General features: G+C 37.9%; 55 protein-coding genes, 1 other RNA gene and 1 riboswitch (1 of these 57 running past the window's edge). Of the genes, 24 read left to right on the top strand and 32 right to left on the bottom strand.

What is annotated here, in order from left to right:
* Both lptC and yjgA read right to left on the bottom strand, forming a co-directional pair.
* Positions 1-123, bottom strand: partial view of an LPS export ABC transporter periplasmic protein LptC gene (lptC, locus tag AAX15_RS08280; protein WP_046940024.1) — the beginning only. Its footprint begins 486 nt before the window's first position; 123 of the gene's 609 nt are visible here — the first part of the coding sequence; it begins with the start codon at positions 121-123; its stop codon lies beyond the left edge, outside the window.
* 5 nt (positions 124-128) lie between these two features.
* Positions 129-665: a ribosome biogenesis factor YjgA gene (gene yjgA / locus AAX15_RS08275; protein WP_046940023.1), complete on the bottom strand. Its 537-nt coding sequence runs from the start codon at positions 663-665 to the stop codon at positions 129-131.
* Positions 666-753: 88 nt separating this feature from the next.
* On the opposite strand from yjgA, the gene pmbA reads away from it, so the two are divergent.
* Both pmbA and hpt read left to right on the top strand, forming a co-directional pair.
* Positions 754-2109 carry a metalloprotease PmbA gene (gene pmbA / locus AAX15_RS08270; protein WP_046940022.1) on the top strand — a complete coding sequence of 452 codons (1356 nt, stop codon included), beginning with the start codon at positions 754-756 and terminating at the stop codon, positions 2107-2109.
* A 212-nt stretch (positions 2110-2321) separates the two neighbouring features.
* Positions 2322-2861: a hypoxanthine phosphoribosyltransferase gene (gene hpt, locus AAX15_RS08265; RefSeq protein WP_046940021.1), complete on the top strand. Its 540-nt coding sequence runs from the start codon at positions 2322-2324 to the stop codon at positions 2859-2861.
* 56 nt (positions 2862-2917) lie between these two features.
* On the opposite strand, the gene nrdG is transcribed toward hpt, so the two are convergent.
* Positions 2918-3385: an anaerobic ribonucleoside-triphosphate reductase-activating protein gene (gene nrdG / locus AAX15_RS08260; protein ID WP_005663869.1), complete on the bottom strand. Its 468-nt coding sequence runs from the start codon at positions 3383-3385 to the stop codon at positions 2918-2920.
* A gap of 132 nt (positions 3386-3517) precedes the next feature.
* Here nrdG and ffs point away from each other — a divergent pair.
* An RNA gene (ffs, locus tag AAX15_RS09375) (signal recognition particle sRNA small type) lies at positions 3518-3616 on the top strand.
* 20 nt (positions 3617-3636) lie between these two features.
* Here the strand turns inward: ffs and cydC are convergent.
* The 7 genes from cydC to ydiJ all read right to left on the bottom strand — a co-directional run bounded on the left by cydC (position 3637) and on the right by ydiJ (position 13673).
* Positions 3637-5367 (bottom strand): heme ABC transporter ATP-binding protein/permease CydC, encoded by a 1731-nt coding sequence (gene cydC, locus AAX15_RS08255; protein WP_046940020.1) that lies wholly within the window; start codon positions 5365-5367, stop codon positions 3637-3639.
* Positions 5367-7127, bottom strand: coding sequence for a heme ABC transporter permease/ATP-binding protein CydD (gene cydD / locus AAX15_RS08250; RefSeq protein ID WP_046940019.1), 1761 nt, complete (start codon positions 7125-7127; stop codon positions 5367-5369). Before cydD ends, cydC begins: the two co-directional genes overlap by 1 nt.
* A gap of 61 nt (positions 7128-7188) precedes the next feature.
* Entirely contained in the window at positions 7189-8145 is a 957-nt protein-coding gene (gene trxB / locus AAX15_RS08245; RefSeq protein WP_046940018.1) for a thioredoxin-disulfide reductase, read from the bottom strand.
* 109 nt (positions 8146-8254) lie between these two features.
* On the bottom strand, positions 8255-9112 hold the full coding sequence (locus tag AAX15_RS08240; protein ID WP_046940017.1) for a co-chaperone YbbN: 858 nt from the start codon (positions 9110-9112) through the stop codon (positions 8255-8257).
* Positions 9113-9190: 78 nt separating this feature from the next.
* A complete protein-coding gene (gene hemH, locus AAX15_RS08235) occupies positions 9191-10162 on the bottom strand; it encodes a ferrochelatase (protein WP_046940016.1) in 972 nt (323 codons plus the stop codon).
* Positions 10159-10575: a hotdog fold thioesterase gene (locus tag AAX15_RS08230; RefSeq protein ID WP_046940015.1), complete on the bottom strand. Its 417-nt coding sequence runs from the start codon at positions 10573-10575 to the stop codon at positions 10159-10161. Before AAX15_RS08230 ends, hemH begins: the two co-directional genes overlap by 4 nt.
* Before the next feature lie 14 nt (positions 10576-10589).
* A complete protein-coding gene (gene ydiJ, locus AAX15_RS08225) occupies positions 10590-13673 on the bottom strand; it encodes a D-2-hydroxyglutarate dehydrogenase YdiJ (protein WP_046940014.1) in 3084 nt (1027 codons plus the stop codon).
* Between the two features lie 378 nt (positions 13674-14051).
* On the opposite strand from ydiJ, the gene ompA reads away from it, so the two are divergent.
* Together ompA and grxD are read left to right on the top strand one after the other, a co-directional pair.
* Positions 14052-15131 carry a porin OmpA gene (ompA, locus tag AAX15_RS08220; RefSeq protein WP_046940013.1) on the top strand — a complete coding sequence of 360 codons (1080 nt, stop codon included), beginning with the start codon at positions 14052-14054 and terminating at the stop codon, positions 15129-15131.
* 150 nt (positions 15132-15281) lie between these two features.
* On the top strand, positions 15282-15605 hold the full coding sequence (gene grxD, locus AAX15_RS08215; RefSeq protein WP_005637726.1) for a Grx4 family monothiol glutaredoxin: 324 nt from the start codon (positions 15282-15284) through the stop codon (positions 15603-15605).
* A gap of 71 nt (positions 15606-15676) precedes the next feature.
* On the opposite strand, the gene hisC is transcribed toward grxD, so the two are convergent.
* Together hisC and serC are read right to left on the bottom strand one after the other, a co-directional pair.
* Complete coding sequence (hisC, locus tag AAX15_RS08210; protein WP_046940012.1) at positions 15677-16777, bottom strand: histidinol-phosphate transaminase; 1101 nt, start codon at positions 16775-16777, stop codon at positions 15677-15679.
* 89 nt (positions 16778-16866) lie between these two features.
* Complete coding sequence (gene serC, locus AAX15_RS08205; protein ID WP_046940011.1) at positions 16867-17955, bottom strand: 3-phosphoserine/phosphohydroxythreonine transaminase; 1089 nt, start codon at positions 17953-17955, stop codon at positions 16867-16869.
* 186 nt (positions 17956-18141) lie between these two features.
* Here serC and AAX15_RS08200 point away from each other — a divergent pair, with 186 nt between their 5' ends.
* Entirely contained in the window at positions 18142-18486 is a 345-nt protein-coding gene (locus tag AAX15_RS08200; RefSeq protein ID WP_046940010.1) for a DUF496 family protein, read from the top strand.
* 39 nt (positions 18487-18525) lie between these two features.
* Here AAX15_RS08200 and AAX15_RS08195 read toward each other — a convergent pair whose 3' ends face one another.
* Positions 18526-19092: an aminotransferase class IV family protein gene (locus AAX15_RS08195; RefSeq protein ID WP_046940009.1), complete on the bottom strand. Its 567-nt coding sequence runs from the start codon at positions 19090-19092 to the stop codon at positions 18526-18528.
* On the bottom strand, positions 19092-20078 hold the full coding sequence (locus tag AAX15_RS08190; RefSeq protein WP_046940008.1) for an aminodeoxychorismate synthase component I: 987 nt from the start codon (positions 20076-20078) through the stop codon (positions 19092-19094). The genes AAX15_RS08195 and AAX15_RS08190 overlap by 1 nt, the downstream gene beginning before the upstream one ends.
* Before the next feature lie 41 nt (positions 20079-20119).
* Here AAX15_RS08190 and AAX15_RS08185 point away from each other — a divergent pair, with 41 nt between their 5' ends.
* From AAX15_RS08185 to AAX15_RS08170, 4 genes are all read left to right on the top strand, one after another.
* Positions 20120-20701 carry an anthranilate synthase component II gene (locus tag AAX15_RS08185; protein ID WP_046940007.1) on the top strand — a complete coding sequence of 194 codons (582 nt, stop codon included), beginning with the start codon at positions 20120-20122 and terminating at the stop codon, positions 20699-20701.
* Positions 20702-20784: 83 nt separating this feature from the next.
* Positions 20785-21939, top strand: coding sequence for a methionine adenosyltransferase (gene metK, locus AAX15_RS08180; RefSeq protein WP_005627231.1), 1155 nt, complete (start codon positions 20785-20787; stop codon positions 21937-21939).
* A gap of 64 nt (positions 21940-22003) precedes the next feature.
* Complete coding sequence (locus tag AAX15_RS08175) at positions 22004-22519, top strand: SprT family zinc-dependent metalloprotease (protein ID WP_046940006.1); 516 nt, start codon at positions 22004-22006, stop codon at positions 22517-22519.
* A gap of 50 nt (positions 22520-22569) precedes the next feature.
* A complete protein-coding gene (locus AAX15_RS08170; protein ID WP_005630442.1) occupies positions 22570-23082 on the top strand; it encodes an OmpW family outer membrane protein in 513 nt (170 codons plus the stop codon).
* A gap of 232 nt (positions 23083-23314) precedes the next feature.
* Here AAX15_RS08170 and artM read toward each other — a convergent pair whose 3' ends face one another.
* The 5 genes from artM to lpcA all read right to left on the bottom strand — a co-directional run bounded on the left by artM (position 23315) and on the right by lpcA (position 26845).
* The gene (gene artM, locus AAX15_RS08165) at positions 23315-23998 is read right to left on the bottom strand and encodes an arginine ABC transporter permease ArtM (protein ID WP_046940005.1); all 684 of its coding nucleotides are present in this window, start codon (positions 23996-23998) and stop codon (positions 23315-23317) included.
* A complete protein-coding gene (gene artQ, locus AAX15_RS08160) occupies positions 23998-24663 on the bottom strand; it encodes an arginine ABC transporter permease ArtQ (protein ID WP_046940004.1) in 666 nt (221 codons plus the stop codon). Before artQ ends, artM begins: the two co-directional genes overlap by 1 nt.
* 3 nt (positions 24664-24666) lie before the next feature.
* The gene (locus AAX15_RS08155; protein WP_046940003.1) at positions 24667-25386 is read right to left on the bottom strand and encodes a lysine/arginine/ornithine ABC transporter substrate-binding protein; all 720 of its coding nucleotides are present in this window, start codon (positions 25384-25386) and stop codon (positions 24667-24669) included.
* Positions 25387-25403: 17 nt separating this feature from the next.
* Positions 25404-26135, bottom strand: a complete 732-nt coding sequence (artP, locus tag AAX15_RS08150; RefSeq protein WP_046940002.1) for an arginine ABC transporter ATP-binding protein ArtP — start codon at positions 26133-26135, stop codon at positions 25404-25406.
* A gap of 125 nt (positions 26136-26260) precedes the next feature.
* Positions 26261-26845 (bottom strand): D-sedoheptulose 7-phosphate isomerase, encoded by a 585-nt coding sequence (gene lpcA / locus AAX15_RS08145; protein WP_046940001.1) that lies wholly within the window; start codon positions 26843-26845, stop codon positions 26261-26263.
* A 207-nt stretch (positions 26846-27052) separates the two neighbouring features.
* Here lpcA and AAX15_RS08140 point away from each other — a divergent pair, with 207 nt between their 5' ends.
* Positions 27053-27859: a DNA ligase gene (locus AAX15_RS08140; RefSeq protein ID WP_046940088.1), complete on the top strand. Its 807-nt coding sequence runs from the start codon at positions 27053-27055 to the stop codon at positions 27857-27859.
* A gap of 28 nt (positions 27860-27887) precedes the next feature.
* On the opposite strand, the gene AAX15_RS08135 is transcribed toward AAX15_RS08140, so the two are convergent.
* The 5 genes from AAX15_RS08135 to uvrD form a co-directional block, all read right to left on the bottom strand.
* Complete coding sequence (locus AAX15_RS08135; protein WP_046940000.1) at positions 27888-28871, bottom strand: peptide ABC transporter ATP-binding protein; 984 nt, start codon at positions 28869-28871, stop codon at positions 27888-27890.
* A gap of 2 nt (positions 28872-28873) precedes the next feature.
* The gene (gene dppD / locus AAX15_RS08130) at positions 28874-29866 is read right to left on the bottom strand and encodes a dipeptide ABC transporter ATP-binding protein (RefSeq protein ID WP_046939999.1); all 993 of its coding nucleotides are present in this window, start codon (positions 29864-29866) and stop codon (positions 28874-28876) included.
* Positions 29867-29875: 9 nt separating this feature from the next.
* A complete protein-coding gene (locus AAX15_RS08125) occupies positions 29876-30763 on the bottom strand; it encodes an ABC transporter permease subunit (protein ID WP_005634958.1) in 888 nt (295 codons plus the stop codon).
* A gap of 14 nt (positions 30764-30777) precedes the next feature.
* Complete coding sequence (locus tag AAX15_RS08120; RefSeq protein WP_046939998.1) at positions 30778-31779, bottom strand: ABC transporter permease subunit; 1002 nt, start codon at positions 31777-31779, stop codon at positions 30778-30780.
* A gap of 89 nt (positions 31780-31868) precedes the next feature.
* Positions 31869-34049, bottom strand: a complete 2181-nt coding sequence (gene uvrD / locus AAX15_RS08115; RefSeq protein WP_046939997.1) for a DNA helicase II — start codon at positions 34047-34049, stop codon at positions 31869-31871.
* A gap of 120 nt (positions 34050-34169) precedes the next feature.
* Positions 34170-34259, top strand: a riboswitch (TPP riboswitch).
* Between the two features lie 48 nt (positions 34260-34307).
* Between uvrD and AAX15_RS08110 the strand changes: the two genes are divergently transcribed.
* Positions 34308-35369: an ABC transporter substrate-binding protein gene (locus AAX15_RS08110; RefSeq protein ID WP_046939996.1), complete on the top strand. Its 1062-nt coding sequence runs from the start codon at positions 34308-34310 to the stop codon at positions 35367-35369.
* A 121-nt stretch (positions 35370-35490) separates the two neighbouring features.
* On the top strand, positions 35491-37371 hold the full coding sequence (gene htpG, locus AAX15_RS08105; protein WP_046939995.1) for a molecular chaperone HtpG: 1881 nt from the start codon (positions 35491-35493) through the stop codon (positions 37369-37371).
* 31 nt (positions 37372-37402) lie between these two features.
* On the opposite strand, the gene AAX15_RS08100 is transcribed toward htpG, so the two are convergent.
* Entirely contained in the window at positions 37403-37759 is a 357-nt protein-coding gene (locus tag AAX15_RS08100) for a hypothetical protein (protein WP_046939994.1), read from the bottom strand.
* A gap of 8 nt (positions 37760-37767) precedes the next feature.
* Positions 37768-37935, bottom strand: coding sequence for a hypothetical protein (locus tag AAX15_RS09560; protein WP_196296046.1), 168 nt, complete (start codon positions 37933-37935; stop codon positions 37768-37770).
* Positions 37936-38069: 134 nt separating this feature from the next.
* On the opposite strand from AAX15_RS09560, the gene AAX15_RS08095 reads away from it, so the two are divergent.
* From AAX15_RS08095 to AAX15_RS08085, 3 genes are read left to right on the top strand one after another with little or no spacing between them, the layout of a single operon-like run.
* On the top strand, positions 38070-38414 hold the full coding sequence (locus tag AAX15_RS08095; RefSeq protein ID WP_046939993.1) for an ArsC family reductase: 345 nt from the start codon (positions 38070-38072) through the stop codon (positions 38412-38414).
* 27 nt (positions 38415-38441) lie between these two features.
* Positions 38442-39575 carry a succinyl-diaminopimelate desuccinylase gene (dapE, locus tag AAX15_RS08090; protein ID WP_046939992.1) on the top strand — a complete coding sequence of 378 codons (1134 nt, stop codon included), beginning with the start codon at positions 38442-38444 and terminating at the stop codon, positions 39573-39575.
* Between the two features lies 1 nt (position 39576).
* A complete protein-coding gene (locus AAX15_RS08085; protein ID WP_046939991.1) occupies positions 39577-40257 on the top strand; it encodes a M15 family metallopeptidase in 681 nt (226 codons plus the stop codon).
* A 35-nt stretch (positions 40258-40292) separates the two neighbouring features.
* Here AAX15_RS08085 and fbpC read toward each other — a convergent pair whose 3' ends face one another.
* From fbpC to AAX15_RS08065, 4 genes are all read right to left on the bottom strand, one after another.
* Positions 40293-41363, bottom strand: a complete 1071-nt coding sequence (gene fbpC, locus AAX15_RS08080) for a Fe(3+) ABC transporter ATP-binding protein FbpC (RefSeq protein WP_046939990.1) — start codon at positions 41361-41363, stop codon at positions 40293-40295.
* Positions 41350-42870: an ABC transporter permease gene (locus AAX15_RS08075; RefSeq protein ID WP_046939989.1), complete on the bottom strand. Its 1521-nt coding sequence runs from the start codon at positions 42868-42870 to the stop codon at positions 41350-41352. The genes fbpC and AAX15_RS08075 overlap by 14 nt, the downstream gene beginning before the upstream one ends.
* Before the next feature lie 70 nt (positions 42871-42940).
* Positions 42941-43939: an iron ABC transporter substrate-binding protein gene (locus AAX15_RS08070; RefSeq protein WP_046939988.1), complete on the bottom strand. Its 999-nt coding sequence runs from the start codon at positions 43937-43939 to the stop codon at positions 42941-42943.
* A 166-nt stretch (positions 43940-44105) separates the two neighbouring features.
* On the bottom strand, positions 44106-45653 hold the full coding sequence (locus AAX15_RS08065; RefSeq protein ID WP_046939987.1) for a class I SAM-dependent methyltransferase: 1548 nt from the start codon (positions 45651-45653) through the stop codon (positions 44106-44108).
* Positions 45654-45787: 134 nt separating this feature from the next.
* Here AAX15_RS08065 and AAX15_RS08060 point away from each other — a divergent pair, with 134 nt between their 5' ends.
* From AAX15_RS08060 to AAX15_RS08050, 3 genes are read left to right on the top strand one after another with little or no spacing between them, the layout of a single operon-like run.
* The gene (locus tag AAX15_RS08060; RefSeq protein WP_046939986.1) at positions 45788-46870 is read left to right on the top strand and encodes a PhoH family protein; all 1083 of its coding nucleotides are present in this window, start codon (positions 45788-45790) and stop codon (positions 46868-46870) included.
* Between the two features lies 1 nt (position 46871).
* On the top strand, positions 46872-47336 hold the full coding sequence (ybeY, locus tag AAX15_RS08055) for an rRNA maturation RNase YbeY (protein WP_046939985.1): 465 nt from the start codon (positions 46872-46874) through the stop codon (positions 47334-47336).
* Positions 47337-47354: 18 nt separating this feature from the next.
* The gene (locus AAX15_RS08050) at positions 47355-48140 is read left to right on the top strand and encodes a Cof-type HAD-IIB family hydrolase (protein WP_046939984.1); all 786 of its coding nucleotides are present in this window, start codon (positions 47355-47357) and stop codon (positions 48138-48140) included.
* A 37-nt stretch (positions 48141-48177) separates the two neighbouring features.
* Here the strand turns inward: AAX15_RS08050 and AAX15_RS08045 are convergent, their stop codons facing one another.
* Positions 48178-49986, bottom strand: a complete 1809-nt coding sequence (locus AAX15_RS08045; protein ID WP_046939983.1) for an AMP-dependent synthetase/ligase — start codon at positions 49984-49986, stop codon at positions 48178-48180.
* Between the two features lie 193 nt (positions 49987-50179).
* On the bottom strand, positions 50180-51199 hold the full coding sequence (gene gap / locus AAX15_RS08040; protein WP_046939982.1) for a type I glyceraldehyde-3-phosphate dehydrogenase: 1020 nt from the start codon (positions 51197-51199) through the stop codon (positions 50180-50182).
* 250 nt (positions 51200-51449) lie between these two features.
* Here gap and gmk point away from each other — a divergent pair, with 250 nt between their 5' ends.
* The 5 genes from gmk (at position 51450) to murI (ending at position 57509) form a co-directional block, all read left to right on the top strand.
* Entirely contained in the window at positions 51450-52076 is a 627-nt protein-coding gene (gmk, locus tag AAX15_RS08035; RefSeq protein WP_005643682.1) for a guanylate kinase, read from the top strand.
* Between the two features lie 62 nt (positions 52077-52138).
* Positions 52139-52405 carry a DNA-directed RNA polymerase subunit omega gene (gene rpoZ, locus AAX15_RS08030; RefSeq protein WP_005625717.1) on the top strand — a complete coding sequence of 89 codons (267 nt, stop codon included), beginning with the start codon at positions 52139-52141 and terminating at the stop codon, positions 52403-52405.
* Positions 52406-52477: 72 nt separating this feature from the next.
* Positions 52478-54592 carry a bifunctional GTP diphosphokinase/guanosine-3',5'-bis pyrophosphate 3'-pyrophosphohydrolase gene (spoT, locus tag AAX15_RS08025; protein WP_046939981.1) on the top strand — a complete coding sequence of 705 codons (2115 nt, stop codon included), beginning with the start codon at positions 52478-52480 and terminating at the stop codon, positions 54590-54592.
* Positions 54589-56670: an ATP-dependent DNA helicase RecG gene (recG, locus tag AAX15_RS08020; RefSeq protein ID WP_046939980.1), complete on the top strand. Its 2082-nt coding sequence runs from the start codon at positions 54589-54591 to the stop codon at positions 56668-56670. Before spoT ends, recG begins: the two co-directional genes overlap by 4 nt.
* A gap of 29 nt (positions 56671-56699) precedes the next feature.
* The gene (murI, locus tag AAX15_RS08015) at positions 56700-57509 is read left to right on the top strand and encodes a glutamate racemase (protein ID WP_046939979.1); all 810 of its coding nucleotides are present in this window, start codon (positions 56700-56702) and stop codon (positions 57507-57509) included.
* Positions 57510-57671 lie beyond the last annotated feature (162 nt).

The raw sequence follows: 57671 nt of genomic DNA, 5'->3' as shown, positions 1-57671 counted from the left end.
ATCTGGACTATCTGGTTTTTTTACTAAGCTTGACAAATCAGGTTTATCGCTATTTAAAGAATAAAACCATCCCAGCGAACCGAGAGCGATAAGACCCAAAATTACATTCCAACGAATATTCATATTTTTTAATCTTCTAACATCAATGCTTTGAGCATTTGATAAATTTCTCGATAGGCTTTCGATGGTTTATTTTGCTCATGTTCTTTTTGTGCCGAACGAATAAGATTACGTAGTTGTTGACGATCTACATCGGGATAATCATTTAATAAATCGGTTAGACCCACGTCACCTTTTTCTACTAATTCATCCCGCACTTTTTCGATTTTGTGCAGCATAGCCTGCTGTTGGTTATGTTTATTTTCGATTTTATCTAATGCTTCACGAATGGGCTCAACATCAATTCCTCGAAATAATTTACCGATATACTGTAATTGACGGCGACGAGCTTCTTTTTCTAAACGCTGTGCAAGTTTAATGGCATCAAGTAAGGATTCATCAAGTGGGATTTTTGCAAGATTAGTTTTGGTTAAATTTACAATCTTTTCACCAAGTTGTTTTAAATCTTCAGCATCGCGTTTGATTTCGCTTTTACTTACCCAAATAATTTCTTCTTGCTCTTCATCTTCCCAATCGAAAGCTTCTTTTTTCTTACGTTTCGCCATAATTTCTCTCAACTAAAATTTGGCGCGTATTTTAGCACAAAGTTTCAAAATAATATAAAATGTGACAAATTTTTAACGGGAAAAAATAATGAAAATAGCCGAAAATCAAACCGCACTTTTGAAAGCTCAAGAACAAGAATTACGTCAAGCAGTCAGCTTTGCTGTTGAATTAGCAACAAAATCAGGCGCGAGTGCAGAAGTCGCCGTCACTAAAGTGAGCGGATTGTCAGTATCCACACGCGTACAAGAAATTGAAAATGTTGAATTTACTAATGATGGTGCATTGGGGATTTCCGTTTATATGGGACAACAAAAAGGCAATGCATCAACATCAGATTTAAGTGAAGGCGCTATTCGAAACGCAGTGGAAGCCGCACTTGCTATTGCAAAATACACTTCACCTGATGATTGCACAGGCCTTGCGGATAAGGATTTAATGGCTTTTGATGCGCCTGATTTAGAACTTTATCATGCTGCTGATGTGGATGTTGATAAAGCAACAGAACTTGCACTTCAGGCTGAAAAGGCGGCTTTAGAGGCGGATGAACGCATTATAAACAGTAATGGTGCAAGTTTTAATTCACATACAGGCGTGAAAGTGTATGGAAATAGCTATGGCATGTTGCAAAGTTATTTATCAAGCCGTTATTCCTTATCTTGTTCGGTTATTGGTGGTGTAGAAGATGCTTTGGAAAATGATTATGAATACACGCTCTCTCGTGAATTCGATAAACTCCAATCGCCAATTTGGGTTGGCGAAAATTGTGCAAAGAAAGTTATTTCTCGTTTAAACCCTCAAAAATTGAGTACACGAGAAGTGCCTGTCATTTTCTTAAATGATGTTGCAACGGGTCTTATTTCTCACTTTGCCGCTGCAATAAGTGGTGGAAGTTTATATAGAAAATCGAGTTTCTTGCTCGATCATTTGGGTAAACAGGTCTTACCTGATTGGTTCAATATCAGTGAGAGACCACATTTATTGCGCCGTTTGGCTTCAACGCCTTTTGATAGTGAAGGTGTTCGTACGCAAAATCGTGAGATTGTCGAAGACGGGATATTACAAACTTATTTAGTGACAAGTTACAGTGGTAAAAAACTCGGTATGCCAAGCACTGGCCATGCTGGAGGCATTCACAATTGGCTTGTTAAGCCAAATTTAACAGGCGGATTGACCGCGCTTTTACGTCAAATGGGAACCGGATTGTTAGTAACAGATGTCATGGGACAAGGTGTCAATATCGTTACAGGCGATTATTCGCGTGGCGCATCAGGTTTTTGGGTGGAAAATGGTGAAATTCAATATCCAGTCGCCGAAATTACTATTGCGGGGCAATTGCAAGATATGTTGAAGAATATGGTTGCTGTAGCGGATGATATAGAGCATCGCTCTAACATCCAAACTGGTTCTATTTTGTTAGATAAGATGAAAATTTCAGGAAATTAAAAAATATTTTTAAAATTGAGAATTATTCTTATTGACAATAACTAAATGTCTGCTACTATACGCACATCTGTTAAGCGATTGCAGGTTGCTCCAACAGGTAGAGTAGAAAGTAAATTCGTTAGGGTTCAAAAAGGCTGAAGGTTTAAACTTCAGCCTTTTTTTTTGTAAAATAGCAAACGATTTTATCCCCTGTCATTTCATAAGGAAACACAATGAAAAAACACCATGTTGACGTTTTAATTTCAGAGAACGATGTTCATGCGCGTATTGCTGAATTAGGTGCTCAAATCACAAAATTTTATCAAGAAAAACAGATCGATAGCCTTGTTGTCGTAGGGCTTTTACGTGGTTCCTTTATGTTTATGGCGGATATCGTTCGTCAGATAAATTTACCTGTGGAAATTGAATTTATGACCACTTCAAGTTATGGCACTGGCATGACTACGAATCACGATGTTCGTATTACTAAAGATTTAGACGGTGATATAAAAGGTAAATACGTTTTAATTGTGGAAGATATTATTGATACGGGTTATACGTTGGAAAAAGTGCGTGATATTTTGAATTTGCGTGATCCTGCTAGCCTTGCAATTTGTACTTTACTTGATAAACCTTCTCGTCGGGAAGTGGAAGTGCCTGTTGAATGGGTAGGTTTTGAAATTCCTGATGAATTTGTGGTGGGGTATGGTATCGATTACGCACAACGCCATCGTAATTTAGGCTATATCGGTAAAGTTGTTTTAGAAGAATAATTTGATTTTATTGAAAAGTGCGGTTGAAATTTTAAATGAATTTTTAGCCGCACTTTTTATAACTTAAATCGATGAATAATTTGATTTGCTGAACCTCGCCAAACTAAACTTGGGTCTGCCTGTTCTTGAATAAATTTCCCATCAATTAACACATCAATATAAGGCAACATAGCACGTTGTTGTTCATCTAATTCATCTAGCTTATAACCCGTCCAAACCCAGATGTCTTTATCAGGGCATTCTCGTTTTACGCGTTGCACAAATGGCAATAATGTTTCTACGTTACGGGGATGAAGTGGATCACCACCTGAAAGCGTCAACCCTTGGCGTTTAATGCGAGTGTCTTTTAAATCATTGATGATTTGTTGTTCCATCGCTTCATCAAATAATACACCCGCTGAAAATGACCAACTTTTTTGGTTATAGCAACCTTTGCAAGCATGCGTGCATCCACTGACGAAAAGTGTGCATCTTGTACCTTCGCCATTAATAACATCGGTCGGGTAGTATTGGAGATAGTTCATTTCATAAAAATCCTAAATAAAAATGTGGCTTAAATTCTCGCCAAATTCACCGTACTTTTTAATTAATCTTTGCAATATGGCAGTAATTTCTGCATAATAGCGCGCAATCGCATTGCGATATCAATGGAAACCTTCTCGGTCTCTCGCAACGGTGTCTGGTTTACTCGGTCAGGTCCGGAAGGAAGCAGCCAAAGTCGGAATTACTGTGTGCCGAGAAGAAGCTGGGAAGGTTTCCGCCCAACTTCCTTTTCTTATACTCGCTCAATCAATCTTTTAAAGAAACCCTTTTCTTTGGTGATTAAACTATTGTAATCGCCTTCTTCGATTAATCTTCCGTTATCAATTACACAAATTTTATCGAATCGTTCAATTGAACTTAGACGGTGAGTGACCATAATTAGGGTTTTATTTTCGGCATGTTGCAAAATTAAATGTAAAATTTGACGTTCAGTTTCTCGATCTAAACCTTCTGTTGGTTCATCTAACAATAAAATTGGCGCATTATTGAGTAAAATACGTGCTAAACCTAAACGGCGTTGTTCCCCACCAGAAAGTGGGCGACCGCCATCACCAAGCCAAAGATTTAAACCTTTTCCTTCTTGCTCAAGTAATTTGTTTAAACCAACTTGATGTAGCACTTCAATCATTTTTTCATCAGAAATTTCATCTGCACTTGCAAATTGTAAATTTTGACGAAGCGTATCGCTAAATACGTGAACACGTTGAGTTAAAAAACAAATTTGGCGGCGTAATGTCTCTTCTGAATAGGAGGAAATGGGTTTTTCTGCTAATAAAAGCTCACCTTGATTCGCATCATAATTGCGCACTAAAAGTTGAAGGAGTGAAGATTTCCCACTTCCAGTTTTGCCTAAAATAGCAATTTTTTGGCCTTGTTCTAAATCTAATGTAAGATTTTTTAATACAAGCATTTCTTGCCCTGGATAGGAAAAACTTAAATCCTTCGCAGAAATCAACCGCACTTTTGTTTCAAATTCCTCGTTACCATTAAACTCAACAAGCGGTTTTTGCTCAATGATTTCGGTTACACGCTCTGCTGCAGCAATCACTTGACCTATATGTAAAAATGCGGCACCCAATGGCATGATGATCTCAAAGGCTGCAAGTGCAGCAAAAGTGAAAAGTGCAATATAAGCCGTGCGATATTCATCTGTGCCAAAATCGGCGTTACTTGCAAACCATAGCATTCCAGAAATCAACAAACTATTTAGAAACAGAACAAGTGCGGTAGAAAATCCGCTTAATTTTGCTTCTTTGGCTTGATCTTCCTGCCATGTTTTTTCTGTAGCTGACATTTTCTCTTTTAATTTATCTTCTGCATTAAATAATAAAAGCTCAGCTTGTGCTTGGATAAATTCTAAAAACTGTGTTCGATAGGTCGCGCGTGCTTGGATTAAGCGTTCGCCAAATTCTTGCCCTAGTCGATAGAAAACAGTTGGGATAATCATTAATAAAATTAACAAAAATAAACCTAAACCAAGTGCGAGTGGAATATTGACAAAGCTAAGTCCAATCGTCATGGCAATGATTACAAGTGCAGCCGTGAAAAATGGTGCAAGTAAACGCAAATAGAGACTATCAAGTGTATCCACATCAGAAACTAAACGATTTAACAAATCGCTGTTGCGATAACGATTTAACACTGCTGGACTTAAAGGAATAATTTTTTCAAAAACTTGTATGCGTAATTTGGACAAAATGCGGAATGTTGCATCATGCGTCACTATTTTTTCAAAATAGCGCATGACGGTTCGTCCGATAGCTAAACCTCGCACACTGGCTGAAGGATAGAAAAAGTTAAATAGAGTTCCTAGTCCTGCAATGGCTGTAGCAGCTAAAAACCAGCCTGAAACGGTAAGCAAGCCCATGCTGGAGCCCAAACCAAAAATCATCAGCACCAAGCCTAAAATGAGAGGGAATTTGGCGAATTTAAATAAACGTATAAACGGAAGTAATGTGCGCATTATTGGATATCCTGTTGTCGTTGAGCGAGTAGTTCAGCAAAGAAACCTTCATGTAGTAATTCGGCAAATTTACCTTGCTGTATTATTTCTCCTCGTTGCATCACAAAAATTTGATCACATTGTTTCAAATCTTCAATTCGGTGTGTAATCATCAGCGTAGTTTGATGCTGGCTTGCTTCATTCAGTGCGTGCAAAACGAGATTTTCTGATTGCGCATCTAAGCTTGCGGTTGGCTCATCGAGCAGAAGTAAATTGCCTTTGCGTAATAATGCACGTGTAATAGCAAGACGTTGGGCTTGCCCAACAGAGATGCCTAATCCTCCATCTTTAATTTCATAATCTAAACCGAGTTTATCTGTAAATTCGGTGGCTTGGGCTTGGCTTAAAGCGCGGTGAATTTTCTCATCGCTTGTTTGAATATCACCAAGCAGAAGATTTTCTTTAATTGTGCCCTGTAGTAACAATGGATTTTGTCCTACCCAGGCAATATGTTTGCGCCAGTCAGCTAGATTGCTTTCGCGAAGTTCTTGACCATTAATTTTGAGAGAGCCCTCATAAGGCAAAAAGCCTAAAATTACATTCATTAATGAGGTTTTCCCTGCGCCACTTTGTCCTACAAGCGCAACATTATGATTCGCTGGAATCTGGAAGTTTAACGGCTTGGTTAATGCTGAACCCTGTGTCGAAAGCACCACCAAATTTTCGGCAGAAATTTCAACCGCACTTTCTAAAGAAATTGTTTTTTCATTTTGATGAACGGTTAAATAATCGGATTCTAAGAAATCAACAATGGCATCTGCGGCACCAATACCCGCTGCGCGGTCGTGGTAATAAGCGCCAAGATCGCGTAAGGGTTGATAAAATTCAGGTGCAAGAATTAAACAAAAGAAACCTGTGAAAAGTGTAACGGGCGCATTATAAGTGCCAAATTCAATTTGGCCTAAGTAGCTAAAACCAAAATAGACCGCCATCAGTGCAATGGAAATAGAGGTAAAAAATTCCAATACGGCAGAAGAGAGAAAAGCGAGTTTTAGCACATCCATTGTGGTTTCTCGGAAATCTTCAGTGGCATTTTCAATATGTTCAGTTTGTTCAGAAGTGCGGTTAAAAAGACGCAAGGTTTCTAAGCCGCGTAAGCGATCTAAAAATTGGGCACTGAGGCGAGAAAGGGTATCCATATTTTTTTGGCTGTTGTCAGCCGCAGCAATACCGACAATGATCATAAAAAGAGGAACAAGCGGTGCGGTAATCATTAAGATTAAGCCTGCAGCCCAGTTCAACGGAAATACAGCAATTAAAATAACCACTGGAACAATAGCTGAAAGACTTTGTTGAGGGAGAAAACGGGCATAGAAATTATGTAAGTTTTCTACTTGTTCCAGCATAATGCTTGCCCAACTTCCTGCCGGTTTTTGATTAATTGTCGCTGGGCCGACAAGATGGATTTTATCCAGAATTTTTTGACGAATATGGTTGCGTAATAATTGTCCGCTTTGGAAACCAATTTTTTCTCGTGCCCATAAAATAATAGCACGCATCCCGAAGCCAATAATTAGCCCGAGGAAATAAGGAATGAGTTCATCACGAGGCACATTTTGCATAATCAGTTTATCAAGCAACGTTGCAAGAAAATAAGTTTGCGCGACTAAAATGAGTGCAGAAAGCGTAGCTAGGACAATGTTTGCGCGCATTAATTTTTTGATAGGTTCTTGTTGTGCGCGAAGCCATTTTTGTAAATATTTTTGGCGAAGTTTGTTCATAGTTTTATCGTGATAAGAAAAAGTTCCCCTCTTCTTGAAAGAGGGGAATGAGTTAGAGAATTTATGCTTCTTGAGCATCTAAGTAGCGTTCAGCATCCAAGGCTGCCATACAACCAGTTCCCGCAGAGGTAATGGCTTGGCGATAATTGTGATCCATTACATCGCCTGCTGCGAATACGCCCTCCACAGAGGTGGCTGTTGCATTTCCTTCAAGACCAGATTTTACAACGATATAGCCATTATTCAATTCTAGTTGCCCTTGGAAAATTTCCGTATTTGGCGAGTGACCAATCGCTACAAATAAACCATCTAATTTGAGTTCTTCTTTCTCCCCAGTTTTTGTGTTGGCTAAACGTAATCCGGTTACGCCCATATTGTCACCCAACACTTCATCTAAAGTGCGGTCAGTATGAAGAACGATTTTCCCTTCTTCTACTTTTTTGTATAAACGGTCGATAAGGATTTTTTCCGCACGGAAGCTATCGCGACGGTGGATTAAATGCACTGTACTTGCGATATTGGCTAAGTAAAGCGCTTCTTCCACCGCAGTATTTCCTCCACCAATCACACCAACTGGCTTATTACGATAAAAGAAACCATCACAAGTTGCACAAGCAGAAACACCACGGCCTTTGTAGTTTTCTTCTGAAGGCAAGCCAATATAGCGTGCAGAGGCACCCGTTGCGATAATTAACGCATCACAAGTGAAATTTTGCACATCGCCAAAAAGTTTGAATGGGCGAGAAGATAAATCGACTCGATTGATATGATCGAAGACGATTTCTGTCTCAAATTTTTCTGCATGTTGTAACATACGTTGCATTAAACCTGAACCGGTAGTCATCTCAAAATCACCCGGCCAGTTTTCGATTTCATCTGTAGTGGTAAGCTGGCCACCTTGTTGCAAACCCGTCACCAATACTGGTTTTAAGTTCGCACGTGCCGCATAAATGGCAGCTGTATAACCAGCAGGACCTGAGCCTAAAATTAAAAGTTTTGTGTGTTTGATATCTGACATAAAGAATCCTTGTTTTTCGTAAAAGGAGAATTAATTAAATTCAAGCCTATTCTAATGATTGCTATGCATGAAATTGTTCCATACACCTTATCAATTATAAACTCTTCGATTAATAGAGCAGTGAATAAAGCAATCGGCGAAACTTATTTGTTAATGGATCCGCATTGCCCATTGCACTTAAAATGGATAAAAATTGTTGTTTCACTTCACCATTCTGAGCCCCTAAATCTGTTTTTAAAATACCGAAAAGTAGTGTCAGCGCTTCTTCATTTCGTCCAGCTTGATGAAGTTGTACAGCAAGTTTTATTGCAATTTCAGGTGTTGGGTTTTTAGCATAATCGGCCTGTAATTGTTGGATTTCAGGTGTATCGGCTGCTTGAATTTGTAGCTCAATTTGTGCCTGTAATCCGTGCCAACGGCTATCTCGATCTTGCAATGGAATTTGTTTTAGAATTTCCTGTGCTGGCTCTGTTTTTTTCATTGCAATATAGGTTTCAGCGTAGAGTAGGGCAACATCACTATTTTTCTTATCAGAAAGTTCCCATGCATCTTTCAATAATGGCAATGCTGCCTCATAATTTTCTACTTGCAAGAAATCTAATGCTTGTTGGAATTTTAAATCTTCCTCTTTAGGTAAAATAATGCTTAACCGTTGGATTAATGAAGATTTATCAAGCGCGCCTGGAAATGCATCTAATGCCTGCGCTTCTTTAAACAAATAGGTGGTTGGCAATGCTTGAATGCGGAATTGTGCGGCAATCATTTGCTCTTTTTCACAATTTACTTTTCCAAGAACAAATTGTCCTTGATATTGTTCTGCAACTTGCTCAAGTAGCGCCAAAAAATCTGCGGATTCTTTATGCGTTGGCGCGTAAAAATTGATGACAAGTGGTTTTTCTAAGGATTGTTGCAGTATTTCAGTAAGATTTTGTTCGTTGATGTCAACGATAAAAGGAAAATCAGCCATGTTTTATCCTTGTGAAAAAATAATGGCTGATTTTAGCAAAGTGCGGAAGATTTTAGAAACGTTTTACCATTTCTATTATTAAGCAAGTTTTTCTAGGATTAATTTTCCCATCATTTCAATATGTGCATGCTCTATATTAAGTGCAGGAATATATTGATAAGATTGTCCGCCATTGTTTAGGAAATTTTCTCTATTTTCTTTGTCAATTTCTTCAATGGTTTCTAAACAATCAACGGAAAAACCAGGGCAAACAACGGCAATTTTTTGAATGTTCTGTGTTGCAGCAGATTCTAAAAATTTATCGGTATAAGGCTGTAGCCATTCTTCACGTCCAAAGCGAGATTGAAACGTCATTCCCCATTGGTTTTCTGTTAAGCCTAGCTTATTAACAACTGCAATAGTCGTTTGTTTACAATGTTCACGATAATAATCGCCCATTTTTTCATAACGCAGAGGAATACCGTGATAAGAAAATAGTAAAAACTCATCGGGTTTTAACCGCACTTTTATGGAATCTGCTAAGGCGTTAATGTAATTTTCATCAACATGATAAGAATGGATGAAATCAAAAGGCACTAATCCTCGTTCTTCTTTAAGAGCATTAGCGAAAGCATCAAATACTGCGCCTGTGGTTGAGCTAGAGTATTGCGGATAAAGAGGTAAAACAATAATTCGCTCAACTTGATTTTTAAGCAAATTTTTCACCGCACTTTGCATTGATGGATTGCCGTACGTCATGGCAATTTCTACTTGAGTATCGATATTTTGATTATCTAAATAGGCTTGTAATGCATCTTTTTGTTGTCGCGAAATGGCAAGTAAAGGCGAGCCTTGTTCTGTCCAAATCGCTTGATAATTTTTAGCAATACGTTTTGAACGCAATGGCAAAATAATGGCTTTAAGCAGTGGATACCATTTGCAACGCGGTAAATCGACCACGCGAGGATCCGTTAAAAATTGCCATAAATAACGGCTGATTGACTTCGGTGTCGGGCTATCTGGCGTGCCTAGATTGGCAAGTAATACGCCGATTTTTGCGGATTTTGTCATAAATTGATTACGGAAAGGGTTAATCTAGAAACACAACAAAGTTTATTCTCTTCTGTGCGGATGTCAATTTGCCAAACATGGATATTTCTGCCCAAATTAATTGGTGTGGCTCTCGCTGTGACTTTACCTGAATGAACAGGGCGAAGATGATTGGCATTAATATCTAATCCAACTGCAGCTTTGCCTTCTTCCAAACAAAGCAAACCTGCAAGAGAACCAATTGTTTCAGCTAAAGCAACCGAAACCCCGCCATGCAACACACCAAACGGCTGCATAGTACGATGATCCACAGGCATTGTTGCTTCAATCCAATCTTCGCCAAAAGCAGAAATTTCAATGCCAAGATGACTAACTGCACTGTTTGAGCAAAGTTGATTTAAGTTTTCGAGCGTGAAGTTTTTTTGCCAAATCATGATGTTCCTTTCATTTACGCTAAAATTTCTAATAATGCCTGCACAGGGTGTTTTAGCACCACATGTTCATAACGTTTTACCTGACTGCGACAAGAATAACCGGTTGCTAAACAAAAGTGCGGATCTTTTCCATGCAGTTTTTTATGCCACGATACATCGTAGATTTCTCGGCTCATTTTTTGATTTTTCACTTCATGTCCAAATACACCAGCCATACCGCAACATCCTACTTTTTCTACATTAAGTTGTTGTCCAAATCTTCCAAAAATTTCTTGCCATTCTTTTGGGCTGTTCGGCATAAAAGTAGATTCCGTACAATGCGGGAATAAATACCAATCAGAAGTGCGGTCAGTTTTGGCGATGTTTTTCAGTTTATCTTGTAACGCTGTATTTTGTAATCTTTGTTTTAACCATTCGTGTGTGGTGAGAACGTGAAAATCGCCACGTTTTTCTTGTAGTGCTTCCTTGTATTCATCTCGATAAGATAGCACGATGGCTGGATCAACTCCTACAAGTGGAATGCCTAATTTTGCCATTCGATTTAAAAACTCGGCTTGGTTTTGTGCTGTTTTGCTAAAGCGTTTTAAGAAACCTTTAATGTGCATTGCTTTGCCGTTTGGTTTAAATGGTAACAAAATTGGTTTAAAGCCTAATTTCTGCGTAAGCATAACAAAATCGCGTACCACTTTCGCATCATAGTAAGAGGTATAAGGATCTTGCACAATAAATAAAATATCGTTTTTTTCTACCGCACTTAGGTCTTCCAATTCTTCCAAGGATTTGCCTTGATAATGAATTTCTACCAGCTGTTGTTGCAAATTGGGTTCAGAAAGCAAGGGCAAATCGGTCATGCCTAGCGTTTTTTCTACCAATGTTTGCGTGACTTTTAGCTTGGTAAAATAATTAAAGAACTTTGCCTGTTTTGCCATATAAGGCGCAGCGATCTCTAAATTTGCCACAACGTGATCTTTTGCAGGGCGTAAGTAGCGGCTGTGATAAAAATGAAAGAATTTCGCACGGAAACTTGGTACATCGATTTTAATCGGGCATTGGCTCGCACAGGCTTTACAAGCAAGACAAGTATCCATTGCGGCTTTTACTTCGTGAGAAAAATCATAATTTCTTCGCCATTTTTGAACCGTATTGGTTAGTCTTTTTACAAGTGCGGCTAGTTTTATTTCTGTTTTACGGAAGTCTAATTGTTCGGGCGAAACATTTTGATTTGCCAACAATCGAAGCCATTCTCGAATCATGGCTGCGCGACCTTTCGGCGAAAATACACGGTTTTTACTGACTTTCATCGATGGGCACATAATGCTGTGTTCATCAAAATTAAAACATAAGCCGTTTCCATTGCAGTTCATCGCACCCTTAAATTCATCTCGTATTTGGATAGGAATTTGGCGATCGTTATCAGCCCGCATCGGCGAAAGAATAGAATAAAGTTCCTCTTTGGAATCTAAAGGCGTACAGATTTTGCCGGGATTTAAGCGATTGTTTGGATCGAATAAGGTTTTGATATAACGAAGTTCGTGCCAGAGTTCTGGCGTAAAGAATTTTTCGCCGTAATGGGAACGAACGCCTTTTCCGTGCTCTCCCCAGAGTAATCCACCGTATTTAATCGTAAGTTCTGCTACTTCATCTGAAATTTGTTTAAATAATTTCACTTGTTCTTTATCGCATAAATCAAGCGCAGGGCGAACGTGCAATACGCCCGCATCGACGTGACCAAACATACCATATTGTAAATGGTGCTTGTCTAATAAAGCGCGAAATTCACTGATGTAATCAGCAAGATTTTCTGGGGGAACACAAGTATCTTCTACAAAAGGAATCGGTTTGGCTGCACCTTTTGCATTGCCAAGTAAGCCCACTGCTTTTTTTCGCATTGCATAAATACGTTCAATAGAAGGTAAATCAGAACAAACTTGATAGCCAATAATGTGATCTTGATTGTGTTCGATTTTTTCATCAAGCGAGAGACAAAGTGCGGTGACTTGGCGGTCTATTTTTTCTTTATTATTACCAGCAAATTCCACAATATTTAAACCGAGAATTGGATCTTCTTCATCTTCTGTAAGAAGTTCATTAACAGAGTGCCAAATAATATCTTGTTTAGCGAGATTTAAGACTTTGGAATCAATGGTTTCCACAGAAAGCGCATTTGCTTTCACCATAAAGGGTGCATTGCGTAATGCCGCATCAAAAGAACGATATTTAATATTGATGAGCGTGCGATACTGAGGAATTGGCAGAAGATTGAGTTTGGCTTCACAAATAAATGCGAGAGAACCTTCAGAACCAGTGAGGATTCTAGTGAGATTAAATTCACTTTCATCTTTATTGAATACATTTTTCAGATCATATCCCGTTAAAAAACGGTTAAGTTGTGGCAGATCTTTAATGATTGCCGCTCTTTTTTCTTTACAGTGTTGCGCAATGGTTTGATGGAGTCTTTTGCTACTCTCACTTAATTCAAGCGCATCGATGTTTTCTAAAACATCAACAGAATTGACCGCACTTGTATCTAAAATCTCACCGTTTATTAATACTGCACGTAATGCCAAAACGTGATTAGAGGTTTTACCGTATTGCAATGAGCCTTGCCCAGAGGCATCAGTATTAATCATTCCACCTAAAGTCGCTCGATTGCTGGTGGATAACTCTGGGGCAAAGAATAAACCATGTGGTTTTAAAAATTGATTAAGTTGATCTTTTACTACACCTGCTTGTACTCTAACCCAACGTTCTTTTACATTGAGTTCTAAAATGGCAGTCATATGGCGAGAAAGATCCACTATTATATTGTTATTGATGGATTGTCCATTTGTGCCAGTACCTCCACCACGAGGTGTAAAGGTGAGCAATTGATATTCAGGTAAATTAGCCAATTTGGTTATACGCACTATATCAGCAATAGTTTTTGGAAAAAGGATCGCTTGAGGAAGTTGTTGGTAAACGCTGTTATCCGTAGCAAGACTTAATCTATCAGCATAATTTGTAGCAATATCCCCTTCAAAATGTTGTTTTTTAAGTGCTTGGAGATAGTTAAGGACATCTTGTTCAATTTGTGGAGTGCGATTTAGACTTGGCAACATAGCATTTAACTCATTTAAAGGTATAAATAGCTGGATGCTCTCGATAATATCTTAAGGTGCGAACAATGTCGAATTAGATTTTGAGTGATTTTAAGAAGCTTTTTATGGAGTAAATTAGTCAAGAAAAGTGTATTTTTGGATAAAAAATAAACAAAAGGTTCAAAAGAATTTGATCTTTTCAATTTTTATAGGATAATAAGCGCACTTTTGAACGTTCCTTTGGCGTAAACAAAGGAATTGAATTTGTCAAAAGGTAAAAGTAGGGCAAATTCAAAACCCTAGTTAAGCGACTGTTTAGAATGTAACTTTAATTAAAAGTTCAGTATAAACAAGGACACTTTTTTATTACTATTCGATGACTAAATAGAGGACATCAAAATGAAAAAAACTGCAATCGCATTAGTAGTTGCTGGTTTAGCAGCAGCTTCAGTAGCTCAAGCAGCTCCACAAGAAAACACTTTCTATGCAGGTGTTAAAGCTGGTCAAGCATCTTTCCACGATGGTATCAGAGATCAAGCTCCAGGTTATCACCGTAATTCTTTCACTTATGGAGTATTCGGTGGTTATCAAATTTTAAATCAAGATAACTTAGGTTTAGCGGTTGAATTAGGTTATGACGATTTTGGTCGTGTTAGATACCGTTCAGATGCTCAACCTTTAGGTAAGCATACCGCTCATGGTGCTCATCTAACTTTAAAAGGTAGTTATGATGTGGGTAGCCTAGTAGGTTTAAATGGGTTAGATTTTTACGGACGTGCAGGTGTCGCTTTAGTTCGATCTGATATTAAAATTACTAAAGCAGCATATGCAGCAGATCCACAAGAAAATGCAACTTTTGATGGGAAACGTAAACAACATAATTTACATGTTTCCCCTGTGTTTGCAGCTGGTTTAGAATATGCTATTTTGCCTGAATTAGCAGCACGTTTAGAATATCAATGGGTGAATAAAGTGGGTCGTTTTAATGATGAAGACGGTCATCGTGTAAACTATTCTCCATGGATTGGTTCTATCAATGCAGGTATTTCTTACCGTTTTGGTCAAGGCGCAGCGCCAGTTGTTGCAGCACCTGAAGTTGTAAGCAAAACTTTCAACTTAAACTCTGATGTGACTTTTGCATTCGGTAAAGCAAACTTAAAACCACAAGCTCAAGCAGCTTTAGATGGTATCTACGGTGAAATCGCGCAAGTTAACAGCGCTAAAGTAGCTGTTGCTGGTTACACTGACCGTATCGGTTCTGATGCGTTCAACGTTAAACTTTCTCAACAACGTGCTGAGACTGTAGCTAACTACTTCGTAGCTAAAGGTGTTTCTGCAGATGCAATCTCTGCAACTGGTTATGGTAAAGCAAACCCAGTGACTGGCGCAACTTGTGACCAAGTTAAAGGTCGTAAAGCGCTTATCGCATGTCTTGCTCCAGACCGTCGTGTAGAAATCGCAGTTAACGGTACTAAATAATTTTAGTGTTAGTTTAACGAAAGATTAAATACAGCAAAAGGCTTAAACTTCGGTTTAGGCCTTTTGTCTTATATGAATCTAAAACCAAGCATTTCAATCAAGTTTTAACTTATGATAGAATGCGGTTCTCATTTATTTATAGGGAACATTATGGAAACCTTAGACAAAATCAAAAAGCAAATTAGTGAAAATCCAATTCTTATTTATATGAAAGGTTCACCAAAATTACCATCTTGTGGCTTTTCTGCTCGTGCATCTGAAGCATTGATGAATTGTAAAGTACCTTTTGGTTATGTAGATATTTTGCAACATCCAGATATTCGTGCCGAATTACCAACATATGCAAATTGGCCAACTTTTCCGCAATTATGGGTAGAGGGAGAATTAATTGGTGGTTGTGATATCATTTTAGAGATGTATCAATCTGGTGAATTACAAACTTTATTAGCTGAAGTTGCAGCAAAACATGCTTAAGATATGAGAAAAATGGAACCCGCTTATAGCGGGTTTTTTATACAAATAAATTTGTTTATTGAACAAATAGTCTAGGTAAGTTTTAATACCTTAGAAAGTGCGGTAAAAAATCGATTATTTTCTTCAGGTAAACCAATACTTATGCGCAAATGATTCGGCATGCCATACCCAGCAATTGGTCGAACAATTACGCCTTCATATAATAATGCATCATAAATTGGAGCTGCAGGTTGTTTGAAATCAATCGTTATAAAATTTCCTTTAGAAGGAATATATTCTAATTGATGACGTTGACAAAAGTCTTCATAACGTCTCATTTCTACTCGATTATTTTCAGCTACTTTCTCAACAAATTCATCGTCATTCATTACGGCAACTGCAGCGGCTAATGCTAAAGAATTACAGTTAAATGGTTGTCGAACTCGATTTAATAAATCTGCGATTTCAGGATTAGATACCGCATAACCAATGCGTAAGCCCGCTAAGCCATAGGCTTTAGAAAGAGTGCGTGAAATAATTAAATTTGAATATTTTTTTAATAAACTGAAAGAGTCCACTCGTTCTTCAGCTTTGGTAAATTCTGTGTAGGCTTCATCTAATACCACGATTACATTTTGGGGAACTTCTGCTAAAAAATCTTCAATTTCTTGCGACGTTAAAAAATTACCCGTTGGATTATTGGGATTAGCAATGTAAATGAGCTTTGTTTTATCAGAAAGTGCGGTCAAAAATCCTTGTAAATCATGCCCCCAATTTTTAGCTGGAATTTCTTTTGCAACTGCATTAATCGCTTTAGTCACTAAAGGATAAACAATAAAGGCATATTGTGAATAAATGATTTCATCGCCTTCGCTTGCGAAAGTATGAGCAAAAAGTTCTAATAAATCATTTGATCCATTTCCGAGCGTAATTTGATTTGGTTGAACACCAAATTTTTTTGCGATAGTTTGTTTTAGTTCAAAGCCATTCGCATCTGGATAACGAGTCAGTTTATCTAATTGTTCGAAAATTGCTTTTTTTGCACTTTCTGGAAAACCAAATGGGTTTTCGTTTGAGGCCAGTTTAACGATATTGGAAATACCAAGTTCTCGTTCTAATTCTTCAATTGGTTTGCCAGCTTGATAAGGTGATAAGGATTTTACGCCACGATTGGCAATGTTGATGTACTTCATAGTGTTATTTGAAAATATTGATGTGGATTAGGATGAATTTTCAAGTAAATTTGGGCGTAGTAAATACGCCCATTGAAAATATTCTTTAACTATTGAGGAAGATTTTCAGCTTCAAATTTTTTCATAAATGAAATGAGTGCCTCAACGCCTTCTTGTGGCATTGCATTGTAAATAGACGCACGCATTCCACCTAAAACCTTGTGACCTTTCAAGGCTTGTAAGCCCGCAGCAGTAGATTCTGCGACAAATTTTGCATCTAATTCAGCATTGCCAGTGATGAAAGTGACATTCATTGTTGAGCGGTTTTCTTTTGCTACCACATTGCGGTAAAGTTTGCTCGAATCAATATAATCATAAAGGGTTTGTGCTTTTAGCGCATTACGTTTTGCGATCACCGCTAAGCCACCCATCTCTTTAAGATGTTTAAATACGAGGGAACATAAATACCAAGCAAATGTTGGTGGTGTATTAATCATTGAATCTGCATCACGTTGAGTTGCATAATTCCAAATAGATGGGGTTTCTTTACGTGCATTACCGATTAAATCATCGCGAATAATGACTAATGTAATGCCCGCAGGACCAAGATTTTTTTGCGCACCTGCATAAATTACACCAAATTTACTGATATCGATTTGGCGTGAAAGAATATTTGAAGACATATCCGCGACCAATACGGTATTTCCCACATTTGGTACATCAAAAATCTCCACACCACTGATGGTTTCATTTGGGCAATAATGAACGTAGTCATATTGATCAGCGATATGGCTAAAATCAAGATCAGTAATTCGAGTCTGTTCGCCATTTTCTACAATAGTGATTTCATCAATTTCTGCAAAATTTCTTGCTTCTTTTGCCGCTGTAGCTGACCAATGCCCACTATTTAAATAAAGGGCTTTGCCTTTTTTACCGATTAAGTTCATCGGAATTGCTGCAAATTGACCGCGAGCACCGCCTTGTAAGAAAAGTACGCGATAGTTATCAGGAATATTGTAAACCTCACGTAGATCTTTTTCTGCTTGTGCAATAAGTTCCATGAAATATTTACCGCGATGGCTCACCTCCATTACGGATACGCCTTGATTGAGCCAGTTTGTCAATTCACCTTGTGCTTTTTGTAGCACTTCTGGAAAAATCATCGCTGGGCCAGCGCTAAAATTAAAGACTTGTGACATTGTGTTTCCTTATTTTTGTAGATAGTTAAATCTGTTTTATCACTAGAAAAGCAGAGAATCAAACGCTTTTTCGGTAAATAAAAAATTTTTTTGAGCTGACTCACAAAATTTACTTTCAGCTTTTGACGAATTACCAAAAAGAGGCTACATTACCGCCATCAATTTTCTTACTAAAAGAGAGTCATTATGGAAACTGTAAACAAGCAATCTTTCCAAGAAGTGTTGGAATATGTGCGTATGTATCGTTCGAAAAACAAAATTAAGCGTGATATGGAAGACAATAATCGTAAAATCCGTGACAACCAAAAACGCGTATTATTGTTAGATAATTTAAATCAATACATTCGTGATGATATGACCATCGAAGATGTGCGTGGAATTATTGAAAGTATGCGTGATGACTATGAAGGTCGTGTCGATGATTATACGATTCGCAATGCGGAGCTTTCTACGCAACGTCGTGAGATTAGTGCGAAAATGAAAAGTCAGAAAAAAGCGCATGCGGAATTATTGAAAAATTCTGAAAAATAATTGTAATGAAATAGCTGGCTGAATCAGTCGGCTTATTTTTTATAGGCTATTCATTGCGTTAATGATTTTAATTTCATCAAAATTGACAATATCTTCTTGATATATAGTGATTTCTTGAATTTTCCCTTCTTGTAATAATTTTTCTCGTTGTGTGCCTCTCAGTAATGGGGTGTCTGGTGTGTACCATTTTTTTCCTTGGCGGAAAATTAAATTACCAATGGAACAATCTGTCGCTTTTCCATTTTTGATAATAATAATTTCATCAGAAACATCACGTCGAGCAAATAATGTATTAATTAAACTACGATCAGAATATTTCAAGCCATATTCGATATCGTCACAAATTACAGCTTGGAAAGTGCGGTAAATTTTTTGATGGTATTCAAAATATTGAATTTGCGTGGTTTCGGCATTGTAATCAATGCGGCAGCGAACTAATTGATTTTGTAGAGGTTCAGGCAGTTGAATGAGTGAAAAAAGATTAAAAATTTTCACCGCACTTTTGCCATAATATTCACGCAAACTACGTTCATATCGAGCTTGGTGTAAATCGATATTTTGAATTTTCCCGTTTTCAATACAAAGGGTTTCAAATAGAGGATACATTAATCAGCACCTTCAATCGGTAAATAGACTTTTTCTAACAATTCTTCATATTCATCTTGCACATTGCTATGAATGGTAATTCCACCTCCACTATGAAAATAGAATTTTTCATCCACTTGGGAAATAAATCGAATTGCCACCGCACTTTGTAGTGTTTTACCATCAAATATGCCAAAAATTCCTGTGTAATAACCGCGTTTTTGTTTTTCTGCTTGTTGAATAATTTGTGTGGTTTTTTCTTTTGGGGCGCCACTAATGGAACCTGCAGGCAAGAGTGCCACTAAAATATCCCCAATTTGATTTTGCCAGTTTTCATGCAATTTTCCGTAAATTTCAGAACTGGTTTGCAGTATTTCACCTTTTTGTATTTTGATGCGATCGATATAACGAAATTTTTTCACCTGAATGTTTTCTGCCACTATGGATAAATCATTACGCATCAAATCAACAATTGTGTAATGCTCGCGTTGTTCTTTTTCATTTGTGAGTAACTGATTTTCTGCATTGGGCAGAGACGCATTAATTGTTCCTTTCATGGGATAAGTAAAAATGCTGTTGTCATGAATATTGACAAAACATTCGGGTGAAAAGCAAACAAATTGATCTTGTAACCACAATTTATAAGGTGCGTTTGTTTGATGAAAAATTTGTTCAAGTGAAATATTTCCTGAAATTTCAGTGGGGTAGGTGAGATTCAATAAATAAGAATTGCCTTTTTGCAATTCACTTTGAACAAGTTCAAAACCTTGCTGATAACGCGAGAAGAGCATTGGATGTTTGGTAAAATTAAGAGGGATAGATTGTGGAGAAATTATGCAATTTCTTTTCCCTAAAATATCAAAATAAATGCCTTGTTGTGCAGAATTTTCGAGAGGACAAATCAATGGTTTTTCTTTTTCAAAATCAATGAGAAAGAAAAATGGCGTGCGTTGTTTGCCATAATGATTAGCCTGTTCAATAAAATGTTGCATTGTGCTTTGTGTCATTTTGCGTAAAATTGCCCGATTATAACGAATGCCGAGCGGTTATGAAATTACTCATCATTAATAATCACGATTCTTTTACTTTTAACTTGGTGGATTTAATTCGAAAATTAAATGTGCCTTATGATGTTTTAAACGTGGAAGATTTAAAAGAAAGTACAGCGGAAAAATATAGTCATATATTGATTTCACCGGGGCCAGATGTACCACAAGTTTATCCACAACTTTTTTCTATGTTGGAAAAATATTATCAGCAAAAATCTATTTTAGGTGTTTGTTTAGGGCATCAAACCTTATGTGAATTTTTTGGTGGTACATTGTATAACTTACAGAAAGTCCGTCATGGCCAGAAACGAATTTTAAAAGTGCGGTCAAATTCTCCATTATTTTTTAGCCTTCCAAGCGAATTTAATATCGGGCTATATCATTCTTGGGGCGTACAGAAAAAAGATTTTCCTAGTTGCCTAGAAGTTACCGCACTTTGTGATGAAGGCGTGGTCATGGCTATGCAGCATAAATCTTTACCAATTTATGGTGTTCAGTTTCATCCTGAGTCTTATATGTCAGACTTTGGAGAACAAATTTTGCGTAATTGGTTGACTATTCCTGTTGCGATTAATCAATAATAGCGCTTGCTTATTAAGCAAAAATACGTATTATAGACGTCTATACGTCAATACATCTAAATTTAGAAAAAAAGAGAGAAAATATGTCTAGCTATTTATTTACATCTGAATCAGTCTCTGAAGGGCATCCAGATAAAATTGCCGATCAAATTTCTGATGCGGTACTTGATGAAATCCTAAAACAAGATCCAAAAGCACGAGTAGCTTGTGAGACCTACGTAAAAACCGGTATGGCATTAGTTGGTGGCGAAATTACAACATCAGCATGGGTCGATATTGAGAATTTAACGCGTAAAGTGATTTGTGATATTGGTTATGAACATTCTGAAATGGGTTTTGATGGACATTCTTGTGCGGTGCTTAATGCAATTGGTAAACAATCTGCAGATATTAATCAAGGCGTTGATCGTGAAAATCCATTGGATCAAGGCGCAGGCGACCAAGGTATTATGTTTGGTTATGCCACCAATGAAACTGATGTATTAATGCCAGCAGCTATTACTTATGCTCATCGCTTAATGGAAAAACAAGCCGAAGTGCGTAAAAGCGGTAAATTAGCGTGGTTACGACCAGATGCGAAAAGCCAAGTAACGTTAAAATATGAAGATAATAAAATTGTTGGTGTGGATGCAGTTGTGCTTTCTACTCAACATTCTGAAGAAGTTAGCCAAAAAGACTTACACGAAGGTGTGATGGAAGAGATTATCAAACCTGTATTACCAAGTGAATGGCTTTCTAAAGAAACAAAATTCTTCATTAACCCGACTGGCCGTTTTGTTATTGGTGGACCGATGGGGGATTGTGGTTTAACTGGTCGTAAAATTATCGTAGATACTTACGGTGGTGCTGCTCGTCACGGTGGTGGCGCATTCTCAGGAAAAGATCCATCTAAAGTTGACCGTTCAGCAGCTTATGCGGCACGTTATGTCGCAAAAAATATTGTGGCAGCTGGTTTGGCAGATCGTTGTGAAATCCAACTTTCTTATGCGATTGGTGTGGCTGATCCAACATCTATCATGGTTGAAACCTTTGGAACTGGAAAAGTTGCGAATGAATTATTAGTGTCATTAGTTCGTGAATTCTTTGATTTACGTCCTTATGGTTTAATTAAAATGTTAGATTTAATCCAACCAATCTATCGTGAAACGGCAGCTTATGGTCATTTTGGTCGTGAGCAATTCCCTTGGGAAAAAGTGGATCGTGCAGCAGAATTACGTGTTGCAGCAGGATTAAAATAATCTTATTTTTTAATTTAGTAAATTATATAAAAGCCGCTTATCTAGCGGTTTTTTCTTTTCAATCATGACATCAATAGAGCAAATTCCATTTCGTCATTTAAAAATGCAAGTGCAACGTAAATTGAATCAGTCTTTGCAGCTTGCAGAGGATTATTTTAAGCGAAAATTTGCAATGCCTGAGGTAAATTATGAGTTGCGTGGAATAAAGGCAGGCGTGGCTTACCTACAAAAAAATGAAATAAAATTTAACCGCACTTTGTTATTAGAAAATGCAGATGAATTTATTCGACAAGTCGTGCCACATGAGCTTGCGCATTTGATTGTGTATCAAATGTTTGGTTGTGTAAAACCACATGGGGGGGAATGGCAGCTTGTAATGAATGAAATTTTTAAGCTTCCTGCGGATACTTGCCATCAATTTGATATAAAAAATGTGCAAGGTAAAACCTTTGAATATTGTTGTGCTTGCCAAACTCATTTTCTAAGTATTCGCCGCCATAATAGAATAGTAAGAGAAAAGATTGAATATTTATGTAGAAAATGTAAGGGAAAATTAGTTTTTGTCGATGAAACAGAATAATTTTTGTGATATATTTCCCCTGTTTATTCAATAAATAAAGGAGTTATCCAATGAAAAAATCTTTATTAGCAGTTATTGTGGGTGCATTTGCCTTTGCTTCTGTTGCAAATGCGAATATCTATGCTGAAGGCGATATCGGTTTATCTCAAACTAAAGCAAACGGTAGTAATAATACTCGAATTGAACCTCGTGTAGCGGTTGGTTATAAATTAGGAAATACGCGTGTTGCGGGTGATTATACTCATCATGGAAAAGTTGATGGTGCTAAAATTCACGGTTTAGGTGCATCAGTATTATATGATTTTGACACGAATTCTAAAGTGCAGCCTTATGTAGGTGCTCGTGTAGCAGCTAACCAATTCAAATATGATAATAGAGCTAACCAAGTATATAAAAGTTCTTCTGAAACTAAAATTGGCTATGGTGTTGTAGCGGGTGCTAAATATAAATTAGATGGCAACTGGTATGCAAATGGCGGTGTTGAATACAATCGTCTAGGTAGTTTTGATAACACCAAAGTTAATAACTATGGTGCGAAAGTTGGTGTAGGTTACGGATTCTAATTTTTACAATACGTAAAATTTTTTTTATTAAACACTTTAATTTAAAGGTGATCGTCTAAGGCGATCACCGTTATTCGTTTTAGGGCAGAGTAGAAAATAGTTGACTAAAAGTGCAGTTAAAATTCTCGGAAATCTTATTTTTCAATAGCTTTTTGAGAAAACTATCACATTAAAATATAAAAAATCCCAACCTAGGTTGGGATTTAAAAATGACTAAAGATTTTACCACACTTTATGCTTTGCTTGCTTCAAAACGTTCAAATGCCAATACTTTTTTCTCTAATTTACGCAGCAATAAAGTCGCAATGCCCGTAATAATTAAATAGATACCGCCTGCGATGCCGTAAATTGTCAGTGCATCATATTCTGTACCATAAAGTTGGCGAGCGTAGCCCATAATATCCATAATCGTAATGGTGGATGCTAATGCCGTGCCTTTAAATACCAAAATGATTTCGTTGCTGTAAGACGGCAACGCACGTTTTAAGGCATAAGGAATTAAAATTTTTAAAGTTTGTGTGCGATTTAATCCTAATGCTGCACAACTTTCCCATTGTCCTTTTGGAATGGCTTTCACTGCACCATGAAATAATTGTGTGGAGTAGGCTGCACTGTTTAGCGCTAAAGCTAATGCCGCACAGAACCAGGCATTGGATAAGACATACCATAATGGGCTGTCAATAATCCATTGGAATTGGCCTGGCCCCGCATAAATTAAAAAGAACTGTACTAACAGTGGCGTGCCAGTGAATAAAGTGAGGTATAAATTAACCGCTCTTTTTACCCATTTGTTTTCCATTGAAAGTAAAAAAGTGAGAAATAATGCCAAACAGAAGGCAATCAGCAACGATACGACTGTAAGCAACAAACTTGTTGGAATTCCTTGTGCGATCATGTTTAAATATTCTTGAAACATTATTTCACGCCCCTTTCAAAACGAGTAAAACGCAGCTCTAATTTTCGAATACCAACTTGGCTAATTAATGTTACCGCTAAATAAATTAACGCAGCAATACCGTACCAAGTGAAGGGTTGATGAGTATTGGTATTAATCAGATCCGCTTGGCGCATCAAATCGTCCACGCCAATTAATGAAACCAATGCCGTATCTTTTAGTAATACAAGCCACTGATTGCTTAAACCGGGTAAGGCATGACGCCATACTTGTGGCATGACAATGTGAATGAACGTATAGCTTTTGCTTAAGCCTAACGCCGCACCAGATTCCCATTGACCTTTCGGGATAGCTTGAATTGCACCACGTAATGTTTGTGAAGCATAAGCTGCAAAAATAAGAGAAAGCGCAAACACACCACAGCCAAATGCCCCAAATTCAATGTATTCTCCTGTTAGCATTTCTACTAATTCAGTAGAACCAAAATATACGAGTAATACCACGAGAATTTCAGGTAAGCCACGCAATAAGGCAATGAGTACTGCCATTGGTTTACCGATAAAACGATTGGCTTCAAGTACGGCAAAAATTAGACTTAAAAATAAGCCTAGGATTAATGAACAGACCGCAAGCCCTAAAGTCATTAGGGCTGCGGTAAACATTAAAGAAAGAAAATCATAACTCATAGATTATTTTGTCATCCATTTATCATAGATTTTTTGGTATTCACCATTTGCTTTAATTGCAGCTAAACCTTTGTTTAATTGCTCAGCTAATTCTTTATTTGATTTATGCATCGCAATGCCTAAACCATTACCAAAATATTTTTTATTTGCTACTTTTTCTCCTACAAATTGCATTTCTGGCTCTTTGCTAATCATATCTGCAAGTACTGCGGTATCGCCAAAAATCATATCAATTCTACCGCTCTTTAAGTCTAAAATTGCGCTTTGTAAGCTCGCATAAGCCTTAGTTGTATATTGTTTGGTTTCAGCTACTGTGTATTGTTGGAATGTGGTTCCATTTTGAACACCAACATTTTTTGCACTTTCTAATGTTGCTTTTCCTTTAAGGGTTACATAGCTTGCAGTGCTATCGTAATATGCATCAGAGAATAAAACCTGTTTTGCTCTCGCATCGGTAATATCAATAGCGGAAATGGATGCATCAAAGCGTTTTGCTTTTAAATTTGGAATTAGTGCATCAAAAGCTTCGCCTTTGAATTTACAGGTTGCTTGGATTTCTTTACAAATTGCATTCGCCACATCGACATCAAAACCAATAATCTCGCCTTTTTCATTTGTGGTTTCAAATGGTGGATAGCTAGGTTCCATTGCAAAAGTAAGCTCTTGTGCGCTTGCTGTTACGGATGCGCCTAATAAAATTGCAGTTAACAATGTTTTTTTCATAATAAAATCCTTATTCTCTAGTGAGAAAGATATTGTTTAAATTGTTCGGTTTTCGGGTTTTCAAAACAATCTGCCGAGCCTATTTCGACAATTTTTCCCTGTTCCATATATACCACTTTAGTTGCTACTTTTTGTGCAACATTAACTTCGTGGGTCACAATCACCTGAGTAATGCTGGTTTCTTGTAATTCTTTAATAATATCTACAACTTGTGCCGTAATTTCAGGATCCAATGCAGCCGTTGGTTCATCAAATAGTAGAACTTGTGGCTTCATCATCAGTGCGCGGGCTATTGCAACACGTTGTTGCTGACCGCCTGATAAATGTAATGGAAAGCGATCTGCAAGTTGTTCTAAACGTAAACGTTTTAATAATTCCATCGCATCTGCTTTGGCTTCATTTTCACTCACACCACGCACTTTCATTGGCGCTTCAATTAAGTTTTCAATAACAGTTAAGTGCGGCCAAAGGTGATATTGTTGAAATACCATTCCTACATCTTGGCGTAATTGTCGGATCGCTTTGGGATTTGCCATTGCATTGGATAAATTAAAATCATTATTTGCAATACTTAATTCACCAGATTTTGGTACTTCTAATAAATTTAATGTGCGAATCAATGTGCTTTTACCTGCGCCACTTGGGCCAAGCAATACAACGGTATCACCCTCATTAGCTTCAAGATTAATATCAAATAATGCTTGAGAGGAACCGTAAAAGAAATTTAGATTTTTAACACGAATAGTCATTTCAATTTTCTCGTCTTTTAAGATGAAAAAATATTACATTTTTATGCATAATTATGCAAGTGGCATAGATAAAAAATCCCAAAAAAATTTGGGATTTTAAAAATTTGATTGAAATCAACCGCACTTTAGGCTTCTTTAGCCATCTCGAATTCAATTAACATCATTAAAATATGAATTACTTTGATGTGGATTTCTTGAATACGATCTGCATAACGGAAATGTGGCACACGAATTTCAACATCCGCTAATCCAGCCATTTTCCCACCATCTTTGCCTGTCATCGCGATGACTTTCATGCCTTTTGCTTTTGCAGCTTCAATGGCGTTTAAAATGTTTTTTGAATTGCCAGAGGTTGATAAACCGAATAATACATCATCTTTTTGGCCCACCGCTTCAACATAGCGTGAAAATACATATTCATAACCAAAATCATTACTTACACAGCTTAAATGACTTACATCTGAAATAGCAATAGCGGGGTAACCAGGACGATTTTCACGATAACGACCTGTTAATTCTTCTGCAAAATGCATCGCATCACAGTGCGAACCGCCATTACCACAAGAAAGCACTTTGCCTCCTTGTTTGAAGCTATTGGAAATTAATAATGCTGCTTCTTGAATTAATTTAATGTTATTTTCGTCAGAAATAAATTTGTTTAACACATCTTGTGCTTCCACAAGTTCTGCTTTGATTTGCTCTAAATACATTGATTGCTCCTTGTTGGGAATAAAATCGCGATGGCATTGTATAGCAGATAAACATTCTTCGCTAGCGTAAATAAAAATTCATCTTTTTCCGATGAAATGATGATTTTTTGCGATTTAGATCGTAATAGTGAATTTGCGTGCTTTTAGATTATTCCAAATAAACTTATTCTGAGAAAAATGACCAGCACTAAAATTTACAAAAACATCATGAAATTTTACCGCACTTTGTTACTTTTCTTCGTGAGCTCTTTCGCTTTGGCTAACACAGATTTAATGCTTCTTCATACCTACGATAATCAATCAATAGAAGATTGGGTAATGTCTGAAAAATTAGATGGTGTACGAGGGTATTGGGATGGCAAAGAATTATTTACACGGCAAGGGCAACGTTTATCTCCTCCAGCCTATTTCACTAAGGATTTTCCGCCTTTTGCGATTGATGGTGAATTATTTAGTGAGCGGAATCATTTTGAGGAAATTTCATCAATCACAAAATCTTTTAAAGGTGATGGTTGGGAAAAAGTTAAATTATATGTTTTTGATGTGCCTGATGCAGAAGGCAAGTTATTTGATCGTTTGGCAAAATTGAAAGCGTATTTAGTTGAACATCCAACAACTTACATTGAAATTATTGAACAAATTCCAGTGAGAGATAAAGCGCATTTATATGAGTTTCTTAATCAAATCGAATCTTTGAATGGGGAAGGCGTCGTTGCACGAGATCCTAATGCGCCTTATGAACGAAAACGTAGCCATCGGATTTTAAAATTGAAAACAACTCAAGATGAAGAATGTACGGTTATTGCACACCATAAAGGCAAAGGACAATTTGAAAATGTGATGGGCGCTTTAACCTGTAAAAATTATCGGGGAGAATTTAAAATTGGTTCGGGTTTTAATGTAAAGGAACGAGAAAATCCCCCTCCGATAGGATCTGTGATTACTTATAAATATCGAGGTCTCACCAGTCGTGGAAAACCTCGATTTGCAACCTATTGGCGAGAGAAAAAATGAGCCTATTTATAAATCTGACAAAATGAATTTAATCAATATGGAAACAAGCGATTAATTTGCTATCAGTATGTTGCTCTAAGTGCGGTTGATTTTCACGACATTTTTCTGTCGCTTTCCAACAACGAGGATTAAATGCACAGCCTTTTGGCGGATTGATTGGGCTTGGCAATTCGCCCGTCAGCTTAATACGCTCACGGCGCAAGTTTGGTGACAAACGAGGCGTCGCTGAAAGTAACGCTTTGGTGTAAGGATGTTGAGGATTAGAGAAGATTTGCTCTGTCGTCCCTTTTTCGACACAACGACCTAGATACATCACCATCACTTCATCAGCGATATGTTCTACCACAGAAAGATCGTGCGAAATGAAAACGTAAGACAAGCCTAATTCATCTTGTAAATCCATCATTAAATTCAGTACTTGCGCACGCACGGAAACATCTAATGCAGAAACAGGTTCATCGGCAACAACAACATCGGGATCTAACATTAAACCACGTGCGATGGCAATACGTTGGCGTTGTCCTCCTGAGAACATGTGAGGATAACGAGCATAAAATTCAGCGCGCAAGCCCACTTTTTCCATCATTGATAAAACTTTTTCTCGACGTTCTTTGGCTGAAAGTTTTGTGTTGATGATTAATGGTTCTTCCAAAATTGAACCAATTTTTTTGCGTGGATTTAATGACGCATAAGGATTTTGGAAAACAATCTGAATTTTTTTACGACGTAGCGCCTTTGTTTCTGGATCATTTTCTAAAAAATTATGCCCTTTGTAATACAATTCGCCTTCCGTTGGTTGTTCAATCATGGTTAGCAAACGCCCTAGCGTTGATTTTCCACAACCAGATTCCCCCACGACAGCTAAAGTTTTACCTCGTTCAAGCTGAAAAGAGACACCATCTAACGCTTTTACTTGCTGTGGTTTTGCAAACAAGCCTTTTTTTACAGGGTAATATTTTTTTAAGCCAATGGCATTTAATAATGGCGCATTTTCTTTCACTTCATTCGTCATTATTAAGCTCCTTGATATTCAACGGGATTGCCTTGCTCGTTCAGTGGAGTATGGCATTTTACTTTGCGAGAACCGATATGATGCAATTGAGGTTCGATTTGGCGACAGTATTCGGTTGCATAAGGACAGCGAGGATTTAATAAGCAGCCTGTTGGGCGATCGTATTTTCCAGGTACCACACCTTGTAATGACTCTAAGCGAGATTTTCCTTCTGCAAATTCAGGTAATGAACGTAACAAGGCCTGAGTGTAAGGATGTTTTGGCTCGCGGAAAATATCTTTTGCAGTGCCTTCTTCAACGATTTGTCCTGCATACATCACGATAATTCGATCTGCAGCTTCAGCAACAAGCGCAAGATCATGGGTAATCAAAATCAGCGACATGCATTCTTTTTTCTGCAATTCGAGTAAGAGTTCCATAATTTGTGCTTGAATAGTGACATCTAACGCAGTAGTTGGCTCATCAGCAATCAATAATTTAGGTCTGCAAGCAATTGCCATCGCAATCATCACGCGCTGGCTCATTCCGCCAGAAAGCTGATGGGGATAAACATCAATGCGAGATTCTGGATCAGGAATACCGACCAATCTTAAAAGCTCTAAAGTGCGGTCTTTTCTCGCTTTTTTTGTACCGCCTTCATGAGTTTTTAATGCCTCCATAATTTGGAAGCCTACAGTATAAGCTGGATTCAAGCTTGTCATCGGATCTTGGAAAATCATTGCTACATCAGCACCAATAAGCTGGCGTTTGGCTTTGCTCTCTAAAGTGAGTAAATCAGTGTTTTCAAATTGCAAGGATTCTGCCGATACACGTCCTGGATGATCAATTAGCCCCATAATTGCGAGAGAACTCACAGATTTACCTGAGCCCGATTCTCCCACAATGCCAAGCACTTCGCCTTGTGCGACTTGATAGCTGATGCGATCCACTGCTTTAAATGGCGTATTTTTATCGCCAAAGTGAACAGAAAGTTCTTTTACGTCTAATAATGCCATTCTGTTTTCCTATTGTTTGAGTTTTGGATCTAGTGCATCCCGCAAGCCATCACCCATTAAGTTAAAGGCGAGCACTAAAGATAAAATTACTAAGCCAGGAATTGTAACCAACCAGTTTGCCGCTTGCATAAAACCACGTGCTTCTGAAAGCATTGTGCCAAGCTCAGGTGTCGGTGGTTTTGCTCCAATGCCTAAGAAACCAAGTGTTGCGAGTTCTAAGATTGCATTAGAAATCCCCATCGTCATTTGCACAATCAAGGGTGCTAAACAGTTGGGTAAAATCACAATAAACATGAGGCGAAGAACACCTGCGCCAGCGACTTTAGAGGAGGTGACATAATCACGATTTTTTTCATTCATCACCGCTGCTCGAGTTAAACGCACATAGCTAGGAATTGATACAACGGCGATCGCTAAAGTGGCATTGGCGAGTGATGGCTCTAAAATAGAGACAACCACAATAGTTAAGAGCAAGTTTGGAATCGCGAGCATAATATCAATTAAGCGAATGATGATTGTATCTAGCACACCGCCATAATAGCCAGAAATCAAGCCAAGGCTAGTACCAAAGGCGCAGGATAGCAATACGATAACAAATCCCGCAAAGACGGAAATTCGCGTTCCGTAAATGATGCGAGAAAGGATATCTCGCCCAATATCATCTGTTCCGAGTAGATAGGCAGGATTGCCTCCTTCATACCAAGCGGGAGGCAGTAAAAGTGCGGTACGATTTTGTTCTGTTGGATCAAAAGGCGCAATATAAGGCGCGAAAATGCTGATTAAGGCAACAATCACAATAAAGGTTAAACCGATTAGCGCGCCTCGGTTTTGTTTGAAGTAAAACCAAAATTCTTGTAAGGGCGTTTTCGGCGCGAAAGTTGAAGGCGTGTCAGACATAATTTCTCCTACAATTAATGACGGATACGCGGATTGACCACACCGTAAAGTAAATCGACGGTTAAATTCACCACAATAATAATCGTCGCAATAATCAGTACAGAACCCTGTAATACTGGATAATCACGTGCTTGAATGGCATCAATAATCCATTTCCCTATTCCCGGCCATGAGAAAATGGTTTCTGTCAGTACGGCACCGGAAAGCAATTGACCAACGATTAATCCGACCACAGTGACAACAGGAATTAACGCATTACGTAATGCATGCACAATGACGATTCGAGTATAACTTAGACCTTTTGCTTTTGCCGTGCGAATGTAATCTTCACCTAACACTTCCAACATCGCAGATCGTGTCATACGCGTAATAATGGCGAGAGGAACTGTACCTAGGACTATTGCTGGAAGAATTAAGGATTTAACCGCATTTTCGAAGGCGCCGGGCATACCAGAAAGCCAGCTGTCAATGAGCATAAATCCTGTTGGTGTATCGATCCAAAATTCATTATCTAAACGTCCACCTTGCGGTAAACCGAGTTGTGGTGAAACATATAAAATTAAAATCAATCCCCACCAGAAAATTGGCATAGAATAACCTGTGAGCGATGCAGCTGTAACCGTGTGAGAAATCCAACTGTCCTTTTTTACTGCAGCAATCGTGCCCAAAATCACCCCACCTAATAACGACCAAAATAACGCAAAAAATGCTAATTCAGCTGTAGCAGGGAAAAGTGTAAAGAATTCAGTAAGAACAGGTTGTTGAGTGCGGAATGATGCCCCAAAATCACCTTGTAGCACTTTAGCAATATAATTGAAATATTGTTCATGCAAAGGAAGATCTAATCCTAATTGATGCATCATTTGTTGATGTATTTCAGGTGTTAAGCCTCGTTCACCCATCATTATTTCAACTGGATCGCCAGGAATAAAATGCACAAGGGCAAACGTGATAAAAGTAATGGCAATAAAGGTTGGAATTACCATTAAGATACGCTTGAAGAAAAATTTAAACATTCAATCACTCAAATACAAAAAAAAGTGCAGTTAAAATTCACCGCACTTTTCAAAGAAATTAATCGGTAGAAGTAAAACTCTCTTGGATTCTACCGCACTTTTTCCAGTTTTGCCAAATGTGCAATGAGCCATTTAATGCTTTGAGCTTGGAAGGCAATTTGGAGGCGAGTATTGTTATCTGATCCTTCGACATTAATGACTGTGCCAAAACCAAATTTTTCATGTTTGACTTTTTGACCCATTTTCCATTCATTTTCGACCGCACTGGTATTCGACAATGAACCGACTTTTGCTAGATTCATTGCGCGCGTGACAGTCCCTCGTAAACGAATTTCTTGGATACATTCTCGTGGTAATTCCGCAATAAAGCGTGATGGTAAATGACGTTCTTCTTTGGCATATAATCGACGGCTTTCCGCATAAGAGATGGTCAGTTTTTTCTTCGCTCGAGTAATACCGACGTAAGCTAAACGACGTTCTTCTTCTAAACGCCCAGGTTCTTCAAAAGAACGGAAACTTGGGAATAAACCTTCTTCTACGCCAACCATAAATACACGAGGAAATTCCAAGCCTTTAGCAGAGTGTAATGTCATCATTTCTACACAAGATTGATGCGGAGAGGCTTGTTCTTCACCAGCTTCTAAAGAGGCATGAGTTAAAAAGGCGGTGAGCTCAGTCATATCTTCTGCATCATCAGGTTTGATAAATTCACGGGTTGCAGTAACTAATTCTTCCAAGTTTTCAATACGCACTTCGCCTTTTTCACCTTTTTCTTGTTTATACATTTCATATAAACCCGAATGTTTAATCACAAAATCAGTTTGTGCGAAAAGCGGCATTTCTGCGGTATCAAGTTGTAGTGAATTAATTAATTCCTGGAAACGCAATAATGCTGTTGAGGCTCGCCCAGCCAACATATTTTCTTGTGTCGCGACTTGTACTGCTTGCCATAAGGTAATTTGGCGTTCGCGTGTTAAGTTGCGCAATATATCTAAAGTGCGGTCGCCAATGCCACGGGTTGGCGTGTTAATTACACGCTCAAAAGCCGCATCATCTTGACGATTATTAATTAAACGAAGATAGGCTAAAGCATCTTTAATTTCTTGACGTTCGAAGAAACGCATACCGCCATAAATACGATATGGAATTTGACAACGAATTAAAGCTTCTTCAATAACGCGTGATTGGCTATTACTACGATAAAGTACAGCGCAATCATCAAGTTTTCCACCATGTTCTACCCAATCCTGAATTTGTGAAGCAACAAATTTTGCTTCGTCTAATTCGTTAAAGGCGGCATAGATGCCCACAGGATCGCCTTTTTCATCCTCTGTCCATAAATTCTTACCAAGACGATCACTATTGTTTGCAATTAATTCATTTGCGGTGTTTAGGATATTGGCGGTAGAACGATAGTTTTGTTCAAGGCGAATTGTTTCGGCTTTGAAATCTTTCAAGAATTTTTGAATATTTTCGATTTGTGCGCCACGCCAGCCATAAATAGATTGATCGTCATCGCCTACGATCATGACTTTGCCTGTTTCTCCCGCGAGAATTTTGATCCATTTATATTGAATTTTATTGGTGTCTTGAAACTCATCCACCAAAATATGCTGAAAACGTTGTTGGTAACGTTGCAAAATTAATGGTTTTTTCTCAAATAATTCATAGGCCCGAATTAATAATTCAGCAAAATCGACTAATCCTGCGCGATCGCAAGTGTCTTGATAGATCTTATAAATTTTAATCCATTCACGTTCTTGGCGATCATTAAAATCTTCAATGTCGTTTGGGCGCAAGCCTTCATCTTTTTTGTTATTGATGTACCAACAAGCCTGTTTGGGTGGAAAGGCTTTTTCATCAAAATTATGTAATTTTAATAACCGTTTAATTAAACGAAGTTGATCTTCTGAATCCAGAATTTGGAAATCTTGTGGCAATCCTACATCTAAATGATGGGCTCGTAATAAACGATGGGCAATGCTATGGAAGGTACCAATCCAGATACCAAATAATTGATGTTGTGCGTGTTTGGCAAGGGTAGCTTGAATACGATGACGCATTTCTGCTGCTGCTTTATTGGTAAACGTTACTGCCATAATGCTGCCTTCAGAAATATTTTCTACCGCAATTAACCAAGCGATACGGTGCGTCAATACACGCGTTTTGCCAGAGCCTGCACCAGCTAGCACTAAGTGATTACCAAGAGGAGCTGCTACGGCTTCGCGTTGTTTATCGTTAAGTCCGTCAAGTAATTCAGAAATATCCATGATGAAATTTTTATCTGTTCAAATTTACAGGAATTATAAGTCTAATTTTTTTATATCACAATCAAGAAAATCATAAACTTATCAGACTTTACAAAAATAGTATTACAACTTATATTGATTCGCGGTTAGTCGGGGTGCGGACATCGCTGAGAAAATACCCGTGAACCTGAAACAGTTAGCACTGGCGTAGGAAACTAATCTCTCCTCCTTAAAGGGCTGACTTACTTTTTTCTGTATTCATATAAGTAAGGATGCATCATGACACTCTCTTTTTCTTTAAAAAATTCTTTTAAATTGACCGCACTTTCCAGTGTGCTTGGTTGCGGCTTATTAGGATTAAGTTTATCAACCCCTGCTCAAGCAGAAGGTAAATTAGTGCTTTATTGCAGCGTCCAAAACACGACTTGTGAAAAAGTCGCTCACGCTTTTAGTAAAAAATATAATGTGGACACTCAGTTTGTGCGTAATAGCACTGGGACTGTATTAGGCAAAATCAAAGCCGAAAAAGAAAATCCACAAGCAGATGTGTGGTATGGCGGTACATTGGAACCGCACTTTCAGGCTCGAGATGCAGGTTTGTTAGAAACTTATCGTTCTCCTCTGCAAAAAGAAATTATGCCTCAATTCAAAAAGCTCACTGAACAACGTGGCGATACTACGTCGATTATTTATCTTATGGAACTTGGCATTGGGATGAACGAAAAACTGCTAGCTGAAAAAAATATTGCAAAACCTCAGTGTTATGCTGATTTATTAAAACCAGAATTTAAAGGGTTAATTCAATATCCAGATCCTCGAGTATCGGGCACAGGCTACACTATTCTTACAACTTTAATTGAAATTATGGGCGAAGATAAAGCCTTTGCTTATTTGAAAGAACTTGATAAAAACATTGCTCAATATACGAAAACTGGATTAGCAACGGCTAATATTTCTACGGGGGCAGCCGCAGTTGATGTTGGTTTTATGCATACCTATGTGCGTGAAAAGGATAAAGGCGCACCGGTTATTGGTGCTTTACCTTGTGAAGGCACAGGCTATACGTTAGGGGCGGTCAGTATTATTAAAAATGGACGAAATTTAGATAACGCTAAACGCTTTGTCGATTTTGTTCTTTCTGCAGAAGCCCAAGAAATTCCTTGGCGTGAGGCGGATTCTTACCAACTGCCAACAAATATTCATGCCAAAGCGCATCCACATCTTTCAGATCCTGCGAAACTTAAATTGATTGATATTGATTTCATCAAATTTGGTTCGGATCAAGAGGCAAAACGATTAATAGAACGCTGGGTTGAAAATGTGAAGGAAAGAAAAGAGTAATTGATGTTAGCCTGATAAAAGTGCGGTGAAAATTCACCGCACTTTGCTTTTCCCCTTGAAATCTTTTTTTTTATTCTTATATCTGTGACGTTCAATTTTTATCTTTATGAAGGAAAAAATTATGTCACAAAATCAAGAAACTCGCGGCTTCCAATCAGAAGTCAAACAACTTCTCCAATTAATGATTCATTCTTTGTATTCCAACAAAGAAATTTTCTTACGTGAATTAATTTCTAATGCCTCTGATGCAGCAGATAAATTACGCTTTAAAGCACTTTCCAACCCTGCTTTATATGAAGGTGATGGCGACTTACGTGTGCGTGTTAGCTTTGATGCGGATAAAGGAACTATCACGATTAGTGATAACGGCATTGGTATGACTCGTGAGCAAGTCATCGATCATTTGGGGACGATTGCAAAATCAGGAACAAAAGAATTTTTAACCGCACTTGGCCAAGATCAAGCAAAAAACAGCCAGCTTATTGGGCAGTTTGGTGTGGGTTTTTATTCAGCTTTTATTGTGGCAGATAAAGTGACTGTAAAAACCAGAGCAGCTGGTGAAGAGGCGGATAAAGCGGTGCTTTGGGAATCGGCAGGTGAGGGCGAATATTCTGTGGCGGATATTGAGAAAAAATCTCGTGGCACAGATGTGATTTTGCACGTACGCGAAGATGAAAAAGAATTTTTAAATGAATGGCGTCTACGTGAAATTATTGGTAAATATTCTGACCATATTGGCTTACCAGTGGAAATGCTAACGAAAGAATACGATAATGGAGGCAAAGAGTGCGGTGAGAAGTGGGAGAAAATTAATAAATCTGATGCACTTTGGACGCGTTCTAAAAATGATGTTTCTGATGAGGAATACAAAGAGTTTTATAAACACTTAAGCCATGATTTTGCTGATCCTGTGACTTGGGCGCATAACAAAGTTGAAGGAAATCAAGCATATACTAGTTTGCTTTATGTGCCCGCTAAAGCACCTTGGGATTTATTTAATCGCGAACATAAACATGGCTTAAAACTTTATGTTCAACGCGTATTTATTATGGATGATGCAGAGCAATTTATGCCGAATTATCTCCGTTTTATGCGTGGTTTAATCGATAGCAATGACTTGCCATTAAATGTGTCTCGTGAAATTTTGCAAGATAACAAAATTACTGCTGCATTACGCAAAGCATTAACTAAGCGTTCATTACAAATGCTAGAAAAATTAGTAAAAGATGATGCAGAAAAATATCTGCAATTCTGGAAAGAGTTTGGTTTAGTCTTAAAAGAAGGCCCTGCAGAAGATTTTGCTAACAAAGAAACTGTCGCGAAGTTATTACGTTTTGCTTCGACACATAATGATAGCAGTGAGCAAACTGTCTCTTTAGAAGATTATCTTTCGCGTATGAAAGAGGGGCAAAAAGCTATCTATTACATTACAGCAGATAGTTATGTTGCAGCGAAAAATAGCCCGCACTTGGAATTATTCAATAAAAAAGGCATTGAGGTTTTATTGCTTTCAGATCGCATTGATGAATGGATGTTAAGTTATTTAACTGAATTCGATGGTAAACAATTACAAAGTATCACGAAAGCAGATTTGGATTTAGGCGATTTAGCCGATAAAGAATCTGAAACACAAAAACAACAAGATGAAGCCTTTGGTAGTTTTATTGAGCGTGTGAAAAACTTGCTTGGTGAACGCGTGAAAACGGTGCGTTTAACTCACAATTTAACGGATACACCAGCGGTGGTTTCTACGGATAATGATCAAATGACGACCCAAATGGCGAAATTGTTTGCAGCCGCAGGGCAACCTGTACCAGAAGTAAAATACACTTTTGAACTTAATCCAGAACACCATTTAGTGAAAAAAGTGGCTGATATTACCGATGAAACAGAATTTGCTAATTGGGTGGAATTGTTGCTTGAACAAGCTATGTTAGCAGAGCGAGGATCTTTGGAAAATCCAGCTGTGTTTATTAAACGCATAAATAAATTATTAGGATAACTAAAAATAAATAAGCCCGATTAAATCGGGCTTATTTATTGGGATAGTATTTAGGATAATCCTCAATCCATTTTTTCATTGTTTTTTGTTGCTTGAGCGTATTCGCAAAATTAAATGTTTTTCGTTTATTATTAAATTTAGCACCTAAAATAATGACTTTTCTTTCGTCTTCGGCCACTTCATATAAAAAATAGATATTATTTATTGTAATGTATTTATAGCCTGTTTTTCCCCAGAACGGTCTAAGTTGCGGGATATTTGTTAAAATCATTTTTAGTTTATCAAGATCATCTTGAGTTAGATAAGTCACGATAAATTGTTTTAGAAGATCTTTTTCAAGATAATCCCCAGATGTTTCAGCAATATAAACATCGTATGTCGGCAGCATAATCAACCCTATTTTTTAAAATCGAATGGCTCAATTTTATGATTTAAAATAGCTTGCCAAGCATCCGAACTTGCTTTTGCAGCTAATTGTCGTTCTTCCAAACTAAAAGCGTATTCTTCCTTGTCTTTTTTTTGCGTTTTGAGTAAATCAGAAATTTGTTCAAAAGTGAGTTCCATTTGAGACTCCTTACTGTGAATATTGACAATATTATGCCTGACTAAGTGACTTTTTTCATCTGTTTTTTCATCGAATTATTGCTCGTTTTTCAGGTATAATGCTGTAATTAAATGGCGAGAAAAGAGAGAAAAATATGATTACAGTTTATGGCATTAAAAATTGCGATACAGTGAAGAAAGCGTTGAAATGGCTGGCGGATCACAATATCGAACACAAACTTCACGACTACCGTGTTGATGGTTTAGATTCGAATTTTTTAGTCCAAGCAGAAGCTCAATTTGGCTGGGATGTGTTGGTGAATAAACGTAGTACAACTTGGCGTAATTTGGATGAACAAGTTAAAAATTCCCTTGATAAAACAACCGCACTTTCCGTGTTGGCTGAGAATCCAACCTTAATTAAACGCCCAATTATTTTACAAGATGGGAAGGCTCTAATTGGTTTTAATGAAAAGGAATATCAGGCTGCTTTTGCCTAAAGTGCGGTTATTTTCTTAGGAGTTTTTATGAGAGAAAAAGTGATTTCGTTGGCGCAAGATTTAATTCGTCGCCCATCTATTAGCCCGAATGACGAAGGCTGTCAGCAAATTATTGCAGAGCGTTTAGAAAAGTTAGGTTTTCAAATTGAATGGATGCCTTTTAATGATACGTTGAATTTATGGGCAAAACACGGAACGGGTAAGCCAGTTATTGTTTTCGCTGGACATACGGATGTTGTGCCTACTGGTGATGAAAATCAATGGTCGTATTCTCCGTTTTCTGCTGAGATTATTGATGGCATGCTTTATGGTCGTGGTGCGGCGGATATGAAAGGCTCCCTTGCAGCAATGATTGTCGCGGCAGAAGAATACGTAAAAGCTAACCCTAACCATAAAGGCACCATTGCATTATTGATTACGTCTGATGAAGAGGCCGCGGCAAAAGATGGTACTGTGCGTGTGGTTGAGACTTTAATGGCGCGTGATGAACAAATTACTTATTGTATGGTTGGCGAGCCATCGAGTGCTAAAAACTTAGGCGATGTTGTCAAAAATGGTCGCCGCGGCTCGATTACAGGAAATCTTTATGTTCAGGGGATTCAAGGGCACGTGGCATATCCGCATTTAGCCGAAAATCCAATCCATAAAGCAGCCCCATTTTTGCAAGAATTAACGACTTACCAATGGGATGAAGGTAATGAGTTTTTCCCTCCGACAAGCCTACAAATTGCTAATATTCACGCAGGTACGGGAAGTAATAATGTGATTCCAGGAGAGTTATATATTCAGTTCAATTTGCGTTATTGCACAGAAGTAACAGATGAAATCATCAAGCAAAAAGTGGCTGAAATGCTAGAAAAACATAATTTGAAATATCGTATTGAATGGAATTTATCAGGCAAACCGTTTTTAACAAAACCAGGTAAATTATTAGATTCGATAATCTCCGCTATTGAGGAAATCACAGGCATAACGCCAAAGGCTGAAACAGGTGGTGGCACGTCAGACGGTCGTTTTATTGCATTGATGGGCGCTGAAGTAGTGGAATTTGGTCCGCTTAACGCAACAATTCATAAAGTAAATGAATGGGTCAGCGTAGAAGATCTTGGCAAGTGCGGTGAAATTTATCACAAAATGTTAGTGAATTTATTGGATAGCTAAAATGAAATTAACCCCAGAAATGCTTACAGGAAAGTCCCGTGAGCATTTAGTCAATTTATCCACAACTCATTCATCAAATCATTTTTTGCAAATGCAAGCTGTACAAGCATTTCAAGGTTTGCAACAAAGTGCGGCGAAAAATGGGTTTAATTTACAGCCTGCGAGCAGTTTTCGTGATTTTGAACGCCAACAACTTATTTGGAACAGCAAATTTAAGGGAGAGAGAAAAGTCCATGATGACGCAGGCAAAGCATTAGAGTTGAGCCAATTAGATGACTGGCAAAAATGTCAGGCGATTTTACGTTGGTCTGCATTGCCAGGGGCTAGCCGTCATCATTGGGGAACGGAAGTGGACATTTTCGATCCTGATCTTTTGCCACAAGGTCAATCTTTACAATTGGAGCCTTGGGAATATGAAAAAGGCGGCTATTTCTTTGAATTGAGTGAATTTCTTACCGAAAATTTACCGCACTTTGATTTTGCTTTGCCTTTTATGAATATGCAGTCCAATAAGAAAGTGGGGCGGGAGCCTTGGCATATCAGTTATTTGCCTTTAGCTGAACAAGCGAGTCAGCAATTTTCTCCAGACATTTTACAACAGGCATGGAAAGGGGAAAATATTTTAGGTGCAGACTGTTTAATATCAAATCTTGAACAAATTTTTTCTGAATATATTGTTTAAAAATAAATCCTTATCGTGAAGATAAGGCTTTATTCTTAGGCGTAAAAAAGCCCTTTTCCATGCAAATAAATTGGTAGCTCATCGCCAATAGATAAATCAGGGGAAATGATGTTCTCAATCCATATTGAGTAGCCATTAATTTCAATTTGAATAGTGGTAATTTTCCCTTTAAATTCGATTTGTTTTACTTGCCCTTTGAAAAGTGCGGTTGGATTTTCCGATGTTTTAAACAGGCTAAATTGTTCTGGGCGAAGTAAAATCTTACCTTGTTTCAGCGAGATTGATTTGTTTTTTACAGGAATATTACCTAATTGGCATTGAACTGTGTTTTCATCAATAAGATTAGCCGATAGCACGATGTTGTCACCAATAAAACTTGCAGTTTCAATATGATTAGGCGACCAATAAAGTGTACGAGGCGTGTCGATTTGTAAAATTTTCCCTTGTTGGATAACCGCGATTTTATCCGCATAACGTAATGCTTCATCACGATCATGGGTGACGAAAATCGCTGATGCACCACTGTGACGCAGTGCTTTTAGCATATCATGACGAATTTGCTGGCGAAGATGTTCATCTAAGGCACTAAAAGGTTCATCCAATAAAATTAGTTCTGGATTCGGCGCCAATGCTCGTGCAAGAGCCACACGTTGTTGTTGTCCGCCTGACAGTTGGTGAGGAAAACGTTCTGCCAGTTCACTAATTCCAGTGAGTTGCATTGCCTGCTCAATCCGCATTTTCTCTTCATCAGTTTTTCCTTTTCCATTTCCCAATCCGTAAGCAATGTTGCGATAGACATTTAAGTGAGGGAAAAGTACACCTTCTTGTACCACATAACCAAGATGACGCTGTTGTGTTAGCACATTTGTATTCTCGCCGAAAATTAATCGCTCTTTTAGCCAAATTTCGCCAGTATTGGGTTGTTCAAATCCAGCAATTGCGCGTAATAATGTTGTTTTTCCACAACCAGAGGCACCAAGCAAAAAGAGGATTTCACCTCGTTGTAAGGTAAAGGAAATATTGTGTAGAACTTGTTGTTCATTAAAAAATTTATTGAGATTTTTAACAGTTAATAACGGATTATTTATCATTTTATTTAAATGCATATTTTTTCAATAAAAATACAGGAATCCCTGAAAAGAGAACGAGCATTAGGGCATAAGGCGTTGCCGCAGCGTATTGTGCATCACTGGTATATTCCCAAACGGCAATCGAAAGGGTTTTGATGTCGTTTGGCGTGAGCAAAAGCGTTGCAGTAAGCTCTTTCATTAAATTCAAAAATACTAGAGAGAATGCTGCCGCAATGCCTGGTAGCATTGCGGGTAATGTTAAAGTTCGGAAAATATAGAATGGGCTTCGTCCTAGGCTTTGTCCGACTTTCTCAATATTATCAGATAGTTGCTCAAGTGAGGCTCTAAGTGTGGTTTGTGCCATTGGTAAATAGAGCATAAAGTAAGCCACGATGATAACTAAAAAGGTTTGATATAAGCTGTTGGCATAGTTGATCGTAAAGTAGATCAGCGATAATGCGATAACTAAGCCAGGTACGGCGTGTAATAGGTAAGGTAATCGATCAATCCAAACGGTTAATTTGCTACGATAGCGTACAGCTGCCCAAACCAATGGCAAAGCACAAACTACGGTAAGCAATGCGCCTAGTCCTGAAATGATAAATGAATTACTGAATGCCGATAAAAATTCTGAAAAATCACCCGCACTTTCGAGTGAAGTTCCCACAATAAGCCAGTAAATTAACATAATTACAGGCACGCCAATGCTTAAGATGAATATGCTAGAGAAAAAAACGAAGGTTAAACATTGTTTGCCAAAAGAAAGCGTTTTTACTGGATAAGGACGAGTGACACCTTTGCCACTGTTGTAAAGCGTTTGTTTACCGCGGAAGAATGTTTCTCCCAGCACAATAATGCTACAAATTGCCATTAATACAGCGGAAAGTAGTGCAGCGGTGCTGTTATTAAAAGACATTTCATATTCTTGGAAAATCGCCGTGGTGAATGTTTGGTAATTTAAAATTGAAACTGCACCGAAATCCACGAGCATATGTAATGCTATTAGCAATAAACTACTACCGATTGCTGGTTTTAATTGCGGGAAAATAGCGTGCCAAAAGGTGTAAGTTTGGCTTTTCCCAAGTGAAAGGCTTACTTCTTCCAGAGAGCGATCAAGTCGTTTAAGTGTAGCTGAAATTGGCAAGTAAGCGAGTGGGAAAGAGCTTAGTGTCATGATGCCAATCGTTCCCCAAAAACCTTCTACTCGAAAGGTGAGGCTAATCCAAGTAAAACAGCTCACAAAGGCTGGGATACAAAGTGGTAAGCTCATCGCCACTTCAAAAAATGATTTGCCGAAAAAACGATAGCGTTCAAGTAAAAATGCACAAAGCGTACCGAGAAAAATGGATCCAATGGTTACACAGATCATGAGAAGCATTGTGTTGCTCAGTAATTCCGCCATTCTCGGGCGAATAAGAAGCTCAAGGCTACGATCTAATCCGACTTCAATCGCACGGAAAAGAATATACAGAAATGGTAATAAGAGCGGTAAACCAATAAGTAAAATAATGATGGTGAGCCAAAGTGGGGGAGTTCGGGTCAAAAGATAATCCTTTATATGTGGCAACTGTATCTTCACTTTTGGTGAAAATACAGTTGCGACGTTAGCGGGCTTATTTTAAACCAGCTTCTTCAATTAATTTATTTGCTTGTTCTTTGTCTTGAGCAGTAGTTGCTGAAACTACTGGCGCTTGCAATTTAGCATAAGGTTCCATATTGAATGGAGAAGTCACATCTGTACGTAATGGATATTCTGCACGTACAGCAACTAAGGCTTCTTGACCTTTTTTGCTTGCTAAGAAGTCCACGAATTTTTTTGCTTCTTCTTTATTTTTAGATGATTTTAAGATTGCAGCACCTGAGTAAGTGACTAACGCACCAGGGTCTTTATGACGAATAAAGTACAAGCGAGTTTTTAAGTTTTCTGCGCCTTTTTCTTTTGCTAATGCATACCAGTAGTAGTTATTAATTAAGGCTGCAGGTACTTCGCCATTTTCAACAGCTTGCAATGCAACACTGTTTTTCGCGTAAAGTTTACCATTTTCTTTTAAGCCTTTTAACCAATTAAGCGCAACTTTGTCGCCTTTTAGTTTAACAATAGCTACAACTTGTTCTAAGAATGCACCAGAGGTTGGTACATAACCGATTTTATCTTTCCATTTTGGTGTCGCGTAATCAAGTACTGATTTTTCCATGTCTTTTTCAGATAATTTAGTATGATCATAAACTACAACACGAGAACGACCGCTTAATGCGATCCAATCTTTTTTAGGTGCAACCGGTACACCTTGGTGAGAGGTTTGTTTGATCGTATTGGCTGAAAGTGGTTCTAATAAACCTGCTTCAGAAAGTGCGGCAAATGGAGAGGTTTGTTCTGAATAGAATACATCGGCTGGGCTTTTATCGCCTTCTTCTTTAAGTTGACCTGCTAGCTGTTCGCTTTTAGCACTATTTAAAGTGACTTTGATGCCGGTTTCTTGCGTAAATGCATCAGCTACGGCTTTTGCAGCTTCTTTATGTTGACCGTTGTAAACGGTAATATCGGCAAAGCTACTTGCGGAGAATGTAAGCGCGGCAGTGAGTGTCGCAATTTTGAAAGATTTGAATGTCATTGAAAACTCCTTGTTTTATGAGAATGAATGTTTTAATTAAGCCTGAATGACCTTTATTCTATTTCCAAATCTATTTAAATGCAAATAATTCTCAATTTTTATTTTTAATAAAATAAAAGGAGAGCGATTAGCTCTACTTCAATATATTGATTGCTTTGAATTTTGCTTATAGTGGGGCTGGTTGAATGTAACCTAAGTCTGCTAATTCTGTACAAATAGAATCACATAATCCTGAACAATCAAACTCTTCATCAATGAGTTTTTCGTTGTTGTTCATATCTTTGTAGCCATTTTCAATTAAATATGCTTTGAGTGACGCATTGAGGGCCGCTTTAGTGGTCGGTGTTTCCATTTGAGACATCATATAAACATGCAGTTCATTTAAATTTTCAACTCCACAGTTATACATATTGCCTGCTCCTATATATTGATTTGCACCTTCTAATAAAGCTTGAGAATATTGAGTAAAGCGTTTTGGTATATAGGTTTTGTTATCTTCAAATGTATATGTTTGATATGGTGTAAGAAATACATTGATATAGCCTAAGACTATAGCTAACAATACAGAAGAATAAATTTGATTCTCGGTGAGATTTTCAAATTCTTTATATTCAGCAACGTGATCAATTAATGATTGAATAGTGAAATGACCTACTTGATAGATAAAGTGTTCAAGTAGTCTTGCTGCGTCTTTATTATTGAATATATTGCTCAGATTATTTTCTTTGTTCTGGTTAATAAAAGTTAATTTATTCAATAATGCTTTATCAATGATTTCTGTACGGTTAATTTTATCTTGTAAATGAGCATGGCATAGTAAACTTCTTCTGAATGCTACATCGTAAAGATAATCTAGGCATTGCTCACGTGCAACATAATCTGTTTCGGATAATTGATTGATCATGTCACGGAGATGTTGCGGCATCCAAGAAATATATGAAAGTTGAAAATCCGTATCGCCAATATAAGCCAATTGATGTTGATGTAGGCTATCAACAAATTGATTTAAATAGAGAGGGTGGTTGTGATATTCGAGATATTCATGTGCTACGTAATGATCACCTTTAGTTTGAATACTATCGAAGTTATTAATTCGGCTCTTATTATTGTTTTTTTCAGACTCAATTGATTTAATTGCATCTGAGAATAATTGAACAATGGCTTTGCCACGACGAGTTTGTTCAGAGAGCGGTAAATCCTGAGTGTATTTATTTGCATAAAGCATAATATCACGTGCAACTTCGCGGCTTTTCCAACCAGGATATGTGTTGTAAGAAATATAAGCAATACCATTTGGCGTTAAATTCTCACGACAAACCTCAAGGATTTTATCTTTGACATTATCAGGTACCCAAGAATAAATACCATGCACGATGATGTAGTCAAACATGCCAAATTCAGGCGTAATATCGAGAATATTTTTTGTTTCTAAACGAATGTTTGTTAATCCCATTGATTTGATGATTTCATTACCTTGAGTAATTTGACTATCTGATAAATCAATGCCGACAAATTCAGTATCTGGATAATAAACAGCTTGAGAAATTAAGTTTCCACCAAAAGAAGAACCTAATTCTAATACTTTAGCACCTTTGAGTGCTGGTGGTGTTAATCCCCATAATGTTGCATTCCCTTCCAAAAGCGCAATGCTCGTGTAAGAAAAGGGTCTTGAGTAGTATCTAAGTTCGTCGTAAGGGTTATTTTGTTCAGTCATAATCTATCCAGTTTGTCACATAATTAAGAGTGCATATTATAGAGCGGATATGGGGGAAAACAAAGTGATGATTATTTCCCATGAGGTTTTAATTACGCTAGAATAACTGCAATTTTCACCAGCTTAGTATCCTCATGCTTTCATTTACTCTCGAACCTCAAGATAATGCACGTTTGCAATCTTTATGCGGTGCATTTGATGATCATCTAAAACTTATTGAAAAAGAATTTAACCTTGTCATTGCTCGTCATAATTTCACTTTTAATATTGATACTGTGGAAGAGGATATAAAACCTTATCATGCAAAATTGATAAAAAGTGCGGTGAAATTAATTCAAGATTTATATGTTGAAACTGCGCCCGTAAAAGGTAAAGTGAAAGAATTAGATTTGGAAGATGTGCATATGGCTTTACAAGAAAGCCGAATGTTATCTCAAGCTGAACCGAACCGTGCTGAAAATAATGTTTTCAGTACAACGATTAAAACTAAACGAGGTGTGATTAAACCTCGAGGCGAAAATCAAGTTCAATATTTGCATAGTATTTTAACTCACGATATTAGTTTTGGTATTGGCCCAGCAGGAACGGGGAAAACATTCTTAGCTGTTGCTGCTGCAGTTGAAGCCTTAGAACGTCAAGAAATTCGTCGTGTCTTACTGACGAGACCTGCGGTGGAAGCGGGCGAAAAGCTAGGTTTTTTACCAGGGGATTTAGGTCAGAAAATCGAACCTTATTTACGCCCGCTTTATGATGCTTTGTTTGAAATGTTAGGTTTTGAGCGTGTGCAAAAATTAATGGAACGTGATGTTATTGAAATTGCGCCTTTGGCTTATATGCGTGGGCGTACACTTAATGATAGTTTTATTATTTTAGATGAAAGCCAAAATACGACAGTTGAGCAAATGAAAATGTTTTTAACCCGTATTGGTTTTAATTCTAAAGCCGTGATTACGGGCGATATTACGCAAATTGACTTACCTCGTAGCACAAAATCTGGTTTACGCCATGCTATTGAAGTGTTGGAAAAAGTACCAGAATTAAGTTTTAACTATTTTGATAGCAAAGATATTGTGCGCCATCCGGTGGTGGCTAAAGTCGTGCAGGCATACGAAGAATGGGAAGTGCAAGATGAAATTCGTCGCAAAGAATTAGCGGAGCTTCGTAAAGCCGAACGTGAAAAAGAGCGGTCAGAAATTGAAAAGAATTTAGGAGAGTAAAATGGGAAGTATATTCGTTGATCTGCAAATTGCCACAGAAAATATAGAGGGTTTGCCAACAGAAGAACAGATTGCTCAGTGGGCAACAGCGGCTGTTCAACCAGAAGGGGATGAAGTCGAAATGACAGTTCGTATTGTGGATGAAGCTGAAAGCCATGAATTAAATTTAACTTATCGTGGCAAGGATCGCCCGACTAACGTACTTTCATTTCCATTTGAATGTCCCGATGAGGTGGAGTTGCCATTGTTAGGGGATCTCGTTATTTGTCGTCAAGTCGTGGAGCGAGAAGCTGCAGAACAAGAGAAACCATTAATGGCGCATTGGGCGCATATGGTCGTGCATGGTAGCTTACATTTACTCGGTTATGATCATATCGAAGACGATGAAGCGGAAGAAATGGAAAGTTTAGAAACCCAAATTATGCAAGGATTAGGCTTTGATGATCCTTATCTAGCAGAGAAATAATCTTTATTCGGAGTAATGATGTATAAAGCGGTATTTAGTGATTTTGATGGCACCTTATTAACCTCTCAACATACCATTTCCCCTCGAACTGTTGCCGCAATTAAGCGTTTAACGGCGAATGGTATTCCTTTTGTGCCAATTTCAGCGCGTTCTCCTTTGGGTATTTTGCCTTATTGGAAACAGCTTGAAACGAATAATGTGCTTGTTGCATTTAGTGGCGCGCTTATTTTGAATCAACATCTTGAACCAATTTATAGCGTACAAATTGATCCAAAAGATATTTTAGACATTAATACCGTTTTGGCGGATCACCCTTTGCTTGGCGTGAATTATTACACAAATAATGATTGCCATGCTCGCGATGTAGAAAATAAATGGGTGATTTATGAACGCAGTGTTACCAAAATTGAAATTCATCCTTTTGATGACGTGGCGGCTCGTTCGCCACATAAAATCCAAATTATTGGGGAAGCAGAGGAAATCATTGAGATTGAAATTATTTTAAAGGAAAAATTTCCACATCTGAGTATTTGTCGTTCTCATGCTAACTTTTTAGAGGTGATGCACAAGAGTGCAACCAAAGGAAGTGCGGTGCGTTTTTTGGAAGATTATTTTGGCGTACAAACCAATGAGGTGATTGCGTTTGGTGATAATTTTAATGATTTGGATATGCTAGAACATGTTGGGCTTGGGGTGGCAATGGGAAATGCACCTGATGAAATTAAACAAGCTGCAAATATAGTCACCGCGACCAATAATGAAGATGGGTTAGCATTAATTTTGGAAGAAAAATTTCCTGAATAATCGGCAAGAAAAAGGCTCTCAAACGAGAGCCTTTTAGTTATAAATTTTTTGATTCTTTTGAATTATACATATCTTCAATTTGCTTACGATAACGTTCTAAAATCACTTTTCTACGTAATTTTAATGTTGGTGTAATTTCACCTAATTTGATGCTGAATGCTTGAGAAAGTAACGTGAATTTTTTTACTTGCTCGAAATGAGCCAATTCTTTTTGTACCGCATTAATACGCTGCTCAAACATTTTTAGAATTTCAGAATTTTTTAATAATTCTAAACGGTCATGATATTTAATATTGAGCTGTTTTGCGTACTCTTCCAAACTATCAAAGCAAGGCACAATAAGTGCAGACACATATTTTTTCGCATCGGCAATGATCGCAATTTGTTCGATAAATTTATCTTTACCGATTTTGCTTTCGATATATTGTGGTGCGATATATTTACCGTTTGAAGTTTTCATTAATTCTTTAATACGATCGGTAATAAATAAATTGCCTTGTTCGTCAAATTCTCCCGCATCGCCAGTTTTTAAGAAACCATCTTCTGTGAAGGCTTGAGCCGTTTCTTCTGGCTTTTTGTAATAGCCTTTCATCACCATTCCGCCACGCACGAGGATTTCATTATTTTCCCCAATTTTAACTTCTGCTTTTGGCATGAGTGTGCCGATTGAATTTGGGTTAAATTGGAAATCATGCCAGCAAGAAACGGTCGCAGTTGTTTCTGTCATGCCATAGCCTAATTTGATGTTGATACCAATAGCATGGAAAAATAGCCCAATAGCAGGTTCTAATTTTGCTCCTCCGCAAGGCATCATTTTTATACGTCCCCCCAATAATTGGCGAAGTTTTGAGAGCACTAATTTATCCGCTAAAGCAAATTGTTTCTTCAATAAGAATGGAATAGCTTTGTTATTCGCACGTAAATCAAAATGTTTTTGTCCCACGGAAATTGCCCAATGAAACATAATTTGGCGAAGTTTTGGTGCTTTTTGAACTTTATCCAAGACGGCGGCATAAATTTTTTCGTAAAAACGTGGTACGGCACACATTAAGGTTGGGTGAATTTCCGTTAAAGCTGACCGCACTTGATTGGTATCTTCTAAATAGCAAAGTATTGCACCTCTATGAAGAATATAAGACGTCCAAGCTCGTTCAAAAATATGAGAGAACGGTAAGAAAGAAAGTGAAACGTCCCGATCTGTCACATTAAGTGAAAGATCATGTGTTTCTAACTGGTGAGCGAGATTAGCGTAATCTAACATGACACCCTTAGGTTCTCCCGTTGTGCCAGAGGTATAAATAATCGTAAATAAATCCGATAATTGTTTTTGGTTTAAGCGTTGGGTTAGTTCATTTTGTTGGGCGTTTGAACCTGTTTCAATAAAACTTTCCCAAGAGCAAGAAAGAGAATCTTGTTGTAATTGAATTGTAGATTTCATTGCCACGATTTTTTGTAATTTTGGACAATGATGAGCAATTTCCAATGCTTGATCGTATTGCTCTTGATCGCCGACGAATAGAATTTTCACATCAGCGTGATTTAAAATAAATTCTGCTTGCTGGGCGGTATTGGTTGCGTAAATAGGTACTGTAATTGCTCGAATTTGTAAGGTCGCAATGTCAGCGATTGTCCAACGTTCCATATTATGGGCGAAAATAGCGATTTTATCTTGCACGTCAATATTGTGAGCAAGCAATGCATGAGAAAGTTGATTGAGTTGATCTTGAAAATTTTTCCAAGAGATGTCTCGCCACAAGCCGTGCTCTTTATAGCGAAGTGCGGTCATATTTGCACGAGTTTTGGCTTGTTGTTGAATACGATTAACAAAATGGAGATCGAGATTCATATTAACCCTATTTTTTATTTCATTGAGCGAACAGTTGTGCGCTAATATAATCTTAAATAGGAATAAAAGCTAGAAGAATATTGATTGTTTTAAATTATTTTTAGTGATCCCTTGTTCATTTTTAGATCGTAAACTAAATTATTAGATAATAAAAAACCGCTCCGAAGAGCGGTTAATTTTTTCAAAGTTTTAATTAGCCTTTGTAGTTGTAAATGTGAGCTACTAAGTCTAATACTTTATTTGAGTAACCAGTTTCGTTATCGTACCAAGATACTAATTTAACGAAAGAATCAGTTAATGCGATACCAGCGTCTGCATCAAATACAGAAGTTAAAGCACAGCCGTTGAAGTCAGTAGAAACAACTGCATCTTCAGTGTAACCTAATACGCCTTTTAATTCGCCATTGAAAGTTTTACCTTCAGTTGCGTCTTTGATTGCTTGTTTGATTGCATCGTAAGAAGCTGGTTTTTCAAGGTTAACAGTTAAGTCAACAACAGATACGTTTGGAGTTGGAACACGGAAAGCCATACCGGTTAATTTACCGTTTAATGCTGGTAATACTTTACCTACTGCTTTCGCTGCACCCGTTGAAGATGGAATGATGTTTTGTGATGCACCGCGGCCGCCGCGCCAGTCTTTAGCTGATGGACCATCCACAGTTTTTTGAGTCGCAGTTGTTGCGTGAACAGTGGTCATTAAACCATCTTTGATACCGAAAGTTTCATGAACAACACGTGCTAAAGGAGCTAAACAGTTTGTTGTACAAGATGCGTTAGAAACGATATCTTGACCTGCGTATGCGTTGAAGTTTACACCACGAACGAACATAGGGGTTGCATCTTTAGATGGACCAGTTAATACAACTTTTTTCGCGCCTGCAGTGATGTGTTTACGAGCAGTTTCATCAGTTAAGAATAAACCAGTCGCTTCAACAGCGATATCAACACCGATTGCACCCCAGTTTAAGTTTGCTGGATCACGTTCTGCAGTTACACGGATAGTTTTACCATTAACCACTAAGTTACCATCTTTCACTTCAACAGTGCCGTCGAAACGACCGTGAGTTGAATCATATTTCAACATATAAGCCATGTATTCAACGTCGATTAAGTCGTTAATACCTACAACTTCGATGTCATCACGGTGTTGTGCTGCACGGAATACGATACGACCGATACGGCCGAAACCATTGATACCAATTTTAATTGCCATAAGATTTTCACCTTTTATTTAAGTTAAACAAATCTGTTTGCTTTGAGTAATACTGCTCACTCAGTAAGACAGCACACAGAGTATAGCACGAGCATTTTTATAAAACTATAAACCCTACTACTTTTTTGTGATCTATATCAAATCATAATTAGAATAAAAAAGTACCGTAAAAAATCACCGCACTTTTGATGATTTTTTATAGAGAAATCTGCATAATAGACTGAAATTGTTAGAGAAGGTTAAATGTTCTATGTCTCAAGGTAATCTTTATATTTTATCTGCACCAAGTGGTGCGGGAAAATCTTCATTAATTTCTGCGTTATTGGCATCAGATAGTTCAACTCAAAAAATGGTTTCTGTGTCCCATACGACCCGTGCTCCACGCCCAGGTGAAGTTGAAGGTGTACACTATTATTTTGTATCAAAAGAAGAGTTTGAATCACTCATTGAGCAAGATTTATTTTTAGAATATGCCAAAGTTTTTGGTGGAAATTATTATGGAACCTCTTTACCTGCGATTGAAGAAAATTTAGCAAAAGGTATTGATGTATTTTTAGATATTGATTGGCAGGGTGCTCAACAAATCCGTAAAAAAGTGTCTTCGGTAAAAAGCATTTTTATTTTACCGCCTTCATTGCCAGAGTTAGAACGTCGTTTAATTGGTCGTGGGCAAGATAGTGAAGAGGTTATTGCTGAACGAATGTCAAAAGCGATAAGTGAAATTTCGCATTATGACGAATATGATTATGTCATTGTGAATGATGATTTTGAGAAAGCATTAAAAGATTTGCAAAGTATTTTGCAATCGGAACGCTTAACTAAGGATTATCAACAAAAACAAAATGCAATGTTAATTCAACAGCTACTAGCAAAATAGGGCGAAATTGAGTATCATAACGCCCTTTCAATAGAGTAATTTTTGACAAATCGGAGTAAATTATGGCTCGTGTTACTGTGCAAGATGCAGTAGAAAAAATTGGTAACCGTTTTGATTTAATTTTAACGGCTGCGCGTCGTGCAAGACAATTACAACTTAATCAAAGTGCACCGTTAGTGCCAGAAGATAATGACAAACCAACAGTAATTGCATTGCGTGAAATCGAAAAAGGTTTGATTAATCAAGATATTATGGATGCACAAGAATTCCAAGAAATGGCTAAAGTGCAAGAAACGGAAGAAGCAGCTGTTGCATTAATTACAGAATAATCTTTTAAAAGTGCGGTAAAAAATCACGATATTTTAACCGCACTTTCTCTTTCAACGATAAGTAGGTCTCCTTTGGAACTGTTTGCGGATTTAGATCGAATTATTCAAGGGTATTTGCCCGCAGATAAAATTGAACTCATCAAGCGTGCGTTTGTGATTGCAAGAGATGCGCACGAAGGACAATTTCGTTCCAGCGGCGAACCTTACATTACCCATCCTGTGGCGGTAGCCTCTATTATTGCTCAACTTCACTTAGATCACGAAGCGGTAATGGCTGCGCTTTTGCACGATGTTATTGAAGATACACCTTATACGGAAGAACAACTGAAAGAAGAGTTCGGTGCCAGTGTGGCTGAAATTGTGGACGGTGTATCAAAACTCGATAAGTTGAAATTTCGTACTCGCCAAGAAGCACAAGTCGAGAATTTTCGCAAAATGATTTTGGCGATGACGCGTGATATTCGCGTTGTGTTAATCAAGCTTGCTGACCGCACGCATAATATGCGCACGCTTGGTTCGTTACGACCAGATAAACGCCGTCGTATTGCGAAAGAAACGCTTGAAATCTATTGTCCGCTTGCTCATCGTTTAGGTATTGAGCATATCAAAAATGAATTAGAAGACTTATCTTTTCAAGCAATGCATCCACACCGTTATGAGGTATTGAAAAAACTCATTGATGTGGCGCGGAGTAATCGACAAGATTTAATCGAACGTATTTCACAAGAGATTAAAGTGCGGTTAGAAAACGCAGGCATTTTTGCCCGAGTGTGGGGACGTGAAAAACACCTTTACAAGATCTATCAAAAAATGCGCATAAAGGATCAAGAATTCCACTCTATCATGGATATTTATGCGTTTCGTGTGATTGTAAAAAATGTTGATGATTGTTATCGCGTTTTGGGGCAAATGCATAATCTTTATAAGCCACGTCCTGGCCGAGTTAAGGATTATATTGCGGTACCTAAAGCAAATGGCTATCAGTCTTTGCAAACTTCAATGATTGGGCCGAAAGGTGTTCCCGTAGAAGTTCATATTCATACTGAGGATATGGAGCAAGTCGCCGAAATGGGCATTACAGCGCATTGGGTTTATAAAGAAAATGGTAAAAACGATAGTACAACCGCACAAATTCGCGCACAACGCTGGCTGCAAAGTTTGGTCGAAATTCAACAAAGTGTAGGTAATTCGTTTGAGTTTATTGAGAATGTAAAATCAGAGTTTTTCCCTAAAGAAATTTATGTTTTTACACCAAAAGGTCGAATTGTTGAATTGCCAATGGGCGCAACGGCAGTAGATTTTGCTTATGCTGTGCATTCAGATGTGGGGAATACTTGTGTTGGCGTAACCGTTGAGCATAAACCTTACCCGCTTTCGCAAGCTCTTGAGTCTGGGCAAACGGTCAATATCATCACCGATCCAAATGCGCATCCTGAAGCCGCATGGTTAAATTTTGTAGTAACAGCTCGTGCGAAAACACGGATTCGCCATTATCTCAAACAGCGTTGTGAAGAGGATGCAGTGAAATTAGGCGAGCTTGAGCTTAATGCAGCATTACAGCCTCATAATTTAGGTGATTTTTCTATTCAACAAATTAGCACTGTATTAGATGCTTTAGCGCTTTCTTCTTTAGATGAATTATTACGAGAAATCGGTTTAGGCAATCAGTCTGCCTCCATCATTGCGCATCAATTTGTGGGCGTGCCATTAGAATCTTCTAATACTCAGAATTTTGAATTTGAATCAAAAATACTCACTATTGCACCAATGCAAGTTGGTAAAACACTATTTGCTCAATGTTGCCATCCAATCCCTGGTGATCCTATTGTGGGATGTTGTACACAAGAAAACACAGTAGTGGTACACCATCAACATTGTGCAAGTTTGAAAAATGCTTGTCGCCAATCGTTGGCTAAATGGGATAATGTTCAAAGTGCGGTGAATTTTGAGGCTGAATTACAAATAGAAATATTGAATGAGCAGAATGCCTTGCTTAGTTTAATGACCGCAATTTCTGCGAGCGAAAGCAGTCTTCAAAATATTTGGACGGAAGAATTAGAGAACAATTTATTGCTTGTGATTTTGCAGGTTTGTGTAAAAGATATCAAACACCTTGCCAATATCGTTCATCGCATTAAAGGCATCACTGGCGTCGTTAATGTCAAACGCAATATTAATGAGCTATGAGCCTTGAACTTCTCGATGCCGTACCTTTGACCAGCCTCTCTGGTGTTGGTGCGGCCATTTCTAATAAACTGGCTAAAATCGGCATTCATAACCTGCAAGATTTACTCTTTCATTTACCTATTCGCTATGAAGATCGTACGCGAATTACGCCAATCGCTAATCTTCGCCCCGAACAATATTTTACCATTGAAGGAATTGTACAAACCTGTGAAGTCGCTTTTGGCCGTCGCCCGATTTTATTGGTCAGTTTGTCAGACGGCACATCGAAAATTATGTTACGTTTTTTCAATTTTAATGCGGGAATGCGTAATAGTTTTCAAATTGGTGTGCGAGTAAAGGCTTTTGGCGAAGTGAAACGTGGTCGCCACATGCCAGAAATTCATCATCCAGAATATCAAATTGTGCGAGATAATGCGCCCATAGTATTGGAAGAAACCCTAACGCCGATTTATTCCACGACAGAAGGGCTAAAACAAAATTCATTACGAAAATTAACGGATCAGGCTTTGGCATTACTCGACAAAGTTCAGATTGCAGAAATTTTGCCTAATGAATTTAATCCATATCAATATAGCTTAAAAGAGGCATTGCGATTATTGCATCGTCCATCGCCAGATATTTCATTAGAAATGTTAGAGCAGGGGAAGCATCCTGCCCAACAACGATTAATTTTTGAAGAATTATTAGCGCATAATCTCGCTATGCAAAAAGTGCGGTTAGGAACGCAGCAATTTTCTGCCTTACCGCTACATTATCAAACAGATTTAAAACAGCGATTTTTAGCCACCTTGCCATTTCAACCAACTAATGCGCAAAAACGAGTCGTGTCGGATATTGAACAAGATCTTATCAAAGATTATCCTATGATGCGCTTAGTACAAGGGGATGTTGGATCGGGAAAAACATTGGTTGCCGCATTGGCTGCTTTAACTGCAATTGATAATGGCAAACAAGTCGCCTTAATGGCGCCAACAGAAATACTAGCAGAACAGCATGCGAATAATTTTCGACATTGGTTTGAGCCTTTAGGCATTGAAGTAGGCTGGTTGGCTGGTAAAGTAAAAGGAAAATCAAGACAAGCAGAGCTTGAAAAAATCAAAACTGGTGCCGTACAAATGGTGGTGGGGACGCATGCTTTATTTCAAGAAGAAGTTGAGTTTTCAGATCTGGCATTGGTGATTATTGATGAACAACATCGTTTTGGTGTGCATCAACGGTTAATGTTGCGTGAGAAAGGCGAAAAAGCAGGATTTTATCCCCATCAGTTAATTATGACGGCAACGCCGATTCCAAGAACGTTGGCAATGACCGTCTATGCAGATTTGGATACATCAATTATTGATGAATTGCCTCCAGGCCGTACGCCGATAACAACCGTAGTGGTTTCTGAAGAACGTCGCGCTGAAATTGTGATGCGTGTAAAAAATGCTTGTGTTAATGAAAAACGCCAAGCCTATTGGGTGTGCACGTTAATTGATGAATCGGAGGTTTTAGAAGCTCAAGCAGCTGAAGCGATTTGGGAAGATCTAACTAAGGCATTACCTATGTTAAATATTGGGTTAGTGCACGGGCGGATGAAACCACAAGAAAAACAAGATGTCATGATGCGTTTTAAAAACGCAGAATTGGATTTATTGGTGGCAACGACAGTAATCGAAGTGGGTGTTGATGTTCCGAATGCTAGTTTGATGATTATCGAAAATGCAGAGCGTTTAGGTTTATCGCAACTTCATCAGTTACGGGGGAGAGTAGGTCGAGGTAGCACGGCTTCTTTTTGTGTACTAATGTATAAACCTCCGCTAGGTAAAGTTTCGCAAAAACGCCTGCAAGTGCTACGAGATAGCCAAGATGGGTTTGTTATTTCGGAAAAAGACTTAGAAATTCGTGGGCCAGGCGAAGTACTTGGAACGAAACAAACGGGCATTGCTGAATTGCGAGTAGCAAATTTAATGCGAGATAGAAAAATGATACCAACGGTGCAATTTTATGCAAAATCACTTATCCAAAAACACCCTGATCTAGCGGAAAGTCTTATTCGTCGTTGGTTAAATAATAAAGAGATTTACTCGAACGCTTAAAAGTGCGGTCAATTTTCAAAGAGATTTAAATGGATAAAAAAGAAAAATGCCCAACTGTGCTCTTTTTTGATTCTGGAGTGGGTGGATTTAGCGTATATCGCGAAGCCAAAAAATTATTACCAAATTGGCATTATCTCTATTGTTTTGATAATGCTGGTTTTCCTTATTCAGAACGAGAAGAAGAAAGTATTATTCAGCGTACTTTAGCGGTTTGCCAACTTATTAATCAACGTTATCCATTAGATGCAATTGTGATAGCTTGCAATACAGCGAGTACAGTTGTACTTCCTCCTTTGCGAGCTGCTTTTGATATTCCTATCGTTGGGACTGTACCCGCTATTAAACCTGCATCAGAAATGACAAAGACAAAACATATTGGTTTATTAGCTACAAAGGGTACTGTAAAACGTCATTATGTAGATGATTTGATTGATAAATTTGCGCAAGATTGTGTTGTTGAGAGATTGGGAACAACAAAATTAGTAGAAATTGCGGAGCAAAAAATTCGTGGTCATTCCGTTGATCTAATTAGTTTAAAAGATGAGTTATCTCTGTGGGCAGACATGGCAGATTTAGATACATTAGTTTTAGGTTGCACTCACTTTCCACTCATCAAAGATGAAATTCACTTGTGCTTGCCACAAATTAAATATTTTATGGATCCTGGTGCGGCGATTGCTAAGCGGATAAAATATTTGCTCGATGGTAAAAGTATACGTGCTCAAGGTGAAAAATATAATCAAATGTTTTGTACCGACCATTTTTCTGAAGAATCTCAATTTAAAAAAGCTTTACACCTATGGGGATTTGAATCTTTAGATGTAATAAAAATAGACTAAAATTGATGTTAAATAGACCTTTTTGTATTAACTTTATTCAAAAGATCATTTTTTTAAATATTTTTACAAAAAAGTACTTGCAAGGGATTTGAAAATCCCTATAATGCACCGCACACAACGACGCACTGTTGTGAAGTATTTAAGTTTCCACATGCGTCGTTG

Source organism: Haemophilus haemolyticus (assembly GCF_001008275.1).
Classification (GTDB): Bacteria; Pseudomonadota; Gammaproteobacteria; order Enterobacterales; family Pasteurellaceae; genus Haemophilus; species Haemophilus haemolyticus_P.
The sequence above is the reverse complement of the archived record's forward strand: the minus strand, read 5'-3'. Positions and strand labels throughout refer to the sequence as shown.

Bases quoted from the DNA above. Each gene is read 5' to 3' on its own strand.
- yjgA (WP_046940023.1), bottom strand. From the start codon at position 665: ATGGCGAAACGTAAGAAAAAAGAAGCTTTCGATTGGGAAGATGAAGAG.
- pmbA (WP_046940022.1), top strand. From the start codon at position 754: ATGAAAATAGCCGAAAATCAAACCGCACTTTTGAAAGCTCAAGAACAA.
- hpt (WP_046940021.1), top strand. From the start codon at position 2,322: ATGAAAAAACACCATGTTGACGTTTTAATTTCAGAGAACGATGTTCAT.
- nrdG (WP_005663869.1), bottom strand. From the start codon at position 3,385: ATGAACTATCTCCAATACTACCCGACCGATGTTATTAATGGCGAAGGT.
- cydC (WP_046940020.1), bottom strand. From the start codon at position 5,367: ATGCGCACATTACTTCCGTTTATACGTTTATTTAAATTCGCCAAATTC.
- cydD (WP_046940019.1), bottom strand. From the start codon at position 7,127: ATGAACAAACTTCGCCAAAAATATTTACAAAAATGGCTTCGCGCACAA.
- trxB (WP_046940018.1), bottom strand. From the start codon at position 8,145: ATGTCAGATATCAAACACACAAAACTTTTAATTTTAGGCTCAGGTCCT.
- AAX15_RS08240 (WP_046940017.1), bottom strand. From the start codon at position 9,112: ATGGCTGATTTTCCTTTTATCGTTGACATCAACGAACAAAATCTTACT.
- hemH (WP_046940016.1), bottom strand. From the start codon at position 10,162: ATGACAAAATCCGCAAAAATCGGCGTATTACTTGCCAATCTAGGCACG.
- AAX15_RS08230 (WP_046940015.1), bottom strand. From the start codon at position 10,575: ATGATTTGGCAAAAAAACTTCACGCTCGAAAACTTAAATCAACTTTGC.
- ydiJ (WP_046940014.1), bottom strand. From the start codon at position 13,673: ATGTTGCCAAGTCTAAATCGCACTCCACAAATTGAACAAGATGTCCTT.
- ompA (WP_046940013.1), top strand. From the start codon at position 14,052: ATGAAAAAAACTGCAATCGCATTAGTAGTTGCTGGTTTAGCAGCAGCT.
- grxD (WP_005637726.1), top strand. From the start codon at position 15,282: ATGGAAACCTTAGACAAAATCAAAAAGCAAATTAGTGAAAATCCAATT.
- hisC (WP_046940012.1), bottom strand. From the start codon at position 16,777: ATGAAGTACATCAACATTGCCAATCGTGGCGTAAAATCCTTATCACCT.
- serC (WP_046940011.1), bottom strand. From the start codon at position 17,955: ATGTCACAAGTCTTTAATTTTAGCGCTGGCCCAGCGATGATTTTTCCA.
- AAX15_RS08200 (WP_046940010.1), top strand. From the start codon at position 18,142: ATGGAAACTGTAAACAAGCAATCTTTCCAAGAAGTGTTGGAATATGTG.
- AAX15_RS08195 (WP_046940009.1), bottom strand. From the start codon at position 19,092: ATGTATCCTCTATTTGAAACCCTTTGTATTGAAAACGGGAAAATTCAA.
- AAX15_RS08190 (WP_046940008.1), bottom strand. From the start codon at position 20,078: ATGACACAAAGCACAATGCAACATTTTATTGAACAGGCTAATCATTAT.
- AAX15_RS08185 (WP_046940007.1), top strand. From the start codon at position 20,120: ATGAAATTACTCATCATTAATAATCACGATTCTTTTACTTTTAACTTG.
- metK (WP_005627231.1), top strand. From the start codon at position 20,785: ATGTCTAGCTATTTATTTACATCTGAATCAGTCTCTGAAGGGCATCCA.
- AAX15_RS08175 (WP_046940006.1), top strand. From the start codon at position 22,004: ATGACATCAATAGAGCAAATTCCATTTCGTCATTTAAAAATGCAAGTG.
- AAX15_RS08170 (WP_005630442.1), top strand. From the start codon at position 22,570: ATGAAAAAATCTTTATTAGCAGTTATTGTGGGTGCATTTGCCTTTGCT.
- artM (WP_046940005.1), bottom strand. From the start codon at position 23,998: ATGTTTCAAGAATATTTAAACATGATCGCACAAGGAATTCCAACAAGT.
- artQ (WP_046940004.1), bottom strand. From the start codon at position 24,663: ATGAGTTATGATTTTCTTTCTTTAATGTTTACCGCAGCCCTAATGACT.
- AAX15_RS08155 (WP_046940003.1), bottom strand. From the start codon at position 25,386: ATGAAAAAAACATTGTTAACTGCAATTTTATTAGGCGCATCCGTAACA.
- artP (WP_046940002.1), bottom strand. From the start codon at position 26,135: ATGACTATTCGTGTTAAAAATCTAAATTTCTTTTACGGTTCCTCTCAA.
- lpcA (WP_046940001.1), bottom strand. From the start codon at position 26,845: ATGTATTTAGAGCAAATCAAAGCAGAACTTGTGGAAGCACAAGATGTG.
- AAX15_RS08140 (WP_046940088.1), top strand. From the start codon at position 27,053: ATGAAATTTTACCGCACTTTGTTACTTTTCTTCGTGAGCTCTTTCGCT.
- AAX15_RS08135 (WP_046940000.1), bottom strand. From the start codon at position 28,871: ATGACGAATGAAGTGAAAGAAAATGCGCCATTATTAAATGCCATTGGC.
- dppD (WP_046939999.1), bottom strand. From the start codon at position 29,866: ATGGCATTATTAGACGTAAAAGAACTTTCTGTTCACTTTGGCGATAAA.
- AAX15_RS08125 (WP_005634958.1), bottom strand. From the start codon at position 30,763: ATGTCTGACACGCCTTCAACTTTCGCGCCGAAAACGCCCTTACAAGAA.
- AAX15_RS08120 (WP_046939998.1), bottom strand. From the start codon at position 31,779: ATGTTTAAATTTTTCTTCAAGCGTATCTTAATGGTAATTCCAACCTTT.
- uvrD (WP_046939997.1), bottom strand. From the start codon at position 34,049: ATGGATATTTCTGAATTACTTGACGGACTTAACGATAAACAACGCGAA.
- AAX15_RS08110 (WP_046939996.1), top strand. From the start codon at position 34,308: ATGACACTCTCTTTTTCTTTAAAAAATTCTTTTAAATTGACCGCACTT.
- htpG (WP_046939995.1), top strand. From the start codon at position 35,491: ATGTCACAAAATCAAGAAACTCGCGGCTTCCAATCAGAAGTCAAACAA.
- AAX15_RS08100 (WP_046939994.1), bottom strand. From the start codon at position 37,759: ATGCTGCCGACATACGATGTTTATATTGCTGAAACATCTGGGGATTAT.
- AAX15_RS09560 (WP_196296046.1), bottom strand. From the start codon at position 37,935: ATGGAACTCACTTTTGAACAAATTTCTGATTTACTCAAAACGCAAAAA.
- AAX15_RS08095 (WP_046939993.1), top strand. From the start codon at position 38,070: ATGATTACAGTTTATGGCATTAAAAATTGCGATACAGTGAAGAAAGCG.
- dapE (WP_046939992.1), top strand. From the start codon at position 38,442: ATGAGAGAAAAAGTGATTTCGTTGGCGCAAGATTTAATTCGTCGCCCA.
- AAX15_RS08085 (WP_046939991.1), top strand. From the start codon at position 39,577: ATGAAATTAACCCCAGAAATGCTTACAGGAAAGTCCCGTGAGCATTTA.
- fbpC (WP_046939990.1), bottom strand. From the start codon at position 41,363: ATGCATTTAAATAAAATGATAAATAATCCGTTATTAACTGTTAAAAAT.
- AAX15_RS08070 (WP_046939988.1), bottom strand. From the start codon at position 43,939: ATGACATTCAAATCTTTCAAAATTGCGACACTCACTGCCGCGCTTACA.
- AAX15_RS08065 (WP_046939987.1), bottom strand. From the start codon at position 45,653: ATGACTGAACAAAATAACCCTTACGACGAACTTAGATACTACTCAAGA.
- AAX15_RS08060 (WP_046939986.1), top strand. From the start codon at position 45,788: ATGCTTTCATTTACTCTCGAACCTCAAGATAATGCACGTTTGCAATCT.
- ybeY (WP_046939985.1), top strand. From the start codon at position 46,872: ATGGGAAGTATATTCGTTGATCTGCAAATTGCCACAGAAAATATAGAG.
- AAX15_RS08050 (WP_046939984.1), top strand. From the start codon at position 47,355: ATGTATAAAGCGGTATTTAGTGATTTTGATGGCACCTTATTAACCTCT.
- AAX15_RS08045 (WP_046939983.1), bottom strand. From the start codon at position 49,986: ATGAATCTCGATCTCCATTTTGTTAATCGTATTCAACAACAAGCCAAA.
- gap (WP_046939982.1), bottom strand. From the start codon at position 51,199: ATGGCAATTAAAATTGGTATCAATGGTTTCGGCCGTATCGGTCGTATC.
- gmk (WP_005643682.1), top strand. From the start codon at position 51,450: ATGTCTCAAGGTAATCTTTATATTTTATCTGCACCAAGTGGTGCGGGA.
- rpoZ (WP_005625717.1), top strand. From the start codon at position 52,139: ATGGCTCGTGTTACTGTGCAAGATGCAGTAGAAAAAATTGGTAACCGT.
- recG (WP_046939980.1), top strand. From the start codon at position 54,589: ATGAGCCTTGAACTTCTCGATGCCGTACCTTTGACCAGCCTCTCTGGT.
- murI (WP_046939979.1), top strand. From the start codon at position 56,700: ATGGATAAAAAAGAAAAATGCCCAACTGTGCTCTTTTTTGATTCTGGA.